The organism is Syntrophotaleaceae bacterium (genome assembly GCA_041390365.1).
Lineage (GTDB): Bacteria > Desulfobacterota > Desulfuromonadia > Desulfuromonadales > Syntrophotaleaceae > JAWKQB01.
Window position 1 is genome coordinate 1,320,576 of the sequence record JAWKQB010000001.1, and the last position, 57,671, is coordinate 1,378,246.

General features: G+C 49.3%; 46 protein-coding genes and 1 tRNA gene (2 of these 47 cut by a window edge). 11 read left to right on the top strand and 36 right to left on the bottom strand.

Translation table 11 applies throughout. From position 1 onward, the window contains the following. The 4 genes from R2940_06155 to R2940_06170 form a co-directional block, all read right to left on the bottom strand. Positions 1-176: the 5' portion of a hypothetical protein gene (locus tag R2940_06155; GenBank protein MEZ4599354.1), read on the bottom strand. It extends 334 nt beyond the left edge of the window; only the first 176 of its 510 coding nucleotides appear in the window; it begins with the start codon at positions 174-176; its stop codon lies beyond the left edge, outside the window. A gap of 133 nt (positions 177-309) precedes the next feature. After that, a complete protein-coding gene (locus tag R2940_06160; protein ID MEZ4599355.1) occupies positions 310-3,555 on the bottom strand; it encodes a CusA/CzcA family heavy metal efflux RND transporter in 3,246 nt (1,081 codons plus the stop codon). Between the two features lie 101 nt (positions 3,556-3,656). Next, a complete protein-coding gene (locus R2940_06165) occupies positions 3,657-5,165 on the bottom strand; it encodes an efflux RND transporter periplasmic adaptor subunit (GenBank protein ID MEZ4599356.1) in 1,509 nt (502 codons plus the stop codon). A gap of 116 nt (positions 5,166-5,281) precedes the next feature. Then, entirely contained in the window at positions 5,282-6,577 is a 1,296-nt protein-coding gene (locus tag R2940_06170) for a TolC family protein (GenBank protein ID MEZ4599357.1), read from the bottom strand. A 238-nt stretch (positions 6,578-6,815) separates the two neighbouring features. On the opposite strand from R2940_06170, the gene R2940_06175 reads away from it, so the two are divergent. Beyond that, on the top strand, positions 6,816-7,160 hold the full coding sequence (locus R2940_06175) for a hypothetical protein (GenBank protein ID MEZ4599358.1): 345 nt from the start codon (positions 6,816-6,818) through the stop codon (positions 7,158-7,160). A 286-nt stretch (positions 7,161-7,446) separates the two neighbouring features. Here the strand turns inward: R2940_06175 and R2940_06180 are convergent, their stop codons facing one another. After that, the gene (locus R2940_06180; GenBank protein MEZ4599359.1) at positions 7,447-8,736 is read right to left on the bottom strand and encodes a homocysteine synthase; all 1,290 of its coding nucleotides are present in this window, start codon (positions 8,734-8,736) and stop codon (positions 7,447-7,449) included. Positions 8,737-9,107: 371 nt separating this feature from the next. Here R2940_06180 and hydE point away from each other — a divergent pair, with 371 nt between their 5' ends. Then, positions 9,108-10,154 carry a [FeFe] hydrogenase H-cluster radical SAM maturase HydE gene (gene hydE / locus R2940_06185; GenBank protein MEZ4599360.1) on the top strand — a complete coding sequence of 349 codons (1,047 nt, stop codon included), beginning with the start codon at positions 9,108-9,110 and terminating at the stop codon, positions 10,152-10,154. A 151-nt stretch (positions 10,155-10,305) separates the two neighbouring features. After that, a complete protein-coding gene (locus R2940_06190) occupies positions 10,306-10,773 on the top strand; it encodes an Rrf2 family transcriptional regulator (GenBank protein MEZ4599361.1) in 468 nt (155 codons plus the stop codon). Between the two features lie 59 nt (positions 10,774-10,832). On the opposite strand, the gene R2940_06195 is transcribed toward R2940_06190, so the two are convergent. Continuing rightward, entirely contained in the window at positions 10,833-11,483 is a 651-nt protein-coding gene (locus R2940_06195) for a general secretion pathway protein GspB (protein ID MEZ4599362.1), read from the bottom strand. Between the two features lie 2 nt (positions 11,484-11,485). Beyond that, positions 11,486-13,099 carry an AAA family ATPase gene (locus R2940_06200; GenBank protein ID MEZ4599363.1) on the bottom strand — a complete coding sequence of 538 codons (1,614 nt, stop codon included), beginning with the start codon at positions 13,097-13,099 and terminating at the stop codon, positions 11,486-11,488. 251 nt (positions 13,100-13,350) lie between these two features. Between R2940_06200 and glgP the strand changes: the two genes are divergently transcribed. The 3 genes from glgP (at position 13,351) to R2940_06215 (ending at position 16,588) form a co-directional block, all read left to right on the top strand. Then, positions 13,351-15,063 (top strand): alpha-glucan family phosphorylase, encoded by a 1,713-nt coding sequence (glgP, locus tag R2940_06205; protein MEZ4599364.1) that lies wholly within the window; start codon positions 13,351-13,353, stop codon positions 15,061-15,063. A 163-nt stretch (positions 15,064-15,226) separates the two neighbouring features. After that, complete coding sequence (metF, locus tag R2940_06210) at positions 15,227-16,180, top strand: methylenetetrahydrofolate reductase [NAD(P)H] (GenBank protein ID MEZ4599365.1); 954 nt, start codon at positions 15,227-15,229, stop codon at positions 16,178-16,180. A gap of 213 nt (positions 16,181-16,393) precedes the next feature. Then, on the top strand, positions 16,394-16,588 hold the full coding sequence (locus R2940_06215; protein ID MEZ4599366.1) for a hypothetical protein: 195 nt from the start codon (positions 16,394-16,396) through the stop codon (positions 16,586-16,588). Between the two features lie 72 nt (positions 16,589-16,660). On the opposite strand, the gene R2940_06220 is transcribed toward R2940_06215, so the two are convergent. Beyond that, entirely contained in the window at positions 16,661-17,281 is a 621-nt protein-coding gene (locus R2940_06220) for a molybdenum cofactor guanylyltransferase (protein ID MEZ4599367.1), read from the bottom strand. Positions 17,282-17,502: 221 nt separating this feature from the next. Between R2940_06220 and selA the strand changes: the two genes are divergently transcribed. Beyond that, on the top strand, positions 17,503-18,891 hold the full coding sequence (gene selA / locus R2940_06225) for an L-seryl-tRNA(Sec) selenium transferase (GenBank protein MEZ4599368.1): 1,389 nt from the start codon (positions 17,503-17,505) through the stop codon (positions 18,889-18,891). A gap of 89 nt (positions 18,892-18,980) precedes the next feature. Here selA and R2940_06230 read toward each other — a convergent pair whose 3' ends face one another. The 25 genes from R2940_06230 to R2940_06350 form a co-directional block, all read right to left on the bottom strand. After that, positions 18,981-19,898 carry a 2Fe-2S iron-sulfur cluster-binding protein gene (locus tag R2940_06230; protein MEZ4599369.1) on the bottom strand — a complete coding sequence of 306 codons (918 nt, stop codon included), beginning with the start codon at positions 19,896-19,898 and terminating at the stop codon, positions 18,981-18,983. 88 nt (positions 19,899-19,986) lie between these two features. Then, positions 19,987-21,840: an NADH-quinone oxidoreductase subunit NuoF gene (gene nuoF / locus R2940_06235; protein ID MEZ4599370.1), complete on the bottom strand. Its 1,854-nt coding sequence runs from the start codon at positions 21,838-21,840 to the stop codon at positions 19,987-19,989. An 11-nt stretch (positions 21,841-21,851) separates the two neighbouring features. Continuing rightward, positions 21,852-22,343, bottom strand: a complete 492-nt coding sequence (gene nuoE, locus R2940_06240; GenBank protein ID MEZ4599371.1) for an NADH-quinone oxidoreductase subunit NuoE — start codon at positions 22,341-22,343, stop codon at positions 21,852-21,854. Positions 22,344-22,984: 641 nt separating this feature from the next. Then, a complete protein-coding gene (gene idi, locus R2940_06245; protein ID MEZ4599372.1) occupies positions 22,985-23,572 on the bottom strand; it encodes an isopentenyl-diphosphate Delta-isomerase in 588 nt (195 codons plus the stop codon). Between the two features lie 71 nt (positions 23,573-23,643). After that, on the bottom strand, positions 23,644-24,576 hold the full coding sequence (locus tag R2940_06250) for a UDP-glucuronic acid decarboxylase family protein (GenBank protein MEZ4599373.1): 933 nt from the start codon (positions 24,574-24,576) through the stop codon (positions 23,644-23,646). 67 nt (positions 24,577-24,643) lie between these two features. Further along, a complete protein-coding gene (locus R2940_06255; protein ID MEZ4599374.1) occupies positions 24,644-25,978 on the bottom strand; it encodes an oligosaccharide flippase family protein in 1,335 nt (444 codons plus the stop codon). A gap of 119 nt (positions 25,979-26,097) precedes the next feature. After that, complete coding sequence (gene dxs, locus R2940_06260) at positions 26,098-28,002, bottom strand: 1-deoxy-D-xylulose-5-phosphate synthase (GenBank protein ID MEZ4599375.1); 1,905 nt, start codon at positions 28,000-28,002, stop codon at positions 26,098-26,100. A gap of 49 nt (positions 28,003-28,051) precedes the next feature. Continuing rightward, complete coding sequence (locus R2940_06265) at positions 28,052-29,365, bottom strand: glycosyltransferase (protein ID MEZ4599376.1); 1,314 nt, start codon at positions 29,363-29,365, stop codon at positions 28,052-28,054. A 162-nt stretch (positions 29,366-29,527) separates the two neighbouring features. Then, positions 29,528-31,000, bottom strand: a complete 1,473-nt coding sequence (locus tag R2940_06270; protein MEZ4599377.1) for a cobalamin-dependent protein — start codon at positions 30,998-31,000, stop codon at positions 29,528-29,530. An 11-nt stretch (positions 31,001-31,011) separates the two neighbouring features. Then, positions 31,012-32,733 (bottom strand): radical SAM protein, encoded by a 1,722-nt coding sequence (locus R2940_06275; GenBank protein ID MEZ4599378.1) that lies wholly within the window; start codon positions 32,731-32,733, stop codon positions 31,012-31,014. A gap of 18 nt (positions 32,734-32,751) precedes the next feature. Next, positions 32,752-35,157, bottom strand: a complete 2,406-nt coding sequence (locus tag R2940_06280; GenBank protein ID MEZ4599379.1) for a PEP/pyruvate-binding domain-containing protein — start codon at positions 35,155-35,157, stop codon at positions 32,752-32,754. A 33-nt stretch (positions 35,158-35,190) separates the two neighbouring features. Then, the gene (locus tag R2940_06285; GenBank protein MEZ4599380.1) at positions 35,191-36,150 is read right to left on the bottom strand and encodes a hypothetical protein; all 960 of its coding nucleotides are present in this window, start codon (positions 36,148-36,150) and stop codon (positions 35,191-35,193) included. A gap of 119 nt (positions 36,151-36,269) precedes the next feature. Then, positions 36,270-37,349 carry a glycosyl hydrolase gene (locus tag R2940_06290; protein MEZ4599381.1) on the bottom strand — a complete coding sequence of 360 codons (1,080 nt, stop codon included), beginning with the start codon at positions 37,347-37,349 and terminating at the stop codon, positions 36,270-36,272. 9 nt (positions 37,350-37,358) lie between these two features. Continuing rightward, entirely contained in the window at positions 37,359-38,423 is a 1,065-nt protein-coding gene (locus R2940_06295) for a UbiA family prenyltransferase (protein MEZ4599382.1), read from the bottom strand. Positions 38,424-38,462: 39 nt separating this feature from the next. After that, positions 38,463-39,335, bottom strand: a complete 873-nt coding sequence (locus tag R2940_06300; GenBank protein MEZ4599383.1) for a polyprenyl synthetase family protein — start codon at positions 39,333-39,335, stop codon at positions 38,463-38,465. 94 nt (positions 39,336-39,429) lie between these two features. Further along, complete coding sequence (locus R2940_06305) at positions 39,430-40,326, bottom strand: glycosyltransferase (GenBank protein MEZ4599384.1); 897 nt, start codon at positions 40,324-40,326, stop codon at positions 39,430-39,432. Next, a complete protein-coding gene (locus tag R2940_06310; protein MEZ4599385.1) occupies positions 40,323-41,174 on the bottom strand; it encodes a methyltransferase domain-containing protein in 852 nt (283 codons plus the stop codon). The genes R2940_06305 and R2940_06310 overlap by 4 nt, the downstream gene beginning before the upstream one ends. A gap of 61 nt (positions 41,175-41,235) precedes the next feature. Continuing rightward, positions 41,236-42,213, bottom strand: coding sequence for an NAD(P)-dependent oxidoreductase (locus R2940_06315; protein ID MEZ4599386.1), 978 nt, complete (start codon positions 42,211-42,213; stop codon positions 41,236-41,238). Next, positions 42,210-43,214: a radical SAM protein gene (locus R2940_06320; GenBank protein MEZ4599387.1), complete on the bottom strand. Its 1,005-nt coding sequence runs from the start codon at positions 43,212-43,214 to the stop codon at positions 42,210-42,212. Before R2940_06320 ends, R2940_06315 begins: the two co-directional genes overlap by 4 nt. A 130-nt stretch (positions 43,215-43,344) precedes the next feature. Then, a complete protein-coding gene (locus R2940_06325; GenBank protein ID MEZ4599388.1) occupies positions 43,345-44,262 on the bottom strand; it encodes a glycosyltransferase in 918 nt (305 codons plus the stop codon). Further along, positions 44,226-45,005 (bottom strand): polyprenol monophosphomannose synthase, encoded by a 780-nt coding sequence (locus R2940_06330; GenBank protein MEZ4599389.1) that lies wholly within the window; start codon positions 45,003-45,005, stop codon positions 44,226-44,228. The genes R2940_06325 and R2940_06330 overlap by 37 nt, the downstream gene beginning before the upstream one ends. Positions 45,006-45,099: 94 nt before the next feature. Further along, entirely contained in the window at positions 45,100-46,770 is a 1,671-nt protein-coding gene (locus R2940_06335; GenBank protein MEZ4599390.1) for a hypothetical protein, read from the bottom strand. A 296-nt stretch (positions 46,771-47,066) separates the two neighbouring features. After that, complete coding sequence (gene selB / locus R2940_06340; GenBank protein ID MEZ4599391.1) at positions 47,067-48,974, bottom strand: selenocysteine-specific translation elongation factor; 1,908 nt, start codon at positions 48,972-48,974, stop codon at positions 47,067-47,069. Between the two features lie 69 nt (positions 48,975-49,043). Further along, positions 49,044-49,141 (bottom strand) — tRNA-Sec (locus R2940_06345). Between the two features lie 164 nt (positions 49,142-49,305). Next, a complete protein-coding gene (locus R2940_06350; protein ID MEZ4599392.1) occupies positions 49,306-50,199 on the bottom strand; it encodes a selenium metabolism-associated LysR family transcriptional regulator in 894 nt (297 codons plus the stop codon). 190 nt (positions 50,200-50,389) lie between these two features. Between R2940_06350 and yedF the strand changes: the two genes are divergently transcribed. The 4 genes from yedF to fdhD all read left to right on the top strand — a co-directional run bounded on the left by yedF (position 50,390) and on the right by fdhD (position 54,603). Continuing rightward, positions 50,390-51,004 (top strand): sulfurtransferase-like selenium metabolism protein YedF, encoded by a 615-nt coding sequence (yedF, locus tag R2940_06355; GenBank protein ID MEZ4599393.1) that lies wholly within the window; start codon positions 50,390-50,392, stop codon positions 51,002-51,004. Positions 51,005-51,161: 157 nt separating this feature from the next. After that, positions 51,162-52,283, top strand: a complete 1,122-nt coding sequence (locus tag R2940_06360; protein ID MEZ4599394.1) for an aminotransferase class V-fold PLP-dependent enzyme — start codon at positions 51,162-51,164, stop codon at positions 52,281-52,283. Next, positions 52,274-53,545, top strand: a complete 1,272-nt coding sequence (selD, locus tag R2940_06365; GenBank protein MEZ4599395.1) for a selenide, water dikinase SelD — start codon at positions 52,274-52,276, stop codon at positions 53,543-53,545. Before R2940_06360 ends, selD begins: the two co-directional genes overlap by 10 nt. Before the next feature lie 47 nt (positions 53,546-53,592). Further along, positions 53,593-54,603 (top strand): formate dehydrogenase accessory sulfurtransferase FdhD, encoded by a 1,011-nt coding sequence (gene fdhD, locus R2940_06370; GenBank protein ID MEZ4599396.1) that lies wholly within the window; start codon positions 53,593-53,595, stop codon positions 54,601-54,603. 107 nt (positions 54,604-54,710) lie between these two features. On the opposite strand, the gene prxU is transcribed toward fdhD, so the two are convergent. The 3 genes from prxU to R2940_06385 all read right to left on the bottom strand — a co-directional run. Next, positions 54,711-55,439, bottom strand: a complete 729-nt coding sequence (prxU, locus tag R2940_06375; protein MEZ4599397.1) for a thioredoxin-dependent peroxiredoxin — start codon at positions 55,437-55,439, stop codon at positions 54,711-54,713. 46 nt (positions 55,440-55,485) lie between these two features. Beyond that, entirely contained in the window at positions 55,486-56,805 is a 1,320-nt protein-coding gene (locus R2940_06380; protein ID MEZ4599398.1) for a hypothetical protein, read from the bottom strand. A 284-nt stretch (positions 56,806-57,089) separates the two neighbouring features. Further along, positions 57,090-57,671: the end of a PAS domain S-box protein gene (locus R2940_06385; protein MEZ4599399.1), read on the bottom strand. The gene runs 3,519 nt beyond the window's last position; only the last 582 of its 4,101 coding nucleotides appear in the window; its start codon lies beyond the right edge, outside the window; the stop codon is at positions 57,090-57,092.

A 57,671-nucleotide genomic window follows, 5' to 3' on the forward strand; every position in this document is an offset into this window, starting at 1 on the left:
ATGATCATTCCGGGCTGCCCGTGCTCCATGCCCCCCATCTGCATCATTTCGCCGAGGTCCATGCCGCCGGACATGTCGTGTCCTTGGTGACTGTGGTTCATGGCCAGAGCCGGGGTGGCGAGCAAGGCTATACCGATAGTCAGGGCCGCGGACCAACTAATTCTGCTGTTCTTCATTACTGCCTCCCTACGGTTGATATAAGCCGGTTATTGATCCGGCATCCTTTTGACGGGTTTCCCCGTACTCGTTCTCGCGCGCCTACTGAAAATTTACGGTTCATCAATTCGAGTAGGAACAGCATCTCTTTTCCTAGGATTCCTCGATTTCCTCGACCTCGTCCAGATCTCCTTCGGCCGTCGGTTCCAGATTCGAATTGAGCTTACGTGCCCGCCAGATGAAGAAGATGACCGGATAGACCAGCATCTCCAGCACCAGGGAGGTGATCGACCCGCCGACCATGGGAGCGGCGATGCGCTTCATGACGTCGGCCCCGGCGCCGGTGCTCCACATGATGGGAAAGAGGCCGACGATGATAGTAACGACGGTCATCACCTTGGGACGGATACGCTTGACTGCCCCGTGATGGATGGCCTGCGCCAGGTCGCCGCGGGTGAGCATGCGCCCCTTTTCCGACCAGTTCTTGTAAGCGAGATCGAGGTACAGGAGCATGACCACCCCGGTTTCGGCATCGAGACCGGCCAGGGCGATAAGCCCGACCCAGACGCCGATGGACATGTTGTAGTCGAGCAGGTAGAGCAGCCAGAAGGCGCCAACCAGCGAAAAAGGAACGGCCAGGAAAACGATCCCCGTCTTGATCGCCGACATGGTGCTCAGGTAGATCAGGACGAAGATGACCACCACGGTCAGCGGGATGATCAGCAGCAGTCTTTCCCGCGTTGCCTCGATGTATTCGTACTGTCCGCTCCAGACGATGTTATAGCCTTCCGGCAGGGAAATGTTCTCCGCAACGGCCTCCTGGGCCTTTTTCACGTAGGTGCCGACATCGATACCCTTGAGATCGACGAAAACCCAGGCGGTGCGCCGGGCATTTTCGCTCTTGATGGAGCCCGGACCCTTCTTGATGCGGATGTCGGCGATCTGTTCGATGGGGATGTGCCGCCCCTCGGCGATGGGAATCAATACCCTTTTCAGGGCCGGCAGATCGTTGCGGTAATCCTGCAGATAGCGAATATTGACCGGATAGCGCTCCAGGCCCTCGACGGTCTGGGTTACGTTCATGCCGCCGATGGCGCTCTGGATGATGTCCTGCACGTCGCCGACGGTCAGGCCGTAACGGGCCGCCTCGTCGCGGTCGATTACGAAGTCGAGATAGTTGCCCCCCACCACCCGCTCGGAAAAAGCACTCAGGGTCCCCGGCAGCGTCCGCACCAGGGCTTCGACCTCTTCGCCGATGTCGCTCAGGGTCTGCAGATCCGGGCCCATGATCTTGATGCCGACCGGGGTTTTGATCCCCGTGGAGAGCATGTCGATGCGGGTCTTGATCGGCATGGTCCAGGCATTGGTCAGTCCCGGAAACTGAATGGCCGCGTTAAGTTCGTCGGTGAGCTGCTCCACCGAGATCCGCTTCTCTTCCGGCCAGACCCAGCGCAGAGGTATCTTCAGCGGCTCGATCCAGCCGGGCCAGTCGCTGTAGAACCGCGTCTTCTTCACCATGCGCCATTCGTCCTCGGGCTTGAGCATGATGGTGGTTTCGATCATCGACAAAGGCGCCGGGTCGGTGGCCGATTCGGCCCGGCCGATCTTGCCGAAGACGTGGTGTACCTCGGGGAACTGGCGGATGATATTATCGGTCTGCTGCAGCAGTTCCCTGGCCTTGGTGATGGAGATGCCCGGCAGGGTGGTCGGCATGTAGAGCAGATCCCCCTCGTACAGCGGCGGCATGAACTCGGTGCCCATCTTCGCCAAGGGAAAGGCGGCGGAGACCACCAGCAGCAGCGCCACAACCAGGGTCGTCTTGCGCCAGTGCAGCACCAGGTCGACAACCGGATGGTAGAGACGGATCAGGAAGCGGCTGATGGGGTTGCGGTCCTCGCTGTGAATCCTGCCGCGGATGAACCACACCATCAGCACCGGAACCAGGGTGACGGCCAGGATCGCCGCAGCCGCCATGGAGTAGGTCTTGGTGAAGGCCAGCGGCTTGAAAAGCCGTCCCGCCTGCTCCTGCAAGGTGAAAACGGGCGCGAAAGAGACGGTAATGACCAGCAGGGCGAAGAAGATGGTGGGGCCGACCTCCTTGGCCGCCTCGATGATGGCCGCAGTTCGCGAGCGCCCCCGTTCTCCTTTTTCGAGATGTTTGTGGGCGTTCTCCACCATGATGATGCCCGAGTCGACCATTGTACCGATGGCGATGGCGATCCCGCCCAGACTCATGATGTTGACGTTGATTCCCTGGGCGTACATGATGATGAAGGACATCAGGATCGCCACCGGCAGAGCGAGGATGACCACCGCCGCGCTCGGCAGGTGGAACAGGAAGAGGATGATCACCAGGGCAACGACGATGCTCTCCTCCAGCAACTTGTGCTGCAGGTTGTCAACCGACCGCTGGATCAGTCCGGAACGATCGTAGACGGGCACGATCTCCACGCCTTCGGGGAGTCCGGCCTGGAGTTGCTGCAGTTTGGCCTTGACGTTGTCGATGGTCTTCAGGGCATTCTCACCGAAACGCATGACGATGATGCCGCCCACCGTCTCGCCCCGGCCGTTGAGTTCCGCCAATCCGCGCCGCAACTCCGGGCCCAGGCGCACCTGGGCCAGGTCCCGCAGCAGAATCGGGGTGCCCCGGCGATCGGTGCCGACAACCACTTTTTCAAGATCGGACAGGGACTGGATATAGCCCAGGCCGCGCACCATGAATTCGGTCTCCGCCATTTCCACAACCCGTCCGCCGACATCGTTGTTGCTCCGCTGGATGGCGGTTTTGATCTGCGGGATGGTGACATGGTAGGCCAACAGCCGGTCCGGATCCACCGCCACCTGATACTGCTTGACGTAGCCGCCAATGCTGGCCACCTCGGAAACCCCTTCCACGGCGGTCAGTTCATAGCGCAGAAACCAGTCCTGGAGGGAGCGCAGCTGCTGCAAATCGTGCCGGTCGCTCTGCAGGGCGTACTCGTAAACCCAGCCGACCCCCGTGGCATCTGGGCCGAGACTGGGCGTCACCCCTTTAGGCAGCCGCCCGGCTGCATAATTGAGATATTCGAGCACCCGGGAACGCGCCCAGTACAGGTCGGTGCCGTCCTCGAAAATGATGTAGACGAAGGAATAGCCGAAAAACGAGTAGCCCCGCACCACCTTGGCCCCCGGAACGGCGAGCATCTGGGTGGTCAGCGGATAGGTGACCTGATCCTCCACCACCTGCGGCGCCTGTCCGGGATACTCGGTGAACACGATCACCTGCACGTCCGAGAGGTCGGGTATGGCGTCGATGGGGATCTTTTTCAGGGAGTAAACCCCTCCGACAATCAGGAAAGCGGTCGCAAGAATCACCATGAACTTGTTGCGAACCGACCATTCAATTATTTTTTCGAGCATGGAAAACCTTGACTAATTCTAAGAGCGTAGCTGGTGGCTGGTAGCTAGGGGCTGGTAAAAATCAAAACCAGCAACTAGCAACCAGCAACTAGCAACCGCCTCTATTCAAACAACGCCTCCAGATCCTCCTCCGGCATGTCGTGCCCTTCGTGGGCATCGGCCGGAGCGGCCTGGGCCTCCTTCTTCGGCTCCCGCATCTTCTGGATGGCTTCGCGCAGGCGGCTTTCGGAATCGAACATGAACTGGGCGCTGGTCACGACCCGTTCTCCGTCCAGAAGTCCCTGGGTGATCTGAATAAAACCGTCCTGATCCTGCACGCCGGTTTTCACCTGGCGCGGCTCGAACTTGCCTTCACCCAGATCGACGAACACCGTCTGTTTCTCGCCGGAGTGGATCACAGCCTCGCCGGGTACGGCCAGGGCGTTCCGGATCTCCTGACCGTGCACCCGCACGTTCACGTACATGTCGGGCTTGAGCTCCAGGCCGGGATTTGCAAATTCCAGGCGGGCCTTGACGGTGCGGGATTTGGGCTCGACGTAGGGGTAGATGTAGCCGATTTTCGCCTTCAGGGCGCGATCGCCGACAAAAGGCAGCAGCACGTCGGCTTCCTGTCCGACCTTGATCCAGGGCAGTTCATATTCGTAGATGTCGGCAAAGACCCAGACCTTGGAAATGTCGCTGATCTGAAACAGCTCCTGGCCGGCTTTGATGTACTGCCCGGGCATGGCCATCTTCATGGTCACCACCCCTTTGTAGGGCGCGTACAGGGTGAGGGTCTTGCTCACCCGGCCGGTTTTTTCCAACTGGCGGATCTGCCGCTCACTGATGTCCCAGTAACTCAGGCGCTGACGAGAGGCTTCCAACAGCCGCTCGCCGCCGTCGGCGATCTCCTGGAAGGAACTCGTTTTCAGGACGTCCCTGTTGCGCAGGGCCAGCAGATATTCCTGTTGGGCCGAAACCAGCTTTGGGCTGTAGATTTCCAGCAGCGGCTGGCCCTTTTCCACCACCTGCCCGGTCTGGTCGACATACAGCTTCTCGATCCAACCCTCCACCTTGGTGTTGACCGAGGTTATCTTGGGCTCCTCATAGCCGATGGTGCCGACGGTGCGGATGAGGCGGTGCAGATCGCGCCGCTCCACCTCGGCCGTGCGCACTCCCATGTTCTGCACTGTCACCGGATCGATGGCAATGGTCGAACCGGAAGGCGCCTCATCTTCGTAGACCGGCACCAGATCCATGCCCATGGGCGATTTGCCCGGTTCGTCCCGGATGTAGGTGGGATCCATGGGGGCGACCCAGTACTTGATCTTGCGCTCGCCCTTCCCTTGACCGCTTGTGGAGGTTTCGGCCGCTTCCGCCTCTCCTGCAGTCCCCGCCTTTACCGGTGTCAGGGCCATTCCGCAGATCGGACAATTGCCAGGCTGGTCGGAAATCACCCAGGGATGCATGCCGCAGGTATATTGCTGCTTGCCGGCCTCGCTATCATGGTGGTCGTGGGCGGCATGGTCCGGAGAAGCAACATTCCCGCGCAAAACATACCCAGCCAGGCCCCCCGCCAGGGGCAGGACAATCAGAAGAACGATCAACAATCCTTTTCGCGAAAACTTCATATCGTTAATCCTGTTTCGAGAAACTTGTGCACCTAAATTCAAACCTCGGAAGGGGTAATGCGTGAGGCGGAGGTTGGCTTTAAGCTTTTCACCCATTACGAATTACGTCTTACAATTTACGGGTTTTGGCCTCCCAACTCCTTCCCCACCGCCGCCTCCAAACCGGCGACGCTGCGCTGGTAATCGCTCAACGCCCGGTGATAATCGATCTGGTAGCGATAGAGGGTCAGCTGACTGTCGAGCAGGTTGAGAAAATCGACGTCTCCAACCTGATAGGCGGACAGAGTCGCTTCGAAGCTCTGCTCGGCCTGGGGGATGATACCGGTTTTGAACAGCTCCACCAGGTCGCGATTCTTTGCCAATTTGGCGTACTGGTCGGCAATGGCGAAGTCGATCCGGTTTGCCATATCTTCCAACTGCCGGAGGGCCATGCGCACGCCGGAATCCGCCTCGGCCACCGCTTCGCGCCGTTTTCCCTGCCACAGCGGGATGTTGATGCTGAAACCGGCACTGACGAAGTCCGTACCTTCCGCCGGGTCACCCGGCACATCTTCCCGCTGGCGGTAACCGGCCCAAAGGCTGACGTCGGGATAGTAATCGAGCTTGGCCAGCTTTCGCTGGGCCTGGTAGCGGTCGATCATCGACTGGTAACCGGCGAAAACCGGGCGATAGGTGCGGGACTCCTTGATGAACTCCTGCAGTTCGCCGACCACTGTGGTCGGTTCCAGTTCCCGCGGGGTTTCCACAGGCGTATCCGGGGCCCTGCTCAGCAACCGGTTGAATTCCGCCAGGGACGAAGCGTACTGCTGTTGAAGATTGAAGAACCGCTCCAAGAGCTTGGATCGCTCCACCTGGGCTTTGAGCACATCCTGCTGCAGCCCGGTGCCGACCTCGTAACGGGTTTCGGTCAGGCGGATAAAGTCGTCAAGAGTCGAGATATTTTCCCGCGTAATGGCCATGGCCCGTTGCTCAAAATAGACCTGGTACCAAGCGTCCTTGACTTCCCGCACCAACTGCAGCCTGGCATCCTCGTAATGCTTCCGGAACCACTCGGCCTGCTGCGAGGCCATCTCTTTTTTACTGCCCAATTTGCCCGGAAAAGGCAGCATTTGAGACAATTGGAACTCCTTCCCGGTCATGGGAGTTTCGTCACCGGAAAAGCTGTCGATCGGATAATTCGACAGGGCAAAACTGAATCGCGGATCATCCAGGCTGCCGGCCGGTATGACTGTGTGTTCCGCCATCCTCCAGCGCGCTTCTGCGGCTTGGAGATCAGGATTTCTTAGCAGCGCCTGGTCCACCAGGTCCTGCAGGCGCTCTCCGACCGTCTCTTGCGCCAATGCCGGGCGCCAGTTCCCCACTCCCAAGATCAAGGTCAGCAACAGAAAGATACAGGTAGATAAATTTTTCATAGCCCTCTCTCCTTCCCTGTCGATCCAGTTGTCCCGCAAGCTGGCGATATCTCCCCAAAAAACTTTAGCAAAGAAGTGGAAATCTCTGAACTAACTGAAATGATTTAGCTTCAGAAAAAGTCCCTCCGCGGAATTGAGTTCCGCGAAGCCAGGTTATTCCTATTTCAGATTGGGAGGCTGTATCGATTTTGGACATGAGCCTCCCCCTGGAAGCTCAAGCTGAAGGAGCGTGGATCAAATGAGAAAAGAACAGTTTCGGAGGAAAACCGCTTCCCTGCTTCCTTGTGGCTGGAGAGGGGACATTACCGGTGAAAACCGGAAAAGGTTGTCCGGTTCAAAAAGGGAGGATTCGAAGGCAACGAGCAGATCGGCCAGGACAGGAACATCAAGGCCGGATCTGGAAGAAGTGGTGACAGCCTGCCGTTCCGCGACATCCACCACCACCCTGCATTCATGGGAAATCTGGGGGTTGCTCTGGTTTGTTTTACGAGGATGGGAAAAAGAGCGCGAGCAGCAGGACGATGACGCCTCCCCATCTTCCATCGCCCTGCCCCTCTCACCTTTCATTGCGGCGCAAACGTGAATGCTGGAGGCAAGGAGATTCGCCGGAAACAGAATCGCTGCAAGAAGCAGTAATATCAGGAGACGCTTTGCCATTTTTCAACCAGAGCAGCTTTTTCCCAAACAATAATTTCCTACTTTTTTAATCAATTTTTATCATGCCCAAAGATATTTTTCAACATGGAGAGTCATATTTTAATCCCTACCCCTCGGAGTCGCACTATTAGAACCCTTAAGGCGTGCCTGGTTGCTGGTTGCAGGAAAGGGCGACAACCAGCAACCAGCAACCAGCATCCCAGCAACCGCTTTTAAACCGTCTTCAGCGCCCGATCCAGATCCTCGATGATGTCGTCGACATTTTCCAGACCGACGGAAAGCCGGATGAAATCAGGTGTCACTCCGGTGGCGAGTTGATCCTCCGGAGAAAGCTGCTGGTGAGTAGTCGATGCCGGATGGATCACCAGGGATTTTGCATCGCCGATATTGGCCAGCAGGGAGTGCAGTTGCAGGTTGTCGATAAACTTCTTCCCTTCGGCAACACCGCCGTCCTTGATGCCGAAGCCGACCAGGGCGCCATACTGCCCTCGGTGGAAGTAGCGGGTGGCCGTCTGGTAGGCCGGGTGTTCGGGCTGGCCGGGATAGTTCACCCATCCGACCCGGGGATGATCGGCGAGAAATTGAGCAACCTTGAGCGCATTCTCGCTGTGTCGTTCCATTCTCAGATGAAGGGTCTCCAGACCCTGCAGCAGCAGAAAAGCGTTGAAGGGACTTAGAGCCGGACCGACGTCGCGCAGCAGCTGAACCCGCACCTTGATGATGTAGGCCAGGTTGCCGAGTGCCTCGAGGAAATTGATGCCGTGATAGCTGGGATCGGGCTCGGACAGTTGGGGAAATTTGCCGTTACCCCAGTCGAAACTGCCTCCGGAAACGATGACTCCGCCGATGGAGGTGCCGTGGCCGCCGATGAATTTAGTGGCCGAGTGAACGACGATATCGGCGCCGTGGGCCAGGGGATTGACCAGGTAAGGCGACGGAACGGTATTGTCGATCACCAACGGCACCCCGTTTTCATGGGCAATGGCCGCAACAGCCTCGATATCGAGGGTGTCGAGCTTCGGGTTGCCGAGGGTTTCGGAGAAAACCGCCCTGGTTTTGTCATTGATGGCCGCCCGGAAATTTTCGGGATCGGAGGGGTCGACGAACCGGACTTTGACTCCGAGTTGCGGCAGAGTGTAACTGAACAGGTTATAGGTCCCACCGTAGAGACTGGTGGAGGCCACGATTTCCTGGCCGGAATGGGCCAGGGTCAGCAGGGCCAGAGAGATGGCGGACTGCCCGGAAGCGACTGCCAGGGCGGCGACACCTCCTTCCAGAGCGGCTACCCGCTGCTCCAGTACGTCGGTGGTCGGATTCATCAGCCGAGTGTAGATGTTGCCGAACTCCTGCAATCCGAAAAGCCTGGCCGCATGATCGGCATCGTCAAAGACGTAGGATGTCGTCTGATAAATGGGGACGGCTCGCGCCTTGGTCGTCGGCTCTGGCTTCTGCCCGGCATGTAAAGCCAGAGTTTCGGTCCGGTAATTGTTCGATTGGCTCATTTCAGCACCCCTCCTGGGAAATTGACTGTTGTCTTGGTCTTTTTTGTGACAGGGTTTAAAGATCTGGAATTTTTATACACTTGCCTACTCGGTTTTTCTTTTTCTCATAACTCACCTTTTTTGTCAAATTTTTTTCGTCCTTTTACAAAAAGGGTACAGAAATTTTGGCTTCCCCTAAGCGTTGTTTTTTCCGGTACTTAATGACCGGGGAAAATCTCTTCATACCAAGCTTTTTGACTCACGTCAATTTCTTGAGTTTTTTGTGTCGTTTTTATTTATTTTGTTATTGACTGCTTTTGTGTTGTTTTGCTACGTTGCGCTGGATTTTTGACAATTTTTTTTCGGGCGCAGCCGGAAAGGAGCAGTGAAATATGACCAAGGATAAAATCATCGCATGGTTGAAGACGGAGGATGAGAAAACTCTAGAGAACTTATGGCGACAGGCGGACCAGGTTAGGCAACTGGCAGTAGGAGACGATGTTCATTTGCGCGGCCTGCTCGAAATTTCCAATCACTGCGTTCGCAGCTGCCATTACTGTGGTCTGAGGGAAGAAAACAGTGAACTGCCCCGCTACCGGATGCCGGAAAACGAGATCATGGACTGTGTCATGGAAGCGGTCTCATACGGTTATGGCACGGTGGTCATTCAGGCCGGTGAGGATTTCGGTCTGAGCTCCGGGTGGATCAGTCACATTGTGCGGCGCATCAAGTCCGAAACCGACCTGGCCGTCACCCTGAGCCTGGGCGAGCGCTCTTTGGAGGAACTGGCGCAATGGCGCGAGGCCGGTGCCGACCGCTACCTGCTTCGTTTCGAAACATCAAACCGCGACCTTTTTGAGCAAATCCATCCCTCTCTTCCCGGCCAGGTCTCGGACCGGATCGAACTGCTCCGCCAGATCAAAAAGCTTGGTTACGAAACGGGCAGCGGGGTGATGATCGGCATTCCTGGGCAGACCTGGGAAGATCTGGCCAACGATATTTTTCTGTTCCGGGAACTCGATCTCGACATGATCGGCGTAGGTCCCTTTATCTCCCAGGGAGATACCCCTCTTGGTCAGTCACCGCCGGAAAATCCAGAGCAGGTGCCTAATACCGAACTGATGACCTACAAAGTCATCGCTCTGGCCCGAATTGTCTGCCCCATGGCCAACATCCCAAGCACTTCGGCCCTGGCCACCCTGAATCTGGCCAAGGGGCGCGAACTGGGTCTGATCCGCGGCGCCAATATCGTCATGCCCAATCTGACCCCCAAGAAATACCGCCCTTTGTACGAAATCTATCCGGCCAAAGCGTGCATCGATGAAACGGCCGCCGAGTGCCGCTCCTGCATGCACCGCCGGATTCTGTCGGTCAACAGAAAGATCGGCAAAGGTCGGGGCGATTCCAGCAATCACCGGGCTCCGGGGCCCCTGAAATAAATATTCGGGTTCAAAGACAAAGGCCGCTTTTCTGCGGCCTTTGTCTTGGGCCCTACAAATCCGGTCTTAAATATCCGATCCAGACCATAGAAAACAAATTGCAACAAAGTTTCCTTTTATGATAATAGTGGAGCAAAAAAGAGGAGTCTTTGTGAGACTATCCACCAAAAGCCGTTACGGTCTTCGCGCATTGTTCGACATGGCCTTCAATGCCGGTAATCTGCCGATTCAGGTCAAGGAAATTTCCAATCGACAGGAAATTTCTCCCCGTTATCTGGAACAGATCTTTCAGAGTTTCAAAAAAGCGGGAATTCTGAAAAGCAAGAAAGGTCCGCAGGGAGGGTATTTTCTGGCCAAAAACCCCGAGGATATAACCGTCCTGGAAATTATCGAGGCCGCTGAAGGGGATACTCTTTTGGTGGCCTGCACCGACCCGCCCATGGAAGAGGGGGAAACCTGCCATTTCAGCGGCATCTGTGTGACTCAGACCGTCTGGGCCGAGGCCGCCCAGGTCCTGCATAATTACTTCTCCGGCATCAATTTGAAAGACCTCTGTGAGCGGGGTCAGAAACTGGGTTTGAAACGGGAATCCAGCCATAAATTCATGTACTACATTTGACGTTCAGGGGGATGTGGCAACTTCCGCAGGTCCTTTCGGGTGATATCTCTTCCTTTCGTTTATCTGGCTGCTCCTCTTGCAAGAGGCACTTCGAAAGAAGACCCGTCTTGCGTAAACCGAACCCTGTCCTCCAGAATCTCCTCGACAATCGCCCCCGCGACAATTTCGCCCTCCCCCAAAGCCCTGTCGTTGATGATCGCGAAACGCACGGTCCGGTCTTCCTGATAGGCAATGCCCGTCACCCGGAAACGGGGCCTGGTATTCTCGGTGCGGGGAAATGCCGGTTCCCCCTTTATTCTTGCCGGCGTGGTTTTTCCTTGTTCCTGAAATGCGGTCACCGGGGTTTGAATCTCCTCTTGCATCTCCTCTTCCCTGAGTCCGGGAGTATGGACGGGGGCCACCTCGACCTGACTCAGGCCAAGTTTTTCTTCAGGGGCTTTCGAGATCAGCTCCACAGGTTCCCCATTCACCGGCGGGACGCTCACAAGCGCTCGCCCCGTATCGGTTTCTTCTTGTATGCGGGAAAGGCTAAAAAGCCCGATCCCGCCCAGAGTCAGGATCAAACCAGGCAGCAACAGCCATCGCGGATAAAACCGGCGACGGCGCCCTGCGACAGGCCTCACCCACAGAGGATCCGGTTCCCCGGGAAGGGCCTCCTGGCGATTCGACAGCTCCTCCAACTTCTGCAGGGCTTTCAGAATGGTGCTCATGGCTATCCTTCTCTCAGCTTCGGAACGCCGAACCGATTCGCAGCCTGATACAGGAACAAAAGGGTTATCATGTCGAGTTTTTCAGCATTCTCGAGACCTCGACGAGTCTGAAAGTTGCGTAAGGCCAGGGAGGTGTTGCGGCCGAAAATTCCGTCCACCTGGATCTCCTGTTCTCCGTTGACCAGCAGCAGCTCCTGCAGGGCTTTAACCTGGTCCCCGCGATCCCCCAGGACAAGACCTTCTGCCAGGCGGAGATCGTTACGCCAGACCAGGAAACCCTCCCCTTTCCATAAACCGGACAACTCAGGGAGAGAAACCCAGTCTCGCCCCTCCACTGGCGGAACGACCCTGACGGTTCCCTGGATCTCTTCGCAAACCGCAGCCAGACGTCGGCCATCACGACCTTCCATCACCATGAGAAACGGATAGTTCAGGTCGAGAAGCTTCGAAAGGGAACCCCTGACCCGGTTGATCTGCAGTCCCCTTGTCTGCAAAAAAAGGGCAAAGTCCTGAATAGTTTCTACCGGCCCTTCTGTGAGAGCCCCGGAAACACCCCAAACCTTCCCCATCGCCTTAAAGGCCAAACTGTTTACCGAAGCATCAGGGATTTTAGATAAGGGATCAGGGCCGGGAAGAGCAGTCCCCTTGGATCCGGTACCGCCTGTACTGCTTACGGCGGCTGTAATCGAGGATCTATCCATCCGGGTTCCCCACAAATGAAACAGCCCCCAGCTCGCGGCCAGTACAAAAAGACCCAGGAACAAAGGAAGCCATATGACTGTCCCGGGCAGATAGTCACGACGGGGGCGGTGGATCGGTTTCAACTCCTCCGCTGCCCTGCCAACCATCGTCCTTGTAACCATTTTTTTTTCGGCACCGAAGGCAGCCAGCAGACAGCGGTCGCAGAGGATGTTAATCAACCGGGGTATGCCCTCGCTGAATCGAAATACTTTCGTCATAGCCCGGGGACTGAAAACGGGGCCTTCGGCTCCGCACTGCGCCAGCCGATGCTCGATATATCGTCGGGTGTCCCCGGAACTCATGCTCTGCAGATGGTAGTGGACGCTGACCCGTTGACGCAATTGCCGCAATTCCTGCCGGTCCAGCAGACGGACCAATTCCGGTTGTCCGGCCAGCAAGATGTGCAGCAATTTCCGTTTTTCCGTCTCCAGATTGGACAGAAGCCTTATTTTTTCTAGGACTTCCGGGCACAGATTCTGTGCCTCGTCGATAACCAGGAGAACCGACCGTCCCTGCGAATTTTCCTTCAAAAGGAAGGCATTAAGTCTTCGCATGAGTTGACCGGGATCCGGTTCATCGGCCTGCAGGCCCAATTCAAGCAGAATGTCCCGGAACAGAGCCTCCGGGGACATGGGCGGATTGAAAATGAGAGCACTCCGCCACTTGCTCGATTCGAGGCGGGAAAGCAAGGAGCGCAGCAAGGTTGTCTTGCCCGTCCCCACCTCCCCAGAAAGGACGACAAAACCTCCTCCCTGGTGAATTCCGTACCAGAGGTGGGCAAAACCCTCCCGATGATTTTGGCTCAGAAAAAGAAAACGGCTGTCCGGTGTCAGACCAAAGGGTTTTTCCCGGAAACCGAAATATTCGCGATACATCCGCACCTGCTCGCAGAAGAATAGGCAGAAATCAGTTCCATTAGCTTAATTTTCCATGGATGTCGACAACTGGCAAGCTTTCTTTCCTTTAATAAGTGAAGAATTTTCTATTTGACCCCTGTCCTTTTTCAATTACTCTTGATACAGTCTCGAAAATGATTTCCGCCGGTCCCGTATACCGGCTTGCGGTACCATATTGATTCTTCGACGTTTCATATTTTCTTTCGATACCCTCATCAAGAAAAGAGCTTATGACTGACTGGAAGCTGTTCCTAGGCGAACCTCGCATCGCATATTTTTCCATGGAAATCGGTCTTTCGGCGGACATTCCGACCTATAGCGGAGGTCTCGGAGTCCTCGCCGGAGATACGATCAAGGCTGCAGCCGACCTCAAACTCCCCATGGTGGCGGTCACCCTCGCCAGCCGCAAAGGGTACTTCAGTCAGTATATCGACAAGGAGGGCTGGCAACGGGAGTCCGCGGCGGAATGGTACCCGGAAAAGGTCCTGGAGCGCCTGCCGGCAAAGACCCTGGTGCCGATCGAGGGCAAGGATGTCAAGGTCCAGGCCTGGCTCTATCGGGTAAAAAGTCCCGCCGGGGGGGAAGTTCCGGTCCTCTTCCTCGACACCGACATCCCCGGCAACGATGAGGAAGAGCGGCGCATAACCGACTACCTGTACGGCGGAGATCAGACCTACCGACTCAAACAGGAGATCGTCCTCGGCATAGGAGGGGCCCGCATCCTCAATGCCCTCGGCTTCAAAATCCGGAAATATCATATGAACGAGGGACACGCAAGCCTCCTGACTCTCGAACTGCTCAACAGAACTCGCCGCCCGGTGGAAGACACCTGGGACGAGCGGGCGTCGTGGGATACCCGGCGAGTTATGGAGCAGTGTGTCTTCACCACCCATACCCCGGTGGACGCCGGTCATGACCGCTTCCCCTACGATCTGGTCCGACGCATTCTGGGGGAGGAGATCCCTATTTCTCTGCTGCAGGAACTGGCTGGACGGGACGTTCTCAACATGACGCTTCTGGCCCTGAGCCTGAGCCGCTTCGTCAACGGCGTCGCGAAAAAGCACGGCGAGGTGTCACAGGCCTTGTTCCCCGGCTTCGAGATCCATGCCATTACCAACGGCATTCATCCCTTCACCTGGACATCACCCCATTTCGTCAAGCTCTTCTCCCGCTACTTACCCAGCTGGGGTACCGAGCCGGAACTGCTGGTGCGGGTGGACAGCATCCCCGACGAAGAGATCTGGGACGCCCACTGCGGGGCGAAAGCGATGCTGTTTCACTACATCGAGGAATCATCGGGAATCCGGATGGACCCGGATATCTTGACGATCGGTTTTGCCCGGCGGGTGGCCACCTACAAGCGCGGCAACCTGATTTTCTCCGACCTGGAGCGACTGCTGGAGATCGGCGAGGGGAAAATCCAGATGGTTTACGGCGGCAAGGCCCACCCCAGGGATCAGCCCGGCAAGGAGATCATCCACTCGATCATTGATCAAATTGAAAAACTGAAGGGCAAGATCACCTGTGTCTACCTGCAGGACTACGACATGCGTGTCGCCAGCCTGCTGGTCCCCGGTGTCGACATCTGGCTGAACAATCCGATCCGACCCCTGGAGGCGTCCGGAACCAGCGGAATGAAGGCCGCCCTGAACGGAGTCCCCAATTTCAGCGTCCTCGACGGCTGGTGGATCGAAGGCCACATCGAAGGGGTCACCGGCTGGTCAATCGGCCCCCCGCCCAAAGGGATCACCGTGGATCAGAACCACACCAGAGAGGACGTGCGGGACCTTTACGACAAGCTGGAACGGATCATCATCCCGATGTACTATGAAGACCGCCCGGGATGGATCCGCATCATGAAAAACGCCATCGGCAAAAATGCCTACTATTTCAACACTCACGTCATGATGCGACGGTATGTGACGGAGGCTTATATTCGGTAAAACAGATTGCTGGCGGCGGTTATCGGACGGATCCGGCGGATCTGACTGATCGGTCTGATCCGTCGGATGGCCGCCAGCCACCCCTCACCCCTTATGGAATCAACAGTTGACCTCCCCTGCCTCAGCGGATAATATTCCTTCATCTATCAGGCAGGGAGCAACCATGCATATTCAGGACATTTTCGCGACGCATCCGACCACTTTCTCTTTCGAGTTCTTTCCGCCCAAAACCGACAAAGCCGCGGATCGCCTTTACGAGACGATTCGTCAGCTTGAACCCCTGAATCCGGCCTTCACCTCTGTGACCTACGGCGCAGGGGGAACAACCCGAGAACGGACACATGAACTGGTCATGCGGATACACCGCCAGACCTCCCTGGATCCAATCCCTCATTTAACCTGCGTCTGCAGTTCAGAAGAGGAGATCCAACGAATCCTCGAACGCTACGCCGAGGCCGGCATCAGCAACATCCTGGCCCTGGCCGGCGATCCCCCGCCGGAAATGATCCCCTACGACCGGTCAAAAGACGCCTTTCCCCACGCCGCCGACCTGGTCCGCTTCATTCGCCGGTTCAGCGAACGGGGCACCCATCCGGATCCTCGCGGCTTCGGCATCGGCGTGGCCGGTTTCCCTGAAGGGCATCCAGCCACCCCAAACCGCCTGCTGGAAATGGACTACCTGAAGGCCAAGGTTGATGAGGGGGCCGACTATATCTGCACCCAGCTCTTTTTCGACAACCGGGATTTCTACGATTTCCGCGAGCGCTGCCTACTGGCCGGCATCAGAATTCCGATCCTTGCCGGAATTATGCCGATCTCAACAACCGAGGGTATGAAACGGATGGCGGACCTGGCTGCGGGGGCCCGTTTCCCCGCCTCCCTGCTTCGCGCAGTGGCCCGCTGCCAGAACGATCCGGAGGCCGTACGGAGGATCGGAATCCACTGGGCCACGGAACAGTGCCGGGACCTGCTGGACAACGAAGTGCGCGGGATTCATTTCTACACCCTCAACAACTCCGATGCCACCATTCAGATCTACCGCTGCCTGGGACTGAATGCCAGTTCACTCCACCCTGTGGAAAAACAAACTGCGGAATTCGGGGATGGTCGTCAATGACTTCGGTGTAGCCGGTATTCATGGCGTCACCTGGACTGCGTTTTCGGTACCTCCTCACTAGTCCCCGGACTCCTGAAACTGCCGGCCCGGACCAAGCGGCGGGGGCAAACATGTTATAATACCCTGTACCGAGTCCCTCGGTTAAATTCAGCAAAAAACACCCTCCGCTGTGTGCAAGATCAACAGGCGGAATCCGTACAGGGAGGTAAGATCATGAATAGGGAACGGTTCGATTATCTGTGCAGACAGGCAGAAAGCGGACACGATACTTATGTTTCCCATGGTTCAAGCAACCAGGAAGGACGGGTAGAGAGTTGCTCCATGGGACATTTGATCGTGGAAACCAATGACGGCAATCGCCGCTGTTGGGATTTCAGCGAGTGCGCTGAAATTGATAAATCAGGTTAACCTGTGTTGAAAACTCCGGAGGGGATTTCCGTTTTCTCGGAGATCTCCTCCGGGCCTGCCTTGAGGGAATTGTCATTTCCGACACTGAGCCGCCGAAAAGCACTCCCGGTTTTTTCGGCTCCACCTTTCGAAGTCTTCCCGTGTATTGAGATTGACGAACATGAATTCAGGGTTATAGAACCGTATTTCACCCTCGGTCAGATAAAGCAGATTCAGCTGCTGAATAAACTCGACAACCGATTTCTTCCCCTCCCCCAGAAAATTTTCGATATCCGGCACAATCTCCCGTCCATAAAAGGCATTGAAAGGTTCCAGGGAGTTTTGCAGGCGCGTTACACAACCGGAACAGGAACGGCCCAGCAGTCGCCTTTTCATATATTGAACATAGTCGATATTGATATGAGGCATGTCGCATGCAATGACGTAGGCGTATCGCGACATGGCGTATTTCAATCCGACATGAATCCCGCTGAGTGGCCCTCCCTCGGGGATTTCATCGCTGACCACCACAAAACCGGTATCGTGATAAAGTTCGGGATTGTTGGTAACGACAATCAACTGGTGAAACAAGCCGCCCAGGCACTCCTCATGGAATCGCGTAAGGTAGCGGTTGTTGACCTGCAACTGCTGCTTGTCGAATCCCATACGGCGGCTTTTGCCCCCGGCCAGGATGATGGCACTGCCAAACTCCATGGTGCAATCCCTTCTAAACCCGAATTATTGGAACAATACCACCGGCACAAGGTTGCCGCCAAATGAATTTTCTCAGGATCAGGTTTCGAGACCTGTTGCCTGGAATTCCGCAACTTTTTCGGTTGCCGCTTGACAATCGGCCTACGGTCTATAAAATGGGTCGTCTTCTTCTTAATGCCGACCTGCCAGAAATCCCAGGTCTTTTTCCAAAGGCGGCCAGTTTGCTCCGAAATATTCCGAAAATCGACAAGGTTCTGGATTGGCCCGAGGTGAGGGGCCTGCTTGAAGACCATACCCGTCCACTGGTGATCGAGGCCATTCGCGAGACATTGGACCAGATCCGCCAGGACATTCTTGCAGCTCAACCCGCCGTGGACATTCCCGCCCAGGAAAAAATAACCGAGCAAATCGGCATTTGCCTTAAAAACAGATCCCTTCCCGGTCTGCGCCGGGTCATCAACGGGACCGGTGTCGTTCTCCATACCAACCTGGGCCGCGCCATCCTTTCGGGATCACTGGAAAAAGAGCTGTCTGAGGCGGCCTTCTGCTACAGCACCCTGGAGTTCAATCTTGAAACGGGAACCCGTGGCACACGCGCAGTGCATGTGGAAAAACTTCTGTGCGAGCTGACCGGAGCGGAGACGGCGGTAGTGGTCAACAATAACGCCGCTGCAGTTCTGCTGGCCCTATCCACCCTTGCCCGCAATAAAGAAGTCGTCGTCTCCCGTGGCGAACTGGTTGAAATTGGAGGTTCCTTCCGCATCCCGGAAGTCATGGCCCAGAGCGGTGCCATCCTGCGGGAAGTCGGGGCTACCAATCGAACCCATGGGCGGGACTACAAGTCAGCCGTTACCGGTGAAACCGCTTTGCTGCTGAAGGTGCACACCAGCAATTTTGCCCTGGTCGGATTCACCTCGGAGGTTTCCGTCGAGGAACTGGTGGCCATTGGGCGGGAGACCTCTCTGCCGGTCATGGTTGACGCGGGCAGCGGCACATTCATCAACCTTCAGGCTTATGGTCTACCAGGGGAAAAGGCGATTCGCGAATACCTTGACGCCGGCGCCGACCTGGTCACCTTCAGCGGCGACAAGCTCCTTGGCGGTCCACAGGCCGGTATCATCGTCGGCAAAAAAAGTCTGTTGGAGCCGATGAAACGGAATCCCCTGCTGCGGGCGCTGCGCCTCGACAAGCTGACCCTGACCGCCCTTGAAGGCACGCTGCGCCTGTACCGGGATGAACGGGAAGCACTCCGCCGGATTCCCGTCCTGCGAATGTTGACTGAAACGGCCGGAGAGCTGGCTGGTCGCGCCGGTCGTACCGTGCGGCGTCTTCGTCAACGGCTTCCCCGCAGCGTTTCCCTGAAAACACTAAAGGGTTTTTCCCAGGTCGGGGGCGGCTCATTCCCCCTGCTGGAACTGCCGACAACCCTGATCGCAGTCTCGATCGAAGGTCTCAGTGCCCAGATGCTGGAGGAAAAGTTGAGAAAAAGAACCCTCCCCATCATCGGCCGGATTTCACAAGGGCACTATCTTCTCGATCCCAGAACCCTTGCTGAAAAAGACGTCGCCGACATCGCATCGGCGCTCCAGGAGATCTCCTCTGTCCACTGACATCCCCTTGGAACCAATCTTCTCTTAAAAAAAGGAGCGTTTTCCACGATCAGGAAAACGCTCCTTTCCATTTACTGAAAAATTAGCGGTTATTTCAGTTTACCAAGGATCTCCTCAAGCCCAAGAGCCTCCGCCCAGGGAACCTCGACATATTGTCCATCCTTCTTGAGCATCGGCGTCAGCGGTTGATCATTATACTTCAGCTCGAGGCCGAGACGCCCTTTCAGGCAGAGCGGCCTGCCTTCTCCGGGTCCCTGGGCAACGACCCCGACAGGCTTTCCGTTCCTTTTGACCAGGTCGAAGTTACAACCCGCTTCACACCAGGTGCATTTGACCTCTTCCTTCGTCACTTCCCAGGTCCGGGCTTTGCCGGCCAGAGAGGTGTAAGTCAGAGCCCCCACCGGGCAGACCGACACGCAACGGGCGCAGGAAACACAGGCGGATTCGGCCAGGCTGGCGTCCAATGCCGTTGAAACCTTGGTCTTGAATCCGCGATAGGCCAGATCGATAACGGCCCGGTCCTCCACGTCCTTGCAGGTCCGGACACATTTGGCGCACAGGATACATTTGTTCATATCCCGGCTGATGTAGGGGTTGCTATTGTCGAACTCGTAGTTTTTCCTCGCCCCGCCGAAGCTGGGCTGCTTGACATCGTAGCGGAAGGCATAGTCCTGCAGACGGCAGTTGCCGGCCTTTTCGCAGGTCAGACAATCCATGGGATGGTTGGCCAGCATCAGCTCGAGGATGGTCTTCCTGGCCTCGACCACCGTTGGAGATTCGGTTTCGACAACCATGCCGGGCGCAGCCTCGATGCAGCAGGAAGCGACCAGGGCGCGAGCTCCCTTCACCTCCACCACGCAGATGCGGCAACCGCCATAATTGGGACTGTTCTCATCATGACAAAATGTCGGAATAAAGAAGCCCGCTCCCAAAGCTGCATCCAGCAACTTGGTACCTTTGGGGACCGTGACCTCCTGGCCATTTATGGTTAAAGATACAGTAGACAATGTTTATCTCCTTCTTTCACGCAAGATTCAATGAGCTCTTTACGTCGAGAAAATCGGCACAAACAGTCTGCGTGCCGGCTACTGACCATTACGCCTGCACAATCGCGCCGAACTTGCACTTGGGCACGCAGGCGCCGCACTTGACGCAGGCCTTCGGGTCGATGACATGGGGCTTTTTCTTCTCGCCGCTGATGGCCCCGACAGGGCAGGCCTTGATACAGACCGTGCAACCCACGCATTTGTCTTCCACGATGGTGTAAGTCAGCAGCGCCGGACAGACCCCTGCGGGACAGCGCTTCTCGTTGATGTGCGCCTCGTACTCGTTGCGGAAGTACCGCAGCGTAGTGAGCACGGGGTTCGGAGCTGTCTGGCCGAGGGCGCACAGGGCCGAGCCCTTGATGTTCCTGGCCAGCCGCTCGAGGGTGGCGATGTCGTCGGCCTGGCCTTCGCCTTCGCAGATCCGCTCGAGGATTTCCAGCAGACGCTTGGTCCCTTCGCGACAGGGGGTGCACTTGCCGCAGGATTCGAGCTGGGTGAAAGTGAGGAAGAATTTGGCGACGTCGACCATGCAGGTGGACTCGTCCATGAAGACCAGGCCGCCGGAACCCATCATGGCGCCGGCGCCGATCAGGGAGTCGTAGTCGATGGGGAGATCGAGCTGTTCGGTAGGGAGACAGCCGCCGGAGGGACCGCCGCTCTGCACCGCCTTGAACTTCTTGCCGCCCAGGATGCCGCCGGCGATGTCTTCCACGATCTCGCGCAGGGTGATCCCCATGGGCACTTCGCACAGACCGGTGTGGTTGATCTTGCCGGTCAGACAGAAAACCTTGCTCCCCTTGCTCTTCTCGGTGCCCATGGAGGCGTACCAGTCACCGCCGTTACGGACGATAAAGGGGACGTTGGCGAAGGTCTCGACGTTGTTGAGGCAGGTCGGTTTCTGCCACAGGCCTTTGTGAGCGGGGAACGGCGGACGGACGCGGGGCATGCCGCGCTGACCTTCGATGGAGTTGAGCAGGGCGGTCTCTTCGCCGCAGACGAAGGCGCCGGCGCCGGCCTTGATGCGGATCTTGAAGTTGAACCCGCTGCCCAGAATGTTTTGACCCATCAGACCCATTTTTTCGGCCGTTTCGATCGCCAGGTTCAGACGCTTGATGGCGAGCGGGTATTCGGCGCGGCAGTAGATGACCCCTTCGTCGGCGCCGATGGCATAGCCGGCAATCATCATCCCTTCAAGGATCGCATGGGGGTCTCCTTCCAGGACGCTGCGGTCCATGAAGGCGCCGGGATCGCCTTCGTCGGCGTTGCAGACGATGTATTTCTTGTCGCCTGGGGCATCGTGCACGAACTGCCACTTATTGCCGGTCGGGAATCCGCCGCCGCCGCGGCCGCGCAGCCCGGACTTTTTGATTTCGTCGATGATCTCCAGCCGGGTCATGGTCAGGGCCTTCTCGATGCCCGCGTAACCGCCGGTAGCGATGTAGTCTTCGATGCTTTCCGGATTGGTCCGGCCAAGACGGGAGGTGACCGAACGGACTTGCTTTTTGTAGTATCCGGACTGGTCCATCACCGCGATCCCTTCATAGGGAGTGGCGTCTCCGGCAATCTGAATGGCGGCCAGGTCAAGAACGGGGGTCTTGTCGACGACGTGGCTCTCGATCAGCTGAGCAACCTTGTCGGGGTAGATGCCGCCGTAGACCACGCTGGCCGATCCCGGCAGAGAGATCTCCACCGCGGGCTCGGCAAAACACATGCCGATACAGCTGGTGAAGTCTACATCCAAATCCAGCCCGCGGTTGGCAACTTCGCTCTTAATGGCCTCCATGACCTTGTTGCCGCCGGCGGCGATACCGCAGGTCCCCAGTCCGACCACGATCCGGGGGCGGTTCAGTTTCTCCTTGTACTGCTCCTCGATTGAGGAACGCATCTGCTTCAACTGGCTCATTATTTCCCCCCTTACGCGTACTGTTCCAGAATTTTGTCCAGACCGTCAGTCGTCAGGCGGCCGTGGGTATCATCGTTGATCATGATGCAAGGCGCCAAACCGCACGCCCCGATACAAGCCACCGATTCCAGGGTGAATCGCAGATCCTCCGTGGTCCCGCCATTCTCGACGCCCAGGATCTCTTGCAGTTTGTCGAATATTTTACTGCCACCCAATACATGGCAGGCTGTGCCGAGACAGACACGTACGATGTGGCGGCCGCGGGGCTTGAGATGAAACTGGGCGTAAAAAGTGACTACCCCATAGACCTCGCTGAAAGGGATATTCAACTCCTTGGAAATCTGTTCAAGCACTTCAGCAGGCAGATATCCGTAGATGTCCTGTGCTCCCTGCAATACCGGGATCAATGCTCCTTCATAATCGCGGTAATGCCCGAGCAGTTCCTTCAACTGTTCGTCCTGAGGCAATTCGACTACCTCGCCGGTACACTTGCAAACTGCCATTTTCCTCTCCTTTCCGGGTTTGTTATTTCCACAGGCTTACGGCATCTGTTTATGCCGCAGCCATGAAGCCGCACTCCACCTGATCAGGCATAATCCCGCTTCAATTTGAAAGACTTGCAGTATGTCGGCATCGGAAAGGCCAAAAGGCAATTAGGCTGCCGGCAAGGAAGGATACCTTGAATCATAAGGGAAACCCGCCTTCCCCTTGAATCAAAGGAGATACAATCGGCCGTTCACCGCACTAAGGAATCGCTGCCAGAAAAAGGCAAACCAATCCCGGGAAAAAACGGAATTCGGCCTGACTCCACCTAAGCGGGGTCGAATTACACGCATTGCTGCGTCAGGCCCGTGAAGGATTGACTGGGAGACGGGTCTGCCAATGCGAGTTTTCTGACTCTAATATGAATCGGGGATAGTATGAAAAAATTATAATTCAAAAGGCCGGTTATGAAGGCCACAAGACTTTTAGCACAACTGTCAGACAGCCGTCAAGAGAGCAAAAGGGAAATTTCGAAAATCTTCAAACAGTATTTCCAAAGAAACGGTCAGAGGGGGAAAATTCAAAGGGAGCTTGGAAACGACAGTGGGAAGGACCAAAGGGCAGACATGCAACTGAAAAATCGCTTTCCGCCCTTCTGTCGTTATTTGAAACTGGAATCTGAAATCTTTTTCGTAGTTGGTTCATTTGAAAAAGAGCCTAGAAACTTTTTAATTTGTCCCATGTGTTGTCTAAGAATCAAATCCCACTCCATTTTGAACCATGGTGTAAAAGAATCAGGTGATTTTTCAATTTCGTCCGCTAGGCAATCAAAATGAACATACTTTGTTTGCTCTACTTCAAGTTTTTCGGGGAATACTGGACCATCATAAATACCAAAAAAAACAGAGCAAATTTCAGACTCTGAACCAATATCAAAATAACTTGCATGATATTTAAACGTATACAAGTAATGGACATGACAACATATTCCTAGCTCTTCCTTGATTCGCCGGCTGGCTGCTTCTTCAATATCTTCTCCCTTTCTTGGATGGCTGCACACGCTGTTCGACCAATAAAGAGGCCACAACATTTTTTGGCTACTGCGTTTTTGCAGCAACAATTGGCCATCCGTGGTAAAAATCAAAATTGAAAAAGCCAAGTGCAGCTTCCCCATTCCCTGATGACAACTGTCCTTGGAATCGAATCCTATCACTCCGCCATCAGCGTCAACCAAGATTAACTGTTCCATGATGAATTTTATACCCAAAAAAGATTTCCAGAAAAAATAGAGTCCAACGTAGCGGGCAGATGGAATTTCAATCAAACGAGCGTTTTTTTAAAAAAATCAATCGTTCTTATCAATCCCTCATGTATTGATATGCCAGGTGACCATCCTAATTTTTCTCTTGCCATGCCAATATCAGGACGTCGTCGCATAGGATCGTCCTGTGGAAGAGCTCTATACTCTATTTCTGATTTTGACCCGGCCAGATCAATTATCATCCTAGCAAGGTCGAGCATACTATGTTCAGTCGGATTGCCAAGATTCACCGGACCAATGATCTTTTCCTGATCCATCATAAGGATGAGTCCTGTCACAAGATCGTCGACATAACAGAAAGAGCGCGTCTGCTCGCCTGTTCCGTAAATAGTGATTGGCTTGTTATTAAGTGCTTGAACAATAAAATTGCTGACAACCCTTCCGTCATTCGGATGCATACGTGGTCCATAAGTATTAAATATTCGCACCACCCGAATAGACAAATTGTGCTGCCGGTGATAATCGAAAAAAAGTGTCTCGGCACACCTTTTCCCCTCATCATAGCAGGACCTCGGCCCAATCGGATTTACATTTCCCCAGTATGTTTCCGACTGCGGATGTTCGGCCGGATCTCCATACACCTCGGAAGTTGATGCCTGCAAAATTCGAACTTTCAGTCTTTTGGCCAACCCAAGCACATTGATGGAACCGTGAACGTTTGTCTTTGTGGTTTGCACAGGGTCAAACTGGTAATGAATTGGTGAGGCCGGACATGCAAGATTGTAAATCTGGTCCACTTCGACATACAGTGGAAATGTGATATCGTGCCGCATGACTTCAAACCGTGGATTCCCCAACAAATGGGCAATATTTGTACGCCGAGAGGTGAAAAAATTATCTACACACAATACCTCATCACCTTTTTCGAGCAGTCGCTCACATAGGTGGGAGCCAATGAATCCAGCACCGCCGGTGACTAAAATTCTTTTCATTTTCTTTTCCTTTTTTCATATAAATTTGTCAATCCAAAGACAGTTTTTTCACCTCTTGCCACTAGAATCAATGAGTCATCCTAAAACTTTTAGACTTCAGGATGGTAAGAAAAATTAAAAAAATGTTTGCAATAACACCTGTGAAGGAAAATAGAATTATGGCTTGAACGTCGCTGTGCAGTATATGAAATCCTATAAATAATGCAACTATTCTTATAACTAGACTTATGATTTCGTAAATTAAGAGTAAGTTTTGTAAACCTAGAACAGGGATTGAAGCGATGGTAGGTTTATTTATACAAGAAAAAAACATCCAAAAAGACAACCATCTTGCATATTCTCCAGCGAAAAACCATTCAGATCCGAAAACAATTCCAAACAGACTCGGCCCAAAAAAAATTACTACAGCAAAAGGAATAAAACTAACTACAGCCAAACCTAATGTGGCTCTAAAGATAAGGTCATTCAATTTTTCTCCACGGTTGGCGGCTTCACTAATTCTAGAATAAAAAACATCCCCAACCGATTTTCCAATCAATTGAGAGGGCATATCTAGCAATCCTTTACCCAATCCATAAAATCCGGCGGATACTGGCCCAAAAAAAGATGCAAGTACTATAATGGGCATGCTTTGGGAAAAAGCATTTAAAAATATTTGAGGTGTACGGAAAACTGGAAAGTCATAATATTTTATAATTAACTGTTTTATTGTTATCCTTGACATTCCTTTCTCTTTTAAACAATTTTTTTCAACCTTATTAATTCCAATCGAAAGGATGAAGGCATGGATAGCATAACCTAAAGTGGAAATAATTATTAACACAGCCGCTTGTGGACTAAAAAAGCCGATACCTGTCTTAGCGCTACTAGTGAGAAATGCCTGCGTTATTCCAGCTCGAGCCGAGATTTTGAACTGTTTTTTTCTTAGCATCCATTGTTGATTTATATGAAGCCAGGCCGAAAAAACTATCACCAAAGGTATCAATAATAGGTATGATTCTATCTCATGGAGTTGGAGTACTTCCACGAGAAAATCGTCAGCAGCCAGGATTACAAAGGTACATATAGCTGCCATGCAAAGAGCAATATATGCAGAGAGTCGAGCAATTTCTCGAGCTTCACTGTCTTCTCGAGGCAAAACTATGGCTATAGGAAAAGACAATGCGGAAATGGGCATGACCACAACAACAATGGCCATGTATGTTCCCTGCAGACCGAATGCCTCCGGCCCGTACAACCGTGTTATAAAAGGCGCGAAAGCCATTGTTATAGCTTGCGCCCCTGCAGTACCAGAAACCACTACGGCAACATTTCGCACAAACTGGCTGTTGTACGTATTATTCAAAAATCTTTGGATTCTGGCCAAAAAGAATGGTTGTTGATAACTAAAAAATTTTTTCATGTTTTCGAAGTATTTATTTTAAAATTTTACTTAAATTCTATAATTAATTTAATTCTCAATTTTTAAAATACCTTATAATGACAAATATGGTAATTAGTAAAAAATACATATCAAATGTATTACTTATTACTTTTTGATAGAATTTTCATTGATATATTTACTATATTTTGCCAACTAAAACCGCATTTTCTTCTAAGCAGTACTTGATTTCCGTGTTCAATGAATTTGTCGGGAATACCAAGAAGCTCTATTTTGGCTTCTATTCCCATTCTTTGACAAAGTTCAAGAACAGCACTTCCAAAACCACCTTCTATCGAATTTTCTTCTATAAGTATTGCATTTTTTGTCTTGCCGATCCACTCGGCAATTTTATTATCCATTGGTTTGACGAACCTTGCGTTGATCAATGTCACATCGACACCATGTTCTCTAAGCCAATTGCATGCGAGCAAAGCCTCGTCAAAGACAGTTCCTATGGAAACGATTGTCATCATTTCGCCTTCTTCAACAACTTCGCATTTCCCAATTTCCAATTGTTGAGGTACCTTCTCGATAAAGGAGTGGCATACACCTCTTGGGTATCGCAAGGCCACAGGTTTTCCTAGATTAAACGCGGTCACTAGCATGTCTTTAAGTTCATTCCCGTCCTTTGGAGCCATCAAGATCATTTCAGGAATATGCCGCAGGTAGGAGAGGTCAAAACAGCCATGATGAGTCGGACCATCATTGCCCACCAGCCCTGCCCGATCAATTGCAAATACAACCGGAAGGTTTTGCAGGCATACATCATGGATCAAGGCATCGTAGGCCCTCTGAAGGAAAGTTGAATAAATTACGCAAATAGGCTTTAAGCCCTGCCTGGCAAGCCCGGCCGCAAAAACAACCGCATGCTGCTCGGCGATCCCCACATCAAAAAAACGGTTGGGAAATTTTTCCTTGAATTTTTTCAAGCCGGTGCCATCTGCCATAGCCGCGGTTATGGCAATCAGTTTTTCATCCTTGTCGGCGATTTCGACAAGAACATCTCCAAAAATATTTGTAAAGGAATTGCCCTTTGGACTATCAACATCCAGTCCATTTTCGACATTAAAAGGATTGACACCATGATACCTTGAGGAATCGCATTCTGCTATTGGATAGCCTTTGCCTTTACATGTTTGGGCGTGGATCAAAACCGGGCCATTGATTTGTTTTGCCTGTTTAAAAGCTTCAATTAACTCATCAATATTGTGTCCGTCTACGGGACCTATATAATCGAACCCAAGTTTTTCAAATAATAAGCCAGCAGAACCGATGTCTTTTATATATTCTTTAAGAGAGAGGAGTTCTTCTTTGAGGTCATCACTCTTCTCTATAATTTTATACAGTTTCTGTCTTACTTTTTTATATTTTTCAGTTTTTTGAATCCGGTGTGTGTAGGCCGCAAGGGCCCCAACATTATTCGATATTGACATCCTGTTGTCGTTCAAAATTACAATAATTTTCTTGTGAAGGTATCCTCCATGATTGATTGCCTCCAAGGCATTACCCCCAGATAACGATCCATCACCAATGACAGCAATGACCTCCCCTTCCTCTTTCTTTATATCCCTCGCCACGGCAAAACCAAGAGCGGCAGACACTGATGTGGATGCATGCCCTGTCCCATATGCATCGTGTTCGCTTTCAGTTATTTTGGGAAAACCGCTGATCCCTTTGTATTGACGCAAGGTTGCAAATTTTCTTTTCCTGCCTGTAAGAATCTTATGCGCATAGCTTTGATGGCCCACGTCCCAAATGATTTTATCCCCGGGGCTTGAATAGAAATAGTGGAGCGCAATGGCAAGCTCAACAGCTCCGAGGGGCGAAGCCAGATGACCGCCAGTTTTGGATACAGTTTGAATGATGAGCTGTCTAATTTCTCCTGCTAGCCCTATTAGGTCTTCAGGCTTTAAGAGCTTCAAGTCTGACGTGCTCTCGATTCTATCTAGGATACCTTTCATTTCCACAAAACCTTTGGCTCTAGATTCATCTTGTTTTCCCATAATCTATATCACAAATATGCAAATGATAATTTGTTTCATATATGCCACCTTATCCAAACCGACTTTCAATCATCTCCATGGCTAATTTTACCCCTCCATACCCCTGTGCTGTATACTGAAGTTTTTTTGCAGATTCTAAAAATTCACTTCCAGATAAAATTACTTCAACGGCATCGATCAGTTGCTTATCTGACAAATCATAACTTTGCTGTACTACATAACTGTATTCACCCCATGATTCTTTAACGTTTACAGTAGAATAAGGCTCCTTACTAAGCTTTAATACTTGCGCAGAACCCAATCGTTCCAATCGCCTGCCGTTGCTCTCCTGTTCAGAATGAAAAGGTATCACAATCGAGGGTTTTCCAGATGTCACTATCTCCATCATGGTTCCATAACCACCATGGAAAATCACCAAATCTGCCATAGAGATCATGTAAGCACCAGGCAGCCAGTCAAAGAATCTTACATTGGGAGGGAGATAGGATATCCTTCTCCAATCAAACTTAGCGGCTGTAGAAATGACTACCTGTGCCGGGTAACCACCCATCGCAGATATAATACTTGAAAACAATTTTTGGTTCCCCACCGGACCTGCACCGCCACCTATGGTCATATAAATAAGAGGCATAGTTCGGTCAGGAAAACTGAAGGCCGAATTGTCAATAACCTCTTTTGAAGGCATCAAAAGTGCGCCAACGTGGTGTGTATCGATTAAGCCACAAGGGATTGGTTCTATGTCAGGTATACTGGGGACAATATATAAATCACCCCGCAGAAGATCCGATGCAACTCCTATAACATCCAAACCGAGGCGCTTCATCAGTGGGTTGAAAATTTGGCAGATATTAGGTGGAGATATACCTTTCGGCACATCCATCCACCAAACCATGTTTGCTGTGTCTGGGTGTGAGGCATAACGAACAATCTGTACTGCAGGAATTCGTACAATGCGGGAAAGTATCCACACTAAGAGGTTTGTATCTCCTACGAGGACATCTGGCTTAAAATCCTGAACAACCTTCGCGTACCCTTTCAAGGTATGCTCTATTGCACTATGACAAACAAAACCATCACGAATAAATTGGAATTCGATACCGGATATTCCCAAATAGAGTGATTTTTTGTTGTTGCTCCTGTCCTTTAGGAATGAAATAGACCTCTTAAGACGATGTTTGAATGGTTCCCATGTTTTTACAAGTGAGACATTAAAATTCGAACCAATTCTTCCAACAAATTTTTTGTCATTGAGTACAAAAGCACAAATGTGCCCATTATTCTTAGCCTCTTCTGCAAGGGCGAAACACCGACTGACATGCCCAAATCCGCCACCTATATCGCTAGGGAAAAAAAGAATTTTCATTTTAAAAAAATTTACCTCTACCTATTTATAGAAAAATTTAAAAGCGATATCACGGCTCACAATTTTAAAGAATTCCGTAAAATTTAAAATTTTCACCAAAGGTGTTGATGGAAAATAAAAAACGACGGAAACATTTATTTTTTCATAAAGTAGATCGAACGGTTAAAACATTTTTCTATATAACTTAATACAAATTTTTGAGTTCAATATATTAAAAATAATCTGCGCTGCTAGTAATCGCAATATCCACTTTGGTAGACCTCTACGATAAAGAGCTATCCAAATTTTAACAAATGTAGGTTTTAACTCTATAAAAGATTCTTGGTAGATATTCTTGTCTATAGAAAAAATTTTGTCTTTTTTGGACTGGATGTATATTTCAGATCCGGGATAAATGACAAGACTAAAAACAGTAAGACTCTTTGGATCTTTAATATAATTAAGAATAAAGCGAATTGTAGTAGAAAGATCTTTATTGGTCTCATAAGGATTATCGAAAATAAACTGGTAATTTATTACGGGTTTTTCATGTTTTTGATAAAATTGTTCACGGTACTTCTCAACAATATTGATTGCTTTTATAGACTGCTGTATTGTTTCTTTTCTATTATATAAATCGATCATTCTTTGGCTACCTGACTCAATCCCAACTCCAAATTTATACAAAAGTCCTGTTTCTGCAAGTATTTTTATCTTATAATCTGTAATAGTAGATGGACTTCCACTAGTTCCAAACGGAATCCCTACTTCTTTTGTCCACCGCCGAGCAAATTCAAAAAGAACTTCATTCGGCAAGGCTGTCAAATTATCATCAGCAAAAAATACAGCACCAATCTGCTTAATATCAGTCAGTGCTTGATGAATTTCCATAAATAAGTGATTTAAAGATCGATATCTAAAGTATTTTTGTCCTTGATATATGCGGTTCAAATAAGAATTGTTACAATAACTACATCTATTTGGACAACCCCTACTAACTATGGCGGTATAAACTACACTTTCTGGCACAGGTCTTATATATATTCTATCAATATCTAAAAGAAGTTCTGGTGTAATTTTCCGTAATTCACCATTTATAAAAACATTATGAAGATATATCTCTGTATCGGGGATTGGCAAAGAATCCAGATCTTTAATGACTTCGCGTTTCTGATTTACATGAATGATGCCATTTTTCATGTAAGCAAGATTTTGAACGTGCTCGATAGATTTTTCTTCGTTGAGCAAATTCGCAATATCAACAATAGTTTCTTCTCCTTCTCCTATGCATACGTAATCAGCATATCTGACGCAACCCTCAAATGAAGCTGTTGGATGTGGACCTCCCCAAACAACAGTAGTATTCACTACTTTTTTTAAAGCTATAGTAAAATCTCTGGCTGCTATAAATTCACTGCTTGCTAAGGAGATACCAACAAATAATGAATTTCTAATCTTGTTCAATATATTATCAGTAATAATTTTAGAAAAACAGAAGTTTAGAAGTGTAGGAGTTCTTTCACCAAATTTGTAGTTCGCATAACCAAGGTGTAGGTATTCTACGCAAAATCCTGCTTTTATTAAACAAGCTCCAAGCAACCTTAAATTAATTCCAAAAAATCCTGGATAAAAAGAAATAAGTACAATTTTACGCATATTTAATATTCCTATTTATTATTACAAAAATTTTTATTTAGTAAAGTTTTCATTTCAGCAAACTTTTCCTTTCGATATTTTGATCTTCGTAGAAATGAATCTTCTTGATATTCATTTTTAATTATTTCAGTGTGAATTTTAAAAAATTTTAAACTTTCTTTTAGATTATAATTTTTAAGAAAAAAGGGAAAAAAAGCGTACATTGGTGAATAACTGTATATTAAAGCAGCGCGTTTTATATTTAAAATGAAATATTTGATCATCTCAGAAGCCTTAATAGCATCAAAATCGGGCGTTTTCCAAAGATTATAAGCGTATTTATCACCAAAGTAGCTTACCTCATGATTTTTTTGTTCATCATAGACGCCAGACTCTTGTAACATATAAAACATAAATACTTTATATAGCTTTAATGGTGAATTATTTATCCAATCAATTGTTTTTTGTATACTTTTCTCATTCTCTCCAGGAAAACCTATCAAAAAACTACCGTAAACGAGAATTTCATTTTTATCTAATATTTCTAAAGATTTCATATTGGATTTGGAATTTGTCTTCTTGTTCATTAATTTCAAAATGTTATCGTCACCGCTCTCAAGACCCATACATATTACCTTACACCCTGCTTCTCGAAGAAGTGCTGCATTTTCACTTGTAATAGAACTAGCTCTTATTCCTGCAAACCAATTGAAATTAAATTTCTCCTTGATCATCATTAAACATACTTCTTCTATTCTTTTCGGTGTTATAGCAAAATTATCGTCAGTAAAAGCAAAATTCTTAATACCTGCTGCATGTATTGTAATAAGCTCTCGCCTTATGCTCTCAACATCTCTAACTTTATATTTGATCGTTGCTTTGGGAAAAGTGCAAAATTTGCAGTTAAACAAACACCCTTGACTCGCTCTTACAAATGCTACGCCATTTGATTCTCTTACAACATCAGGATGTTCCCATCTTGGGTAGGTGTCGTTAATATTAAAAATCTCAGGAATTACAGTTGTATGTTCTATAAAACCATTTTTTAAATATGAAATATTAGGAACGATGCTTAAATTATTTCTATACTTAATATTACTCAAAAGTTTATCAAGGGTGTCAAAACCGTACTCATCAATGATACAATAAACATTTTCCAATATTATATTTCTCCATTTTGTGGAAAGTTTTCTATTGCTATCCACATTTTTTAAAATTGAGGAGCCTCCAATTATGATAGCAACCTCTTTGTTGTATTTTCGTATAATTTTAATTATCAAAGTAATTTCTTCAACAGAACTAAAATACGTAGATGAGATTACGACTGCTAGGGGATCACTATTTAGAAATTTTATTAAATTTTGTTTGTTTGCCGCAAGATTATCAAAATTTACAGGTTTATAGCCTTTTTTTAAAAGAAAATAAAAAATATGAATTGAGGTGATTGTGGGTATTCCTATAGGATCAAAAAATCCCAATTTCTCAGAAGGATTAAATACATATCTATAATCATTTAATATATAATTCAGAAGATCAAAAAGCCCATATCGACGAAGCCCAATCCACTCCGGGCTAAAAATATTATTATGAATTCGCGCTCTGATTTTCTTTGTCGAAGCATGATTAAATTGTTTATTTTTTGAATAATAATTTTTTAGATGCCCTAATAATTCAAACAAACCTTTTATTGATATTTTTTTTGAACTGGATTGTTTTTCTCTATATCTGCATATAATTGCAATATCTTTTTTCAAGGCTCTACCCTCTGCATATCATTCGGTTTTAGTTTCAATCATAACAATTCCTTTTTCTCCATCAACAATTACTATTTGTCCATCATTTATGCGTATTGTTGCGTCATAAAGATTTCCAACAGCGGGTATTCCAAGTTCTCTCGCTATGATAGCACCATGCGACAAGTAGTTCCCCATATCAGTTACAATCGCTCCTGCAAGGATGAAAAGGGGCGTCCAAGCTGGATTCGTTGAAGGTGCTACCAGCACATCACCCTTTTCAAAATTGATGTTTTGTGAAGGGTCGGCCACTACCCGCGCACGACCAGCATACAATCCGCTGCTCAGTGCCAGTCCGCGCAGCTCATGCCCGTGACCGGTCATGTTAGGAACCTTCAACATTTGTCCTTTAGTGCTGATTCGGATCTCCCGCCAGGGTTTACTTGCACAGAACCGTTCGAAATCGGCCTTTCGTCTAAGTATTTCGTCCTCGGGAACCGCTGAAACTACATTTCTGGTTCCTTTCTTGATGGAAAGTTCTTCCAACTTATAGTAAAAAATATCGCTTTCCGGTATTACATTTTCTTGACAAGCGTATGTCAGGATCTCAGACCGCATACGAGCCATTATTTTTACAATGTGTTGTTTCATCGACTCGCGCCATATACTACAATCCTGAATATGTCGGATATAATACTTTGTTAAAAGTCTCAGTCCTCTTGGCACACTCTTTACTATTTCTAGCTCTGCCTGCTTCCTGATAACCATGTTCATATATGACTTGTTTTCGACATATATTATCTCTTTCTGATTTAAGTAACGTTTTAGAGTTGCACCTAAATAAGAGGGGTCTTCATGCCATCTTTCAATCGAAAGTTCAAACTCTTTCAAAGATACATAACCGTACTTTTCCATAAAGTCTGCCCATACGCCTGAATAAGCTTCACCTGCCTGCTGCAGCAGATAGGGTACGTTTTCATGCGGGGCTGTCTGCAAAGACGTACATAATTCCTCATTCTTACGTACTAAATCAGCAATTTTTATTAAGGCATCACTGAATGCTGTGCTGGCAATTTCATTTAGACCCGTAACTAGTTTATCAATTAAGCCGTTTGATTCCGTAAGACATTGGCGACGAGCAATCAGCCTGAGCACTGTAAAACCCAACTCCAGCAAAAGTGCTGTTCGAATATGAACTTCCATGCACTGACCTAATTCATATCTAAGTTGTTCCAATACTGATTCACCATTTATCGCAATTGAATTGGTACTGCGAATCAATAAGTTAATGGCGCGGGGTGTTTTTAACATCATGAGTAAATATTTTATAGCAGTCTTTGCAAGAAAAAAAGGTCTTCGTTCTATTGAAAATATTTTTTTATACGCAGTCTGGTTTAAATAGACCTTCCCTTCAAAAATTTCAAAATAATTATCCCGTACTCTAGGCAGACCTAAACCTTTAAGTGAAGACCAGAATCCACTATTTACTGGACCACACACTATGGACCAAGTTAAGGGTGTGACAGTGTCAGGAATGACATCAGCAGCATTATCCCGTGTCCACACTGTCCATGACTGTTTTTCATTAGTACAAACTGCGGTAATTGGGCGAGCCTGTAGCAAGTACAACAAATCGTTGCCATAAGCCCATTCTATGTCTTGATCGGTCCCTAACAATTTTCGTATGCTATTGCCAAGTTCGGCAACCTCTCTTATTTGCCTGTCGTTTAATACGCTTTTCCCTAGTAAATTATTGGGCAACTTACAGAGTCGCTCTGGTGCCTTCACGGACCTCCAATAAACCTGATGTCCTGTTTCAGCTGTAGATATGATGTCCGTTGAGGCATTATAGAAATATTGGTCAGCGCGATCCTCCTCGCGCATCAGCGTTTCACCAAGTCCGTGCACTGCATTAATAACCACTAGTCTCCCTTTGTCCATCTGCAACGGATCCTGGGTGAAGCAGACTCCTGAAGAATTGGCAGGGACCAACTGCTGTATCAGTAAAGCCATGTTTCGGGATGAGTCAGCACTTGTACTCATCGATTCTTGATATGACTTCACAGTTTCTGAGGAAAACGATTCCCACACTGCTTCGCATGCCTTCTGTATATCATTTGCCTGATTGAGACAAATCACCGACAAATACTGACCGGCATATGAAGCGCAAGCATTATCTTCATCAGCAGCAGAGGAGCGTACGATTACATGCCTGCAGCCTACAAAAAAACCTTCTATGTCCCGATACAGCTGAGAATCTAAATTGCCTCCAAGATTTTCCTTGAAGGCCTGGGGTGTGACCACAATTCCTTTTGGCACCATGAAACCTGAACTTTGTAGAAATGCAAGTCGATGCGCTTTTGCCCCAACAATATTTATACCGGCAGTATAGGCTTTGGCATAAGTCATGATCAGAGGATTTTCTAAAACAAGATTGATGTCCACGTCGTATTTCCAATCCATAATGTTTCTGAATGTTCACCTCATTCGCATTTCTTCATGTACTGAATTTTCTGAATATTGGCCTTTATAGTAAAAATGTTTTTTAATGCGCTTATAATTCACATTGCTCAACGAAACACACATCGGTTTAAAAATCCGGCTTTCTTTCAGACGAAAAAACATGAACTCAGCAATTTTATTAATAAAGCGAAACTTTCTTGAAAGAGGAGATATAAAAATCATATCTTCGTCGATAACATGATGTGAGGTGTGAACAATCTCACATTTCATGGTTTCGGTTAGAAATTTTTGAGCATCGTCAAGCTGATTATATCGATAATGCTCCATGTGCTGTTCGCCGTTGCCATTTACATGCATACTAAAAGCCCAAAGACATTTTTGTCGGTCACGTACTGTCGCATATATGAACACCTCATCGTTAAGAAGGTACCGACCCCAGTTCCAGTAGTCTAAATGCCGAGGGAGACTTACAGTACCCCAATTGCAGTCATGATACCCAATCCCCTCGATTGTGATATTCTCTCCGTCACAACACAAAAATCCAGCGGCATTTATACGAGGATATTTAACCTGCCACCAAAATTCTGTCTGCATGCCATCAAAAACGCAAATTGGCTCCATGAGTGTTTTTCGGGTTACCGCTTCAGATTTGAATTCAAGATGCAATTTTATATTAGAATCATCCACATGGCAAAAAATAGCGTCTGATTTCGTGGTCATTGTTGCTGTACCGATGTACAGAGAGAGAGGCCTATCAACAATAGTACACTTTTTAATTGGGCTGACAATTGTTCTATGAATAATTTTACTATTTTTCTTATATACAACAATATCAACAAGACCTATATCAAAGTTAGAAAAAAAAGGTTGCACATGAAAGATCAAAACTATATCAAGTCCAGAATTACAGTGTATGTCAAAATACCACCATTTAAAGTACTTCCTGTCACAAAGAACTTGAGTTATATTACCCATTTTTAATTTCCTGTAAGATTTTTCCTTTTTGCATATTAATCGAAACTATTTCGTTTAAATTTTGTGGCCTTTAATCTACTAATTTTTAAAAAATTGTAATCGTTTTTAAACGCATCGTCCTATGATTGCCCCGCCATAATAATAGTTTCATCTTTTAAGTATTCGTCTAAATGAATATATTGCTTACCATTAATTTCAATCATATAATTTTTCCTTACTTCAGGATCTGTGGAGTGATTATTGATCCTGCTGTCAGCCCAATCGTGCCAGAAGCCCGGCTTCTCCCAAGGATCGCTAATATAGATAAAACCCTTAATTTGTGTATATGCTGCGATCTTGTCAAATAACGGTTTGTACCAATCATTCCAGTTCTTAAAATTTGCCGAACCATCATTATGAATAGGCGAGGATTCACATACCATGACAGGCTTGTTGTGCTTTTTTGCATTAATTAAAAAATGATCAGAAGACTTCATCTGTTCGAGGGTAAAGTAATTAATTCCCCACCAATCAACATAGGCATCTCCAGGATACCATTGCATATAATCAAAAACGAACGGATTTACGGTATTCCATACCCACGCGACGTTGTTTGTGCCATTCTCTTTAAAGATATTAAAAAGTTTGCTCCAAATAGCTTTGAACTCTTCTGGCTTCAGGTTAGGATCTGAGTGAAAGCCACTGTTTTCGCTTCCGAATTCAAAACCGGGCCTTAAGTATACAGGCTGGCCTATATTCTTGATGATTCCAGCAAGTTCGACGATTCTAAAATCCCAGTCACCCTTAAGAATTTTGTCAGAAGCTACATCATTCTTTCCGTTCTTCAATGAATGCATGCTTTTCAGGATAATTCCAATATTTAAAATATAATCAGTTCCGCTACTATTGAGAATTTCGGAGATATTTGGCTGTTTATATTCATCTGCTTCAGGATCAAGAAAAACATAGACAGCATACACTAATGGCGTTTTACCGGTGGCTTCCCGGTACTCATTGACATATTTCCAGTTTTCTTCTTCAGTATAGAAAAATGGAACATATTGGCCCAGGCCGTGTATCACCCTGCCGTCCGGAGGTTCAAATTTTACTCTATTGGGACAATCAGCTACCGATTTGACGGCACTCCCTATACAGGCGCTTAGCGTCATAGAGAGTACCAAACCGATAATTAAAGAAAAAAAGTAAATTGCCCTATTCATTACGCCCAATCAAAGGGTTCTGCGTGGAGCAATCCTCTTCAGCAATCTTGCAGGATAGCTGTTCAAAATCATCTGCAATGAATACAATCTTCTGTAAGCAGCCAACAAGACGAGGATTACAACAAATTGCCAGTATAGAGACGTGAGAATAAGCACCATATAAAGCGGAAGAACAACCGACGGGAATCCGTGATGCATGAACTGAAATACATGCTTTTTTTCAGAAACGAAAGGGTTAATCTCTTCCAAGGTGAGTTTCATACCTTTCAATAGACTGTAAACATAAAGTGCAAGGTAGAATACAAGTATAGGCAAAGCGGCTGAAATACCTTTGAAGCTCGGCAACTGGCGACTGCTATATATGAGGGCAAGAACAAGGAGCAGAAGGATTTTCTCAATCTCCAATGACGTCCTGAGCAATTTCCGCGACCGTTCCTTACCTGCGGTGACTGCATAAGTCTGGGTCTTAGTGCCTGCATCATTCTCATAATCTTCAAGCTGATGATTAAGGTCCGATGACAGCCCCCTGAATAATACATAAACTGTAAATACTGCCACCTCAATCCATGCACTAAATTTGAATGCCGCAAACAAAAGAAGGATTGGTAACACCCTTTGGGCGAGCACCACGATGATGAGACCTGTTTTCCCTCTTTCCTTCAATCTGAATGGCTTCAAAGAGTAGAAGGTAGCACTCAGTGACCACGCCAACCAGAAAATGACAAAAATGACATTACCAGTGAAATTGAGTCCTGCCAGAATACTGAGGACAGCGAAAAACAGAACAACAACGATGGCCTTGCGACTAGAGTCTCCATGGAAAGTGTTGCTCTTGCCTTGGAAAGCATCAAGTTCCATATCGGCCAGGTCATTCACAAGATAGCCATAAGTAGTTGAAGAAACACTGAACAAGACAAAAACTATAATATTTTTTATAAAATGTGATGCATCAATTTCCCGAGAGAATCCTATATAAAAGACAATAAATAGATTTTCAATAATAGAATTATATTCTAAAACTGACCAGTTTCTCCAGCCTAAATATCTTAAAATAAATATTTTTACTTCTTTCATAATATAACCGAATAGGGTAAACAAGAACGTGACTAGATCTTAAGACTTCCGTTTCATCAGCATTTTACACAAAGCGATTAGTTTTGCATTTTTACCTTCGAAAATGCTGATCGCCTTGATCGCTTTTTCAACGTGTTCCTGAGCAGCTTTTTTCGATTCGGCAACACCATGAAGAGTCACATAATTTTTTTCATTGGCGTGCAAAGATTTTCCCATCTCCTGCTCATTTCCTTCGGTGTTGAGAAGGTCATCGAAAATCTGGAATGCTGAACCCAGATTCTCGGCATATGTTTCGAGCGCCCGAATCTGCACATCTTCGGCGTTTCCGATAATAGCTGCCGTTGTTCCCGAGGCCACAAAAAGTGACGCTGTTTTATGAATGTAAATATATTCAACAACCGTCTTGTTGATGGTTTCGTTTGCGAATTTCAGGTCAACGAACTGCCCTCCTACCAGTCCATCGAGGCCCACCGTGTTCGCAAGCTTCTCCACGACGAGAACCTTCTTGTCCGCCGGAAGATCCGGATCCGCCAAAACCACCTCATATGCCCTTGTCAATAGTGCAATGCTTGCCAAAGAAGCGACATCCTGACCATAGAGAAGGTGATTGGCGGTTTTACCTCTTCTGACGGCCGCATCGTCCATATGTGGCAGATCATCCATGATTAATGAAGCAGTGTGGATCATTTCAACTGAGCAGGCAAGGGACTTCATCCTTTCCATGGGTACTCCGAACATCTCCCCAACAATAAGGCTGAATATTGGCCTTACCCTTTTACCCCCTGAATAGAGGGTATAGTTGATGGACTCAACCAATACATTCAGCAGGGGTTCCCGGTTCGGAATATACTCTGCAAGGCTAAGGTCAACGTAATCCTTCATGCGAAGAAACTCTGCCATCATTTTTTCCATGCTTTCATTCTCCATTCAGATGTGATTTGAACAGCATTCCAAGGTTTTATGGACCATACTGGATCAGGACAAACATAGCCAGAATCACGCAATCCTAGTGAAGCGGTTTTTCATACATTCCTTGGGCAAAACCCCGAATCCAGTAGGTAAGTCCAATACACAGATATATAAGCGCCAAAGGTCTCCTGATGATAAGACCGGGACGCCGACGAAGAAACACACCAACAGTCTTCGCAAACTTGACTAGAGGGAGCAAGGGCAGAAACAGGACACCCAAATAGGGATTTTTGACAATGAATGAGCCTTCCAGATCAACAATCCTTAAAACCCTTGAAGTAATTTTCCCGATCCTCTGTTGATGGGCCAAGAATCCAGAGAAACTTGATCTATGATGGTGGGAGACCCCAATTGATGGATCGAGCAGAATCTTCTCTCCCTTACAGACCAGATGGTAGTTGAATACCAAATCCTCCTGAGGATAGTAGCGACCATCAAACAAACCATGGTCCTCGAAGACTGATCGCTTGTACGAGATATTGCAGGTAGGGATATGCCCCACGGTACGACTTTGTTGACCAGGAAGGAATTCACGAAATTCTGCAAGATAGCCGGCAAGGGCTACCAGATCCTTTTCATCGTTGGCACTATACACGACCCCCCCAACAACCTTGAAGGAAGATTCATGCGCCAGAGCGATTCGTTCCAGCCAGTCAGGAGCTGCGATGCAGTCCGAATCGATGAAGGCGAAGATGTCACCCTTTGCTCTGCCAATACCAATGTTTCTCGCCGTTCCCGGGTCGGTTTTTTTATTGAGGTGAATGTAGGTGAATCGTTCAAAGGTGCAAGCCGCAACTATTTCAGGGGTTCTGTCAACAGAGCTGTCAACAAGAATAATTTCGTACTCCACGTCCCACGATTGATTGATCAAGGATTGGAGACAGAGCTCGATAGTATTTTCCGAGTTATATGATGGTATTATGACGGATATCATGAGGCAACCTTGTTAATAACGTTGCTGGGCAAGAAAAAAAAGTATTGATGATGGGCCCAGTATTTTTTTATAATCTCCGGCAGATTCTCAAGAAAAGAGTACCGTAACACATCATGCTCCATGGACCTGTTTCTCCCGCTGAAATAATCAAGAATACACATACGGCTTTCGCGTTGTTTTTCCATCAATCGGGCAAGTTTCGCCATGCCGACCCTCCTGAGCATATCCTCCTTATTCATGGCAATATCGGGCCACGGGGGCGCATCAAGGGTGCCATTCCCCCTTTCCGTCCAGCCAAGGTCCGACATCAGGCGAACTATTTTCTCTCGGTCAGCATTTTCATAATACAGACCTTCTTCTCTTCTATGATTTTTGATACGTCTTGCAACAAAAGGATTATGACAGTTGGGGATACAAAAAAAGATCAATTTTTTGGTCACCCGCACCAGTTCCAAAAGAATGGGCTCAATATTTTCAATAAAAATGAGGGAGGCAAAATTCCAGCCCATATCAAAAGTTTTGTCACCAAAAGGCAGCCTTGAATATTCCTCTGGAGTCCATGCAGGGTGAACCGATAAACCTGCTTCTTCCCAGGCCTGACCAATCAATTTTAGCCTCTCCATATTATGGTCAACCACTGTTACTGGAATCCCCTGCGCGGACCACCACATACTGTTGATCCCGGAAATCCCGGTCATTCCGAACGAAGGTGCTTCAATTACACTTTCAATTTCATGATTTCTGACCAATTTTTGAAAATGGGTGTGCAATACGAAACGTTCGTAGGTTGTACCCATACCTTCATGGCCGTTCTCGAAATAGTCTGGCCAGGCGTTTAAAATATGCATCGGCAACCTTATCTGTTTTCACTTCATTGGATTGATGATTCAAAGGAGATCATCATATAATTTACATATTTTTTGCCAAAAATTTTTTTTTGGTGTCAGGAGGTATCAGCTCAATACACTCATCTCTAACTATACTTGTATCGTAGTACCAGCTACGGCTAATCAATAAAATCCGAACAAGCCATTTTTCGAATTTCAACATTTTAAATATTGATACTGCGCAATCGAACAGTATTCCTGGCATTGAAAGATAGGAAGGATAATCTTTTCCATGCTTATTCCGATGAATTATATTCACAAGGTCTTTTAGAGAAACTGGAGCCCCGTCGGCGGCAATATAAATGCTGCTTTTCAAGCGTTCCTTTTTCAAAAGGCAACGGATAAGTTCAGACAGATACGTTACGTCGAGAAGATGGATTTTCACATCTCTCGAGCACAGAAGGAAACGTTTTTTTTGGACAAGGCGTATGAGTGTTGCAGGGAAGCCATTATCCCCGGATCCGTAAGTAATGGTGGGTCTCACAATGCAAATATCAATACCCTTGGAAGAAAATTTTTTCACCATGTCTTCCGCTCTTATCTTGGACTGATGATAGAGATTATCACCTTTAAGTGCGGTCTCGATTCCAGCGGGAATTAGGCTGGGTACAGTTCCGAAAACCCCTACTGAGCTGCAATACAAAAATCTTTGCACCCCTGCCTTCACGCTTTGTTGAAGCAACACTTCCGTCCCGACTTCATTGATTCTTCTGTATTCCTCTTCTTTACCTGCTCCTGCCCCCCTTACAGCGGCAAGATGAACAACGTACTGCACATGAAAATCCTTAAAGATTTCCTCCAGAAGAGACTGGTCGAAGAAGCATCCCTCCCTTATGAGGACACCGATCCTTTTGAGTGCGTTAATTCTGTCTTCATTATGTTTTTTGCGCACAATACAGATGACCTGAAAGCCCGTGTCCCTCGCCAGACTGCAGGCAACGTGGAAACCTATGAAACCAGTGGCACCGGTAAGCAGGACCGTGCTGAGAGAAGCTGTCATCGCCCCCCCACAAGATTGCTTAAAACCCTTAGCAGTGACCGCGGGTCGTGGAGCATGTTCGTGTAGGCAGCATTGGCCAGGGGGCAATGGCATTCACCAGCTTTGATCGACCCACGAATCTGTTCGGCCCGTTCCCCGAACCATATCTTCTTGAAGTCAAAATTAACGTTTTTAAGGTTCCCCATGCTCTCTGCCCGGATACAACACCCCCATACATCACCGTCCGGCGCTATCTGTGCGGAGGCAAACCCTGCGTAACAAGGAATCACCTGTCGACGTTCCCTTAAAATGCGTTTGATTAGATGGTAATACTCTATGCGGAAAATACGGGTGATCTTGCCCAGGCGGGAAAAATGTTCTTTCTGGAGTTGGTTGACAAGAAAGTCTGCGGCCTCGAAATAGAGATCGCTATCTGGTGAGATACAGGCTCCAATGGTATCGAGTTCAACACGCTCCTCTGCAATCTCGGTGATATAGGAGTCAGCATTCAAGGCCCTCAGAGTTTTATAAATTGAGGGGATTTCCTCTACATTGAACCTTGAAATAACGGTGTGAATTCCAACGGACAAATTGGGCAACTGTAGTGACTTCAAGGCCAGGATACTTTCAATGGCTTTATCGTAACTTCCATGAACTCCTCGAATATCGTCGTTGAAAGGTCCTAATGCATCAATGGAAACATTCACGACAACTGCACTGTCACAACAATGTGTGCCAATTCGACGTACAACATCGGGAATTTTTGAAACAAGCAAACCATTAGTAGGAATATTGATAATTGATGGTCTGCAAATATTATAGAAAAGACAAGCTATGTCGCCTAATTTATCGTTAAGAAACGGCTCTCCGCCACTGATTGTTATCCAGAAAGGCGACTTTCCCAGACTTAAAAAAACCTTTTTCCATTCTTCAACAGAAATCTCGGCGCTATCTTTTTTATAAACATTACATGTTCTGCAACTCGAATTACAGCGAAAGCTCGGGCTGATTGTCAAACTCATGGGCAGCATTCTTGGTTTACCCATTGCCCTGAAGAGCATGTACCATGGAACCCTGGAAATTATACCGAGCATTTACTCATGTCCTTATTCAGATGCACGAATATTCTGACCTCAAAAAGGGGTAATGCTCCTAGCTCAGCTTTTTCGTGGACGATGCTATTTCCCAAATATAAGGATTCCGCTTTTTGATATAGAAGTCGTAGTACCCTAAAAAGCGTCCAATGGCCTCAAGACAAATAGCGCCGACAGTCCAAGCCGTGAATTTAAAGCCTCGGGGAGGCTCCTCAAGCAGAAAACTAAGTATTTTCAGTGGATTGGACGTGCTCACCTCATAGCTCTTTTCCTGAATCAAATGCTTGTGGCCTGCAGCGATACGCCTTCGCTGCTTAAGAAAATCTTTAATATTTTCCGGCCCTTTGTTGCGAACAACAGCTTCTGGCACATAGCAGAGTTCATATCCGGATTCCCGGATAATTGCTTCCACACTCGCCTCATCAACAGCCGTGTCGCTGGGTATGGCTCTTACTATGTTTCTGAATGCAACGAGTTCCCCAAGTTTCGGTGTTTTCATTGCAACTTTATGGTGCAGATTCCACATAAGATTTACAACAAAACCGACAAAGGTATCTTCCTCATTGACCGGGACCGGATGGGCTCCAGTCATACCGACATTCTCAACATAAAAAGGTTTGACCAGAAGTTGAAAAGTACCTATATCTGGAATTGTATCACCGCTTTCAAGTAAAACAATATCGCCGGAAGCATGTTCAAGAAAGAGATTGATTGCAGAAGCTTTTCCTTCCCTTCGTTCCTGAATCAGAAGCTTGATACGACTGTCTCGATGGGAAAATTCCTGAACTATTTCAGCCGTCCGATCAGTGCAGCCTGAAGCAACCACAAAAATTTCTAACAACTGGTCATTGCAGAATTTTTGTTCTATGACTGCATTAAGCAATCTTCCAATATTTTTTTCCTCGTTGTAGGCCATGACGCCTAGAGAAAGTTTAAACATCAAAAATCCGCCTTTTCTTGATAACTTTCTACCCACTCACGGTAATCCTTGAACAAAAATGGGAGATGTTTGATGACCTCAATGAGAGGCGCTCTACATCTTAGCGTCAACCAGATGGCTTCCCAAACAACATTTCGAGAAATCTTGGAAGACCCGCGATCGCGTTCTTTAAAGATAATTGGAATTTCTACTACCCGGAATCCATGCTTGAACGCAAGATAAGTCATTTCTATTTGAAAAGCATATCCATCCGATCGAACTTTTTCCAGGTTTATGGTCTCCAACACTTGCCTTCGATAACATCTAAAACCTGCAGTAAAATCCCATACTGGTTTGACCATGATATAGGAAACATACATATTTGCCAGTTTACTGAGAAGAAGTCTTCGAAACCGCCACCCTTCTACCCTGACGCCATCCTTATATCGACTACCGATTACAACATCTGCTTTATTTATAGCTGTCAAAAAATCCTTGAGATATCCAACTCCATGAGAAAGATCAGCATCCATTTCAAAGACAAGATCGGCCCCCCTGGCAAGGGCTTCCTGAAACCCCCTCACATAAGCAGTGCCAAGACCAGCCTTTTTGGGGCGGTGGATTACATTGACCCGGCGGTCCCGTGACGCGATAGTATCGGCTATTTGACCTGTTCCATCCGGTGAATTATCGTCGACCACGATAATATTGAAATCAGGATGGCAGGAAAATATTTGTTCAAATAACCTTTCAATATTTTCGGCTTCATTGTATGTAGGAATAACAATATATATGTTCATAACTACCTCCTCCACATATACCATCGTTTTGATAGTTAAATAGAAAAATTTTAATTTTCAAAATATAATAACTACATTCTTCAGATTAGAACTATTATTGAAAACTACTATTTTTCTCTTCCAAGCTATTGTAGATATCTAATTTTTCGAACTCAAAAATTGAATGGCGCCAAGTACGAATTGGAGTTAAATATTTAAATTGAATTTTGTCAGAAAAACTAAGGCCAACAACACACTTTTTATTTAGAACTAAACCATTTAAATTTTTAAATTCGGATAAATTAAAACCGTCTTCTCTACCTAGTATAAAAATCTTTTTTCCAGAAGTAATAGTTTCGATTTTTGTACCCATTGCACATACTCGACAGGATTTATAAGCTGCGGATACATCCAAAAAAACAGGATCTTGCAAAATATTTGGAAATTTTTTAATATATTGATTAGCATAGGAAGAATAATCTTGAAAAATGAATTTACCACTGTTATCAATCACTGGCGGGGGATAATTCTCTGCTATACCGTTCGAACTTAAGTAAATGACTCCTGAAATTATCAGTATTATAGAAAGAATTGTTAGAAACTGCTTATTCCCTATACTAATCATCCACATGAAAATACAAGGAAGAAACAGTGCCAAAAACCTTGAATCAATAAGATTCTTATAGAAATACGGGCTTATTGTAAGCAGGATGATCATTCCTCCAGCAATTGAATGTATTATTCTGTCAGAAAGCTTTGTTACATTCCATATATTTGCTCGCCTCAAGAAATGCCAGAAAACAATTAAAGAAAAAATGACTACAATTCCACTGTAGCGTACCCTAATATAGGGTGAAATTTTTAGAATAACATGGAGAATCACCATACCAATGGCAAATGTCAGGACTGTGAGTGAGCCATCGATTTTTCCTTTTTCTTTTTTCCAATTTATATAAAAAGATGCGAATATGATCATTATTGAGATTACAAATGTTTCCAAAAACCAGAAATTCAAAAAAGTGAACGTTGTTTCGAAAAAAATTTGTGGAATGCTTAAAACATAATCTGTAATTATATTATAAAAAATTGAAATTCCTGTTCCTTCTATTTTAGAAATTTTGAAAATCGCTGTTGATAGAAAAATAAATAATAGAAAACCATATAATGATTTTACAGAATTATAGTTGAACTTTTTAATTGAATAAATCAAGAAAATATACGGCATCATAAGAATGAAATTATAGTCAGATAAGTGCCCTACAATACAGACAACACCTATTGCCGGCAAAAGCCTATCGTTTTCCTCATTAAGATATTTTTCCCCAAGGATCACCAATAAAAGAGACGACAGGCAAACTAGACCCCACATCCTTGAGAAAACAAAGACATTGAGAATGGCAGATGATGATACCGCAGCCACGGCGAACAGTGCGTGATTTGAGTACCTGTACAAGATTTTCACCAATAGGGCCACAAATACCAACCCTGAAAAATAATTAACAACACGCAAATGGAGAAAATGATAGGAGGGGACAATTTCAATGATTATCTTCTGCAGAAGATGATAGAGCGGGGGATGACCGATACCGCCATCCTTGAGGAGAAAAATTTCTTTAAACGTGCACCGTTGCGCGTAAACCCACGAATAGAACTCGTCCACGTGAAACGGTTTGAAATAAGCACTGATCCAGTAGAACAAGGAAAATACAGCTAAGGCCGTGGAAATAATTGCGAGAGATTTGCCTGACGGTGCTTGGTACTGTTTTAGACCCTCGATCGAAATCATATTTGCCTGCCGCAAAGGACCGCGCTCTTGAAATTACGGCAGCCAACGCTGCCCACCCTGCTCGTACCTTGGAAAATCTTTCACATTAACCTCTTAATGCAAATAGTGTTCCTTTTGGCATATACCTGTTTTTTAAATAAATTTTTACTTTGACTCAAAACAGAATAAAGGTATGTAATATTTTTCGACAGCGTGAAAAGTCTTCTCAGCCGGAAAGGGAGGGAAACTTGTATATTAATCAGGGATAAAATGATAAAGAAATATTAACAATAGTAGCGGGCATCAATCACGCGAAACTATCGCTTTCTCAACACCCTTTTATCGCCCACCCGGAGAGTGATCTTTTCCTGGTCGAAAAATTCGAAAAGGGGAATCATGTACTTGCGGGAAAGTCCGGTAATCTCCCTGAATTGGGGAGGGGTGATTTCCTGTTTTTCTTTGAGAAACGCGATCAAGGTTTCCTGCAGCTTCCGCATCGGTTCGGGTGCGTAAAAGAGATCAGCCTTGACCTTGATCAACCGCCCCTCGCGGGCCAGGAGATTCAAGTGATCGAGGACACTTTTCTCACCGCCGCCCACCAACTCGCACAATTCCTTGATTGTCGGCGGTTCCATACCCCCTTGTTGAAGAGCCTGTTCCAGCTTCGCCAGAAGGTCGGCGAGGTCGGTTGCGGCAAAGGGCTTATGGCCTGGCTTCTTGACCAGCTCCCGCTCCACGACGACCCTCCCTTCCTTCTCCAAGGCGTGCAGCACCAGGGAAAAGAAGCGCAGATCGCTTCGCGCCGGGATACGGGCCTTCAGCTCTTCCTTACCGATCCCCTCTTTATGGGGGTTTTCAAGGATATATTTTTCCACCCCGTCGATCAGCAGTTCCTTGAGACTTTCGAAGGCTTCCGGCGACAGGAAAATCCTCGGCTTACGCAAAACCTGAACGATCTTCCCTTGTGACAGGAGGCCGGCAAGAGCCGCCTCGGCATGTGGCAGCGGCAGGCCGCTGCGAATCAGGAGGTCTTCCCAGCTCAGGCCGGACAACAGGCTCTCTTGAACAAGCAACAGCAGCTTTTCAGCGTCTTCCCCTTCATGCAGAGCGTTGAGGAGTTCGAGGGCCTGGGAGGAGCGCCTCCGGCGGCGGGGGGGACCGGGATCGATCACCCGGCCGCCGCCGACGGTGATCTGGGGGGAGTAGCTGCGAAGGATGAAAAAATCATCGGGAAGGAGCAGTACCGGGCTTTTCAATCGCAGTTGGACAAAGGCGCTCTCCCCGGGAGCAAGGGTGTCGCGATCGAGCAGGATGATCTGGGCGGGAACTTCGTAAGTGGCGGAATGGAGCCTGAGCGTGGCGCGGTGACGCAATTCCCTGGCTGCTGAAGAGAGGTAGTCGAGACGCGCATCCACCGTACGGGTCACCTTATAGACCTCGCGGGGGACCACTACATGGCCCCGGGCAACATCGGCATGTTCGATCCCCTGCAGATTGACGGCAACCCGCTGCCCGGCAGACCCCTTATCGGATTTTTTGGCATGGGTTTCCAGGCTGCGGATACGGGAGGTGAGAGCGGAGGGCAAAATCTCCACCTCGTCGCCGATCGTCATTTCTCCGGAGAGCAGAGTGCCGGTGACTACGGTACCGAAACCCGCCACGGAGAACACCCGGTCAACAGGCAGGCGAAAGGGACCCGCGGTCGATTTTTCCGGTATCTCCCCGGCAAGGGCAACAAGGGCTGCACGGAGGTTGTCGAGGCCTGCGCCGGTTTTGGAGGAAACCGGGACCAGGGGAGCCTCGGCCAGAAAACTGCCGGACAGATATTCGCGCACCTCCTCCGTGACGAGGTCCAGCCATTCCTCGTCCACCATATCCGATTTGGCAAGGGCCACTATGCCGTTTTTCACCCCGAGCAACTGGCAGATTTCCAGATGTTCGCGGGTTTGCGGCATGATCCCCTCGTCCGCCGCGATGACCAGCATGACCAGGTCCATGCCGCCCACCCCCGCCACCATGGTCCGCACGAACTTCTCGTGTCCCGGCACATCCACGATGCCGAACTGGACGCCGGGCAGTTCGAGGTGAGCAAAGCCCAGCTCGATGGTGATGCCCCTCTCCTTTTCTTCCTTCAGACGATCGGTATCGATGCCGGTCAACGCCTTGACGAGGGAGGTTTTGCCATGATCGATGTGGCCGGCGGTACCGAGAATAAGGTGTTTCATTTCGTGCCCTTTTTCACCGGATGGAATAATGTTCGGGTCAGAAGAACGATTTGGCGGGAGGCGGGAATTTGGCGGAAGCGCATGGGAATCGAACCCACCTGGGAAGTTTCTCACCCCCCACACCGGTTTTGAAGACCGGGCGGCCCACCAGCGACCGACGCGCTTCCATTATGCGATGGATAGAACAATACCGAATCTGAAGAACAGGTTTCGGGCAGACCCTCATGAGCCGTTGCATACTACCTGATCAGTGCGACTTATGCAAACATTTTAGAGCGAAATCGCGGGCATAGAATGGATGAAAAGGCAGCGGGCCTCTCCCGTCTTTTATTTACGAAAAACGTTCGAGAAGATTGTCGATGAAAGCCCGGGCGGCAGGCGCCAAGTCCCGGCCTGCACAGGTTGCCAGATAGAAATAACGGATGATTTCGAGCCCCTGAACCTTGACCTGGACCATCTCCCCGCGGACGCACTCCTTTTTAACCGATACTTCCGAAAGAAAGGAGACTCCGGCACCGCTCAGAATCGCCTGTTTGATCGCCTCGTTGCTGCCGAGGCACATGTTTGTCCTGAAATGTTCCAGGGCATAACCGGCCTTGATCAGTTCATCTGTCAGCGCCCTGGCCGTTCCGGAACCGGACTCCCGAAATATCAGCGGCTCATGGACGAGATCATCTATAGAAATGGAGGGCTTTCCACTCCAGCGGTGCGCCGCCGGCACCATCAGCGAAATCCTGTCGTGGACCAGGGGCGTATAAACGACTTCCTTTTCCTCAAAACGCGTTCCAACCAGAGCCAGTTCCACCTCGTCACGCTTCAGGCGCTCCAGCGTTTCCTTGCTGTCGCCCTGCAGGACCGTGACGAAGACTCCGGGAAAGCGTTCGCGAAAGGTCGGGATACAGGGAGGCAGCACGTAACAGGCAGGGATATTGCTCCCCCCTATCCTTACGGTAACCTCCTCGAGCCCCCGGAAACGATTCATCGCCTGGGAAACTTCGCGGGATTCCGCAGTGACCCGGCGGGCATGTTTCAAAAACAGTTTCCCGGCTTCGGTGAGGAGCGCCCCTTTTCCGGTCCGGTCCAGGAGTTTCAGGTCAAACTCCTTTTCGAGAGCGGAAATATGCTGGCTCACGGTCGATTGGGTAAGAAACGACACATCGGCCGCCCGGGAAAAACTTCCGGATTCGGCAACGGCGATGAAGACTTCAAGTTGCTTTAAATTCATTGCAGACCCGCTTCATGAAAACATTCCCCGCCAAGATATCCCATCTCGGAGATAATGTCCATTGCGGAAGAGGCGCATTTTTCCATGGCAAAGGAAGCTGCCTTCCTGTAAAACTCGTTTGGCATCCGGAAATTCCGCTCGTAATGACTTTTCGCGAAACCGTTAAATCAGGGACAAAGGGGAAACGAATATGGCAGACCAAACGCTTGATGCTCGCGGGCTCGCCTGCCCGCAACCGTTAATGCTGACGAAAAAGACGCTGGAAACAATGCGGCAGGGCGAAAGTCTCCGGGTTCTGATCGATAACGAGATCTCCCGGGACAATCTGATCCGGTTTCTGCAGGATCACCAAATGACTCCCGCTGTCTCCTCGGAAGGCGGAACATTTACCCTGGAGGTGAAAAAAGCCGATGCGGCCCCCCTTGGAGATGCAGCCCTCTACTGTGCACCGGCGCCAGTCAGGCCTTCTGGCGGACTGGTGATCGTCGTCAGTCACAACGGCATGGGGACCGGATCGGAAGAGTTGGGCAAGATTCTCCTGCAGGCCTGTCTGAACACAGTCCGGGAAGTATCCCCTCTCCCCTCGGCCATCCTGTGCTACAATTCCGGTGTTTTTGCGGTGGTCCAGGGAGCCCCGTCGGTTCAGGCACTTGCCGAACTCGAGAAGCAGGGTGTCAAGGTTCTGGTATGCGGCACCTGCGTCGATTACTTCGATCTCAAAAGCAGGGTCGCCACCGGCACCATTTCCAACATGTACGACATCCTGGGGCAGCTTTCGACCGCGGCCAGGATCATAACCTTGTAAATGGCCCTTTTAGCGATCGCAAAAAGGGATGAGAAGATAATCGTACTCGTACGAAGTCCCCGGGACGGTACTCGTACTCGAAAACAATTTGGAAATGAGCAAAAATCCGAGAACGAGTACGAGTACAAGTATGAGTATGATACGAAAACAAACTGTTATGAATCGAAACACTTATTTCGACAACGCCGCCACCTCCTTTCCCAAACCCCCGGCCGTCGCTGCCGCCATGACCCGCTATCTGAACGAGGTGGGTGGCCCTTACGGCCGCAGCGCCTACTCTCGGGCCCTGGAGGTTTCCAGAACGGTCGAAGGAACGCGCGACCTGCTGGCCGAACGGATGGGGGCGGGGAATGCCGAACGGCTGGTATTCACTCCCAACGCCACTTACGCCATCAACCTCGTCCTGCAGAGCGTTCTCGGGAAAGGCGGCCGGGTCCTCATCTCGCCGCTGGAACACAATGCCGTCACCCGCCCTCTGCAGGCACTCGCTTCGCGATACGGGGCCCGTTTCGAGATCATGCCTCATGGTGCCGATGGCCGGGTGGATCCCGAGCATCTTGCTTCGATTCTGACAGGGGATACGGTGCTTGTGGTGGTCAATCACCAGTCCAATGTCAACGGAGTGATCCAGCCCTTGCGGGAAATCAGGGCAAAGCTTGGGTCCGTACCTCTGCTGGTCGATGCCAGCCAGTCCTTCGGATCGATCCCGCTCTTCGCCGACGGCTGGAACCTCGACTTTGTAGCCTTCACCGGGCACAAGGCTCTTCTCGGTCCCACGGGCGTCGGCGGCCTTTTCATGCGTGATCCAGCCGGTCTGGATCCCCTGATCTACGGCGGGACAGGGAGCGCATCCGAAAGCTTTGACATGCCCGGCTTCGCTCCCGACCGTTTCGAGGCGGGAACTCCCAATATCGCCGGCATCTACGGCCTCCATGCAGCCCTTTCGGAACCGACGCCATGCCGTCATTCCCGGGAGGATTTCAGACGCTTCATCACTGATCTTCAGAGCATCCCGGCTCTCAGGGTTCTGCGCGCGAACCGGTTCGACGACCAGGGGGATGTCATCTCCCTGCTGCAGCCTGGACGCGATCCTGCCGAACTTGCCCGCAGGTTGTTCGCCGATTTCGGCATCGAGACGCGGGTCGGACTTCATTGCGCTCCCCTCGCTCATCGGACCCTGGGAACCTTTCCCACAGGGACCCTGCGCGTCGGGGTCTCCCCGTTTCATTCGACCGACGACTTTTCTTATTTCATCGAGGCGGTGCAAAAATGCCTTTGAACAACGATATACTGCTGCTCTTCACCTCTACGCGCACGGTCATCAAGGCCGAGGAGTGCCTGCGGAACAACGGTATCGACTGCAAGGTGGTACCGGTGCCCAAGGACATCTCCTCCGAGTGCGGCATGGCCATCTCCCTGCCCGAGGCCGTAGGCAGGCGTGCTGAAACACTGCTGGCGCAAAACGGTTTGGAAGCGCGGGTTCACGCGCCTGCCGGAAGCCGCCCCCTTTTCGATCTGCTGAGCACCGTCGAACAGGGTGGCTGCTCAGCCAAACTTCCGCCGCACATCCTGTTCGATGCCATCGGCCGACTGTCGGCCAACACCGATCCCAACCTGCTGGTGGGGATCGGCACCGGCGATGACGCCGGCGTTTACCGGTTGACGGACGAAATCGCCATCATCGAAACCACCGACTTTTTCCCGCCGATCTGCTCGGACCCCTTCGATTTCGGCCAGATCGCTGCGGCCAACGCCCTCAGCGACGTCTACGCTATGGGCGGAAAAGTTTTGACCGCCATGAACCTCGTCATGTTTCCCGCCGAAGGCATACCCTTCGAAGTGCTGCACGAGATCATCCGCGGCGGTCAGGAGAAAATCAACGAGGCCGGCGGCACGCTGGTGGGCGGCCACAGCATAGCCGACACTCCTCCCAAATACGGCCTGGCGGTGACGGGCATCGTCCATCCCCAACGCCTGATCGATAACGCCAAGGCAGAACCGGGCCAGACCCTCATTCTCACCAAGGCGATCGGCACCGGAATTCTGGTGGCAGGCAGACGGCTGGACCAGGCAACCGACGCCGACTACGGCCGGGCACTCGATTCCATGAAACAGCTCAACCGCATTGCCGCGGAAATCATGCAGGAGTTCGAGATTCGCGCCGCGACGGACGTTACCGGTTTCGGGCTTTTGGGGCATGCCCTCAACATTGCAAAGGCGAGCGGCATCTGCATCGAGATCGATACGGAGAAAATCCCCACTTTGCCTGGGGCCCTCGAACTTCTCGAGACCGGCTGTATCCCCGGTGCCTGTTTTCGCAACCTGACCCATATCGAGGCTTTCACCGAATTCGCCCCTGGCCTCCCCTATTCACGCAAAATGCTTGCCCTCGACCCACAGACCTCCGGCGGCATCCTGCTTTGCGCCCCCACCGATAAAGCAGACGATATTCTGGCCGCCCTCCTGGCGCGAGGCTGCCCGGCCTCGGCCATCATTGGCAGGACGACCGTGCTGGGGACAAAACATCTGGTGGTCAAATAAAGAGGCGCAAAGCTCGACCCCGATACCGATTCTCATACAGGTGAAACATGGAAATACTGGACCTTCGCGGCGTCGCCTGCCCGATGAATTTCATAAAGATCAAGCTGGCTCTGGAAATGCTCGATGACGGGGAGACGGTGGAAATCCTGCTGGATGACGGCGAACCGGTCAAAAACGTTCCCCAAAGCCTGAAGGCCGAAGGTCATCGGCTGCTGGGCCTGAATAGGAAGGACGACCATTACGTCCTGACCGTGGAAAACAATCCCCGCCCCGAAGCTGGCGAAGGATCAATCCGGAACTACAACTCGACGAAAATCACCAGGGAGGGCGCAGAGCCGGCCACGGATCCGGTCATGGTGGAAGAAACCGTGGACCTGATCGTCAACGGTACCAGACTGGCATCCATAGTCACCACCCCCGATCTTCACCGGGAGTTGGCGGTCGGATACCTGGTCACGGAAGGTGCCGTAAAGAACGGACAAGGTATTCAGAGCATCGAGGAAAAGGCAAATTGTGTGCTCCTGGAGATCCGCTCCTTCGAGCATTTCGACCACTGGCATGAATTAAGGTCTTCCGGCTGGGAAATAAACTGGGACAGACCGGACGAGGACGTGACCGTCCCCCTCCAGCAGACATTCCGCATCGAGGTCCTTCTGGACAGCATGCGACACCTCTACGACGTAACCCAGGACAAAACCGGCGGCGCACACACCGCAAGCCTGGTTGCGGCAGACGGCACGCTCAAGTACAAGGCCGTTGACATCGGACGCCACAACGCCATTGACAAGGTGGTGGGAATGGCGGTCCTCAATGGCGATGACCTCTCCCAAATGTTCCTGGTCTCCTCGGGTCGGCAGCCGGCCGGCATGGTCATGAAGGCCGCCCGGGCAGGACTCCCTCTCATCATATCCAAATCGGCACCGATCAGTTCTGGCATCGATGCCGCCCGCAGGTCCAATGTCACCCTATGCTGCTACGCAACCTTTGAGAAAACCAAAGTTTTTTCCGTTCCGGAAAGGATATCGTTCGATTCTGTCAAAGATTCCTTTGAGTCATAGACGATTCTGATTTTTTACGAGATTATGGACTTCAGTAGGATGGTGAAAAACTATGAAAGGCCCAACCGATTCTCGTGTTGGGCCTTTCGTTTTCTGGAATGTTGGAATTATTCGGATTCCATGTCGGTACTCCAGACTTCCCACACCCTTCCCACGAGATCCGGTCCCAGTTTGAGGGTCAGTTTTCCAGGTTTCCAACCCGAGGGGGTCGCTTCGGCCCCATCGGTCGCCCTGATGAGCTGGAAGGCCTGGATCTGACGCAGCGTCTCGGCGACATTTCGGCCTACTGGAGGACTGAGGACTTCGTAGGCCTGGATAACACCATCCGGATCGATGATGAATCTGCCGCGATTTTCAACCCCGGCCTCCTCGTCATAGGCCCCGAAAGCGGTTCCCACCTTTCCGCCTGCGTCGGAGAGCATGGGGAAAGGAACTCCACCTTCCACCATTTTCGAAATCTCGTTGTCGTTCCACATTTTGTGAACAAAGACACTGTCGATACTCATCGTCAGCACTTCGACCCCGAGTTCCTGAAACTTTTTGTAATTAGCGGCGACCGCCGCAATTTCGGTCGCTCAGACAAAGGTGAAATCGCCTGGATACAGGCACAGAACGACCCATTTCCCGAGATAATCCGAGAGTCTGACAGCCGTGAAATCCCCTTTGTGATAAGCCGGTGCGGTAAAATCAGGGGCTTCCTTTCCAAGCCGTAGCATATTCACCTCCTTTTTGGGTTCCATTGCCTGCTGGATTTCACCTTGCTGCCCAGCCGCTTCCGACGGCCCCACCAGGCCACCGGTCGGTCGGGCACATCCCACCTTGGGCTTTTTGCTCATCGCCTGCCTCCTTTCCTGTTTTTTGCCCGGGTTTGCAGCCCACCCACTATTTCTCCCGTCCCTTTTCAGGAACTGCTTCAACCCAGGCGCAGCATTTTTGAACCTCGGGATCCGTTTCGGCCCCCCCGATTCCCCTCGTGATCAGCCCGATTACTCTTGAATCATTATCATAGTCGATATGGGCCGAAACAGGATTCGCCAATTCTCCCAGACCGAAAAGATTGTTCACCGGCGCCACATTGAGGACAACATTTGTCAACGTCGGGCAAAGGCGGGAGTCCAGGTGCTCGTCAAGAAACCTTGGTGGAAGGGCATAGCTGAAAAGGTCATTGGGGTCGCTGAAAGCAATGATTTTGAGTTCACCGAAAAGGCGTTCACCGGAGAGAGGCCCCGAGGATGAGCAGATTTCCTCTATTTTTCCTGTAACCTCGGGTTTGGGTCTGCCCATTTGCAAGAGGGGAAGCTGATTGGAAAGCATGAAAACGGTAAATTCCTTCTGCTTCAACGCTTCGGCGCAACCGCTCAGTCTCGGATCCGAGCGCACCATGGTGGCGAGGCGCTGCATGGTATCGATTGTAATCCGGCTCCCTAAGCTGTGAGTTATAAATACGATCCTGTCATCGATGTTCTCGAGGATATTTTCCTTTTGCGGATCACAATAGGAGCCGTCGGCAGACGGAAAGTCTTCCCATTCCCTGGTCATCATCCAGCAGAGGGACTGAGCCACGGCCAGGTGAATCAATTCATGCGAGGTCCCGTTATACATCAGGACATCAGGAATGGTGCCGTTGACGAATTCTTTCAGAAGCCGGTTAATGGTCGCGCGACGGTAAGCATACTCTTCGGAACTGTCAAACCTGAGAGTCTCCTTTTCAGATTCTACAATGGAGTCCCAGGTGAGTTCGTAAAAGATCATATTCCGTGTGCCTGCGCTGTCGAAAAATCGACAGGCCCGAAGATTTCCGATTCTTTTATCCGGGTGAAACGGGGATGATAGAGGCAGTTCCTTGTGATGTTCCTGGACTCTGTCGAGGGAAAGAGCCTGAGCCAGATTTTCAGCCATGCGTGCTGCATAGCCCGGGTAATGGGAGCCCATGCCGTGAACCATGAGCACTTTCAAGTCTGGAGGTGCCTCCTTTTCCTGGTCTTCGTCCAGAAAGGTCGCCAGACCCGCGAAAGGCCGTCCCCTGACATGGCACTGCCGGCTATCTGCCGGGCTTGTCTGCTTACTCTCCAGAATGGCCTGTGTTACACCTTTTGCAACCCCGGAACAACCGCTGAGTGCGGCAGCGACGAAAAAAATCAGCAGGCTATGGAAAATAACCATTCCAATTTTTCTTTCCATAACGCCGCTTTTTTTTGACATGTGCATCTCCTCCAAGGTCGATTTGAATTTCATAGGTCCAAGAGGAAAGATCTAATAATAATTACTATTACTTTAAAATACACAAAGTCAAGACACCTCCTGGCTGATTTCTCATTTTTCCCTTCATTATGGAAAACGCCCGCCAAGGTTACCGGGCGGGCGTTTTCTATCCGAAGCAGATAGCGGTCTTTTTGATTTTATTGGTGCGAAGGCGAGACTTGTGACCTATTATCAAACCACGGCATCCCATCACGGTAGTTCGAATCGCAGAAAGGTTTCCTCCATTATTCCAATCCCTGATGGCCATACTCTTCAAAAATGGTCCCGTTTAGGGAAAACTTTTCCCGAAGGTCGGGAAAAGGCAAAGGCTTGCTGAAGAGAAACCCCTGGGCCAGTTCGCACCCCTGCTCTATCAGAAAATTCAGCTGCTGGCCGGTCTCCACTCCTTCCGCAACAGCCTGAATACCCAGATTTCTCGCCATTTGAATGATGGTGACTACCAGGCTGGCATCCTGCTGGTTATGACAGGCATGTTCCATGAAGGACCGATCGATCTTCAGTTTATCGATGCGGAAACGTTTGAGGATGCTGAGGCTTGAATACCCGGTACCGAAATCATCCAGAACGAGACCGACTCCTAAATCCTTGAGCCGGTTCATGGTCATCTCGACAGTGGTTGAATCTTCAAGAAAAATGTTTTCCGTCACTTCCAGTTCCAGCTTTTCCGATGGAAGGGAAAAATCGGCCAGGATTTTTTCGACCAGAGGGGCAAAATCCTTTTCGAACAGCTGACGGGCGGAGACGTTGACGGAGACGGGAAGAACCGGAAGTCCCATTTTGCGCAATTCCGCCATGCTCCGGCAGGC

Coding starts and splice junctions, on each gene's coding strand:
- R2940_06160 (MEZ4599355.1), bottom strand. CDS start 3,555: ATGCTCGAAAAAATAATTGAATGGTCGGTTCGCAACAAGTTCATGGTG.
- R2940_06165 (MEZ4599356.1), bottom strand. CDS start 5,165: ATGAAGTTTTCGCGAAAAGGATTGTTGATCGTTCTTCTGATTGTCCTG.
- R2940_06170 (MEZ4599357.1), bottom strand. CDS start 6,577: ATGAAAAATTTATCTACCTGTATCTTTCTGTTGCTGACCTTGATCTTG.
- R2940_06175 (MEZ4599358.1), top strand. CDS start 6,816: ATGAGAAAAGAACAGTTTCGGAGGAAAACCGCTTCCCTGCTTCCTTGT.
- R2940_06180 (MEZ4599359.1), bottom strand. CDS start 8,736: ATGAGCCAATCGAACAATTACCGGACCGAAACTCTGGCTTTACATGCC.
- hydE (MEZ4599360.1), top strand. CDS start 9,108: ATGACCAAGGATAAAATCATCGCATGGTTGAAGACGGAGGATGAGAAA.
- R2940_06195 (MEZ4599362.1), bottom strand. CDS start 11,483: ATGAGCACCATTCTGAAAGCCCTGCAGAAGTTGGAGGAGCTGTCGAAT.
- R2940_06200 (MEZ4599363.1), bottom strand. CDS start 13,099: ATGTATCGCGAATATTTCGGTTTCCGGGAAAAACCCTTTGGTCTGACA.
- glgP (MEZ4599364.1), top strand. CDS start 13,351: ATGACTGACTGGAAGCTGTTCCTAGGCGAACCTCGCATCGCATATTTT.
- metF (MEZ4599365.1), top strand. CDS start 15,227: ATGCATATTCAGGACATTTTCGCGACGCATCCGACCACTTTCTCTTTC.
- R2940_06215 (MEZ4599366.1), top strand. CDS start 16,394: ATGAATAGGGAACGGTTCGATTATCTGTGCAGACAGGCAGAAAGCGGA.
- R2940_06220 (MEZ4599367.1), bottom strand. CDS start 17,281: ATGGAGTTTGGCAGTGCCATCATCCTGGCCGGGGGCAAAAGCCGCCGT.
- nuoF (MEZ4599370.1), bottom strand. CDS start 21,840: ATGAGCCAGTTGAAGCAGATGCGTTCCTCAATCGAGGAGCAGTACAAG.
- nuoE (MEZ4599371.1), bottom strand. CDS start 22,343: ATGGCAGTTTGCAAGTGTACCGGCGAGGTAGTCGAATTGCCTCAGGAC.
- idi (MEZ4599372.1), bottom strand. CDS start 23,572: ATGGAACAGTTAATCTTGGTTGACGCTGATGGCGGAGTGATAGGATTC.
- R2940_06250 (MEZ4599373.1), bottom strand. CDS start 24,576: ATGAAAAGAATTTTAGTCACCGGCGGTGCTGGATTCATTGGCTCCCAC.
- R2940_06255 (MEZ4599374.1), bottom strand. CDS start 25,978: ATGAAAAAATTTTTTAGTTATCAACAACCATTCTTTTTGGCCAGAATC.
- dxs (MEZ4599375.1), bottom strand. CDS start 28,002: ATGGGAAAACAAGATGAATCTAGAGCCAAAGGTTTTGTGGAAATGAAA.
- R2940_06265 (MEZ4599376.1), bottom strand. CDS start 29,365: ATGAAAATTCTTTTTTTCCCTAGCGATATAGGTGGCGGATTTGGGCAT.
- R2940_06270 (MEZ4599377.1), bottom strand. CDS start 31,000: ATGCGTAAAATTGTACTTATTTCTTTTTATCCAGGATTTTTTGGAATT.
- R2940_06285 (MEZ4599380.1), bottom strand. CDS start 36,150: ATGGGTAATATAACTCAAGTTCTTTGTGACAGGAAGTACTTTAAATGG.
- R2940_06290 (MEZ4599381.1), bottom strand. CDS start 37,349: ATGAATAGGGCAATTTACTTTTTTTCTTTAATTATCGGTTTGGTACTC.
- R2940_06295 (MEZ4599382.1), bottom strand. CDS start 38,423: ATGAAAGAAGTAAAAATATTTATTTTAAGATATTTAGGCTGGAGAAAC.
- R2940_06300 (MEZ4599383.1), bottom strand. CDS start 39,335: ATGGAAAAAATGATGGCAGAGTTTCTTCGCATGAAGGATTACGTTGAC.
- R2940_06305 (MEZ4599384.1), bottom strand. CDS start 40,326: ATGATATCCGTCATAATACCATCATATAACTCGGAAAATACTATCGAG.
- R2940_06310 (MEZ4599385.1), bottom strand. CDS start 41,174: ATGCATATTTTAAACGCCTGGCCAGACTATTTCGAGAACGGCCATGAA.
- R2940_06315 (MEZ4599386.1), bottom strand. CDS start 42,213: ATGACAGCTTCTCTCAGCACGGTCCTGCTTACCGGTGCCACTGGTTTC.
- R2940_06320 (MEZ4599387.1), bottom strand. CDS start 43,214: ATGAGTTTGACAATCAGCCCGAGCTTTCGCTGTAATTCGAGTTGCAGA.
- R2940_06330 (MEZ4599389.1), bottom strand. CDS start 45,005: ATGAACATATATATTGTTATTCCTACATACAATGAAGCCGAAAATATT.
- R2940_06335 (MEZ4599390.1), bottom strand. CDS start 46,770: ATGATTTCGATCGAGGGTCTAAAACAGTACCAAGCACCGTCAGGCAAA.
- selB (MEZ4599391.1), bottom strand. CDS start 48,974: ATGAAACACCTTATTCTCGGTACCGCCGGCCACATCGATCATGGCAAA.
- R2940_06350 (MEZ4599392.1), bottom strand. CDS start 50,199: ATGAATTTAAAGCAACTTGAAGTCTTCATCGCCGTTGCCGAATCCGGA.
- yedF (MEZ4599393.1), top strand. CDS start 50,390: ATGGCAGACCAAACGCTTGATGCTCGCGGGCTCGCCTGCCCGCAACCG.
- R2940_06360 (MEZ4599394.1), top strand. CDS start 51,162: ATGAATCGAAACACTTATTTCGACAACGCCGCCACCTCCTTTCCCAAA.
- selD (MEZ4599395.1), top strand. CDS start 52,274: ATGCCTTTGAACAACGATATACTGCTGCTCTTCACCTCTACGCGCACG.
- fdhD (MEZ4599396.1), top strand. CDS start 53,593: ATGGAAATACTGGACCTTCGCGGCGTCGCCTGCCCGATGAATTTCATA.
- R2940_06380 (MEZ4599398.1), bottom strand. CDS start 56,805: ATGTCAAAAAAAAGCGGCGTTATGGAAAGAAAAATTGGAATGGTTATT.